Here is a 57,347-nt window from a genome sequence, read left to right on the forward strand (position 1 = left end):
GAGATCATCGAAGGCCCAAGCTTCGCGCCAGCGGCATTTACTCCACGTGCCATCCAGTTCTGTTCTCTGGGGCGGAGCTGCGTCGGCCCTTCTGTGTCAAATTTTGCTCGAAAGTGATGGACCTGCGGCTTAGCTGGTTGGCCTGCTATTTCTTCAGCTTCCACCCGGCCGTTCCAGTGCTACCCGGCCACTCGACAGGCCAAGCATGTCGATAGGCCTCAATCCTGTGGCCTGCCGGATGGTCAGAGACCGGTTGGGCGATGCAGGCGCTAGTGCGGTACTGTTTTCGAAGCCTTGCTGCACGGCCTTGTTCTTGATGCCGCGTGCCCATAACTCTGCGAAGGCGCGGCTGGCAAGGTCTGGCTGGTCAAAGGTGAGAGCATTTGTGGCCAGCGTGTCGAGGGCACGGGTTTGCCAGTTTGGATTATGCGCCACTGCCGCTGACAGTGTCGCGGCCCGTAAAGCCGCCGAAGCGGTGCTGTCGAACTCGTTCAGTTGCAGTTGTTGCGCCATGCGCGCTTGACCAGCCAACGCCAGTGAATAGTCGTGGAGACTGACTGCAAAGCTGTCGGAACCATATCCAGTCAGCCGACGTGAATCTAGTTGGGCAATTGCCAGGTTTGGCGTTCCGGCGGGTACATTGAGGCTAGACATAGTGTCTTCCAGCAGCGTTAAGTACTCAACCGGTGTGCCCGCTCCGTCGGAGGCCAGCCAGCCGGTGGTTGAATCTGTGGATGCTTTGGCACGGCCGATCGATGCGAAAAGCGCCTTCTGTCCGGTTGGCCTGCTGGCGATCGCAGCCACCTGGGCGCTAGCGGCTTCAGCGGCTACGGTAAAATAGGCTGATGCTTCGGCTATCTCTCCACTCTGCTCCAGGATCTGTGCCTGACGTAGTGCTTGTTGCACAGTCATCGCCGGGGACAGGTTGGTGTATTTGATGCGGACGCGATGATTCAGTAGCGGCAATGCGTGCTGGGTGATCATTCTTTCGCTGACTGCATAGTAGAGCGGACAGTCAATTAGTTCCGCCGGGATCTCCAGCAGCCTGCCCGTGCGATCCAGTTCAGCGATGAAGTTTACCAGAGCTATGTTAGTGATGCGATTGGAGCGTGGGCGTGCGTCGAGCATTAGGGTCAGGCTGCTGCGGCGCTGCTCCAAGCTTTGCTCGGCGAAGGCGGTCGTATCGAGCCTGTCATCGCCGGGGGGCGGCTGCAGGGCGAACAGATGCTCGAGATAGAGCTGCAGAGGATGGAACAGCGCGAAGTTGTGTCCTTGCGCTCCCATGACAATGCCGTAGACGATACCTTTGTCATCAAAGACCGGAGCTCCACTATCGCCTTCGCGCACTTCACCAGCGAGCCGGTACAAGGGAGCTGGCGAATGGGGATCGAAATTTTGTGGCACAGCAGAAGCTCGTGGTGTCAAGTCCTGCGAATTCGACAGGCCATAGCCGTAGAATCTGAAACCAGTGCTGCGGCCCGGCCGCTCGAATGCCAGTTCGAACGGCGTGATGCTAGTAACTGGTGTCGGATCGATGAGTTGCAGAACTGCAAAGTCCTCATGCAAGGGGTGAAGTTGACCCTGCGGTGCTTCTGTCATGACTTTGGCAAGGACACGGAGCGGCAGCGGGTCTCTGGCCAGCATAGGATTGCGCCCGGCAAGCGGGGCACGGCCGTTGGCTGACATCTCTCCGGCTTCAATCACCTCGACTACATGGGCGGCAGTGAGGTAAATTCCACGTTTATTGTCGATTAGGAAGGCTGTGCCATGGCCTGTGCCATTACTGGTGCCGTTCTCCACTCTCAGCAAGGCATGGGCAAGATCCCGCCATTCACTTTGGCCCAGTTGCGGATGGCCGAAGTCTAATCCTAGTTCTGTGCCACAGGCTGGCTGGGCCTTCACTGCTACAGGTTGGCAGAAAAATGCGAGTGTCAGGAAGAAGGCTGCGGCTAGAGCGAACCGGTGCCGCAGGTCAGTCTTTGCACAATGGTCGCAGTTCGGCTTCAAACTGGTGGTAACATTCATGGTTGCCCTCCATGCGTGCTGCGGTTGTTGCCCGTTACCGTCAGTGCAGGCCTGTCGATGCGGTTCCTTTGCTCAGCAGCGATCAACGCAGAAGACCAGATCGATCTCCTGAATGTTACTGGAGGCAACTTTGCCCGCCAGATCGACAGTAACGGGTAAGAACACTAGGCCACCGCTTGCGCCAGCCTCTGCCTTGACGACGAATTTTACCTTGGTTTGCAGTTCTTTCAGGTGCAGGGGCGGCGTGGCGTTGCGCGCACCAAGGCTTGCGGTGTAGCCGGCGAGAATTGCCTCAGCGAGGCCGTCAGAGGTTGAGGACACCTTCGTGGTGTCGCCATCGCCGGGTGGTGCAAGCACCAGCTTCAGGGTCTGTACAGCCTCGCTGGCAACAGAACTGCCGAAAGATACGACGACGAGCTTGATCTTGCCACTTGCTTCACTTTGCAGGCTGGTTTGCAACTGCAAGGTTGCTTGTTTCAGCTTCAGTGTGCCGTCGGTGTCACGCTTCACCCGGATCAGTGTATCGCGAGTATCGGCTAGCAGTCGATTTAGGACGACGCCAGTCTGTTCCTGCGCATGCAGAACACCTGTTGGCACTGTTGCGAGAGCCATAGCAAGACAAATGGCCATCCGAAAGGCTCTGAATTTTTGCATGGGCTTCCTCCATGCCGGTAGAGTGCCAATCTTCCGTAAAGTTATCAGAATTTAATTGTGATACATAATTTTTGCAACCTTTTGATTGCTAGGTGACCAAATCTCTGATGCAGCAGGCTTTTATGACTTTTGAGGAACAGAACGTTCCTCTGCCGCCTTGATTCCGGCTACGCAAGACTGCAGCGTCTCGATAAGATTCGTTGCAATCCAAGCGTGAGACGGCCCAGCATTTCGGCGGCCTTGGAAGGGCGACAGGTTTGAGCGGGCCTCTGATGAGGCACCCTTTCCCCCATTATATTCCCCTCAAAGCCTCGCTCTTGCCGTGATTGTTGCTATATTGTTCTCCATGAAATGCACCCGAACCCTGGCTGGATGAATGACTGTGCCTCCCGGTTTTTCCGACGACTGGAGCGATATTGACGCTGAGTATGATGCCGGGTTTGGGCCGGGATCTGCGCCTGTTGCGGCCCACAGGCCGCAGGGCGGCGGCATTGCGGCGCGGGCTCTGGCGGCGCGGCAGGGGGCTGGCCAGCAGGGCGGGGCGCCGGAGTATTTCGAAGGCCTCAACCCGGAACAGCGGCTGGCGGTGGAAAGCGCCGACGGGCCGGTTCTGGTGCTGGCAGGAGCTGGCACCGGCAAGACCCGGGTTCTGACAACCCGTATCGCGCATATTCTGGCGAGCGGCCGGGCCTATCCCTCGCAGATCCTTGCGGTGACCTTCACCAACAAGGCGGCGCGCGAGATGAAGGAGCGCATCGCCCGTTACGTGGGCGAAGGCGTGGAGGGCATGGCGTGGCTCGGCACGTTCCACTCCATCTGCGTGAAGATCCTGCGCCGCCACGCGGAGCTGGTGGGCCTCAAGAGCAGCTTCACCATCCTCGACACCGACGATCAGCTGCGCCTGATGAAACAGGTGATCCAGGCCGAGGGGCTGGATGAAAAGCGCTGGACGGCGCGCATGTTTGCCGCACAGGTGGACAGCTGGAAGAACCGTGGCCTGACGCCGAAGGACATTCCGGAAGGCGAGGCACGCTCCTTCGGCAATGGCAAGGGGCGCAAGCTTTACGAGGAGTATCAGGACCGGCTGTCCGTGCTCAATGCGGCGGACTTCGGCGATCTGCTGCTCCACTGCATCACCCTGTTCAAGACCCAGCCGGATGTGCTGAAGGATTTTCAGCGCCGCTTCCGCTACATGCTGGTGGATGAGTATCAGGACACCAACGTCGCCCAGTATCTGTGGCTGCGGCTGCTGGCGCAGGGCAATGCCAATATCTGCTGCGTGGGTGACGACGACCAGTCGATCTATGGCTGGCGCGGGGCGGAGGTGGACAACATCCTGCGCTTCGAGCACGATTTTCCCGGCGCGCTCGTCATCCGGCTGGAGCGGAACTACCGCTCCACGGCGCATATTCTCGGTGCGGCCTCGCATCTGATCGCCCACAACGAGGGACGGCTTGGCAAGACGCTCTTCACCGACGACAAGGACCCGGAAGCCGAAGCCGTAACGGTCGCTTCCGCCTGGGATTCGGAGGAAGAAGCCCGCTCCATCGGCGATGAAATCGAGGCGCTGCAGGGCAAGGGGCATTCGCTCAACCAGATCGCCATTCTGGTGCGCGCGTCCTTCCAGATGCGCGAATTTGAAGACCGTTTCATCACGCTGGGGCTGAACTACCGGGTCATCGGCGGCCCGCGCTTCTATGAGCGGCTCGAAATCCGTGATGCCATGGCCTACTTCCGTTGCGTCGTGCAGCCGGCCGATGATCTGGCATTCGAGCGCATCGTCAATACGCCGAAGCGCGGCCTTGGCGAGGCGACGCTGAAGATCGTGCATGAACTGGCCCGGGCGCAGCGCATTCCGCTGATCGAAGCGGCAACGCAGCTGTGCCGTACCGAGGAAATCAAGCCCAAGGCACGCAAGGCGCTCACGGATCTGCTGGCGGATCTCGACCGCTGGCGGGCGCAGCTCACCCGCGTCAAGCATTCGGAACTGGCGGAAATCATTCTGGACGAGAGCGGCTACACGGCCATGTGGCGGCAGGACAAGTCCGCCGAGGCGCCGGGCCGGCTCGACAACCTCAAGGAACTCACCCGTTCCATGGAAGAGTTCGAATCCCTGCCGGGGTTCCTCGAGCATATCGCCCTCGTCATGGACCGGGATTCGGCCGAGGCGGCCGATGCCGTCTCCATCATGACGCTGCATTCGGCCAAGGGGCTGGAGTTCGACACGGTGTTCCTGCCGGGCTGGGAAGAGGGCCTCTTTCCGCATCAGCGGGCGCTGGACGACGGCGGCCGGGCCGGGCTGGAAGAGGAGCGGCGGCTTGCCTATGTGGGAATCACCCGGGCACGGCAGCGGGCGAAGATCTGGTTTGCCTCCAACCGACGCATTCATGGCTCCTGGCAGTCGAGCATTCCCTCGCGGTTTCTCGATGAGCTGCCGGAGGATCATGTGGAGGTGGTCGAAAGCTCCAGCCGCTATGGCGGCTACAGCGGCGGCGGCTATGGCGGCGGCAACAGCTACGGCGTGTCACGCTTCGACAGCCGCGATGCCTTCCAGAACACCTATTCGACGCCGGGCTGGCAGCGGGCGCAGAAGGCGCGGGCGGGCGGCGAGGATTACGGGCGGCGTGGCGACATGCGCTCTGCCCGCAGCCGGGCGCAAGGGCCGCTGACCATCGAGGGCGAACTGGTGGCCCGCTCCGTGGCGGACAAGCCCTCGGAGTTCGAGATTGGCGAACGGGTGTTCCACATCAAGTTCGGCTATGGCGCGATCCGGGCCATCGAGGGCAACAAGCTGACCATCGACTTCGAGAAGGCCGGCGAGAAGCGGGTGATCGACAGTTTCGTCGAGCGGCATTGACGCCAAGTTTTTCGATGCCGACGAATCGCGCCTTGTCGTGGATCAGGCGCCGTACGCCGGATCAGCAGAAAAAAGGCCAGCGCCCTGTCATGCGCTGGCCTAACCCTGCCCCTGTTATTGACGCCGCATGCTGAGTTTCAGGCGGTATAGTCGACGATAAGGGATGTGGAAGACGCTACCGTGTTTGTTCCGGACGCTGAATAGCCGGTCTTTGTCTGAAGTTCTTCCAGCAGTTTCGCCAGAATGTCCTCAGTGGTGTCATCATCTTCGGTCATGGGCGGCATGCCGCCGCTGCCGCCCGGAGGCGGGGGAGGGGCCATTTCACCGCTTTCGAACAGGGACGCCAGTTCGTCCGCCTGGTCCTGTGTCAGCGTGCCGGCTTCCACCTGTTCAGACAGCAGGCTCTCAAGCTTTGCCTGCATCTCTTCCTGGCTGGGCGGAGCTGATGGCGCGGAGCCGCCAGGCCCCATTTCGCTGTCAATTGCTTCCAACGCGGAAAGCATTGCGTCCATGTCGCTGGACGTGATTTCTCCGGAACTTACCTGCTCCGTCAGCTTGGACTGAAAATACTGCTGGGGAGACTGAATGCCCGATGCACCAATGGACATCATGATTGCAGCCTTTCCTTTTGCTTGCAATATAATGAACAGTGAATGGCAAAGGTTAATGCGAAATTAATGAATTATTTCTCGTTCTTTTCTTTATTTTTCTAAAGAAACTACTGAAATCAAGAGAAATAACCGACGAAAAATAATTGAAATGCGGCGCAGTTGAGTCATATTGCGGCTCATGAAACAGACTGAACATATCCTCGTTGTCGAGGACGACCCCGAAATCGGCGAACTGATTGACCAGCATCTGACGAGTCAGGGCTGGAAGGTGAGCCTCGCGCGCCATGCGGGCGAGATGGAGCGTGTGCTGCACAGCGCGCGGATCGATCTCGTCGTGCTGGACCTCATGCTGCCCGGCGAGGATGGCCTGAGCATCTGCCGCCGCCTGAGAGGCACCAGCAGTATTCCGATCATCATCGTTTCGGCCAAGGCCGATGACTTTGACCGTGTGATCGGTCTGGAGGTTGGGGCGGATGATTATCTGCCCAAACCGTTCAATCCGCGTGAACTGATCGCCCGCATCCGGGCCATGTTCCGGCGTGTCGAAATGGGGGCGGCGACGCCGGCTGTCTCCGGCAAGAAGCTGGGCTTTGATGGCTGGGTGCTTGACTGCGAGACGCGCCATCTGTTCAACCCCAAGGGCGCGCTGGTCAGCCTGACGCCGGCCGAGTTTGATCTGTTACAGGTGCTGTGCGAACGCCATGGCCGTGTCCTGAGCCGCGAACAGCTGGTGGAACTGACGCAGGGCATCAACGTCAGTATGACGGGCCGCAACATTGACATTCTGGTGAGCCGCCTGCGCAGCAAGATGGATGCGGCCGGCGCGCGGATGCAGTTCATCAGGACTGTCCGTGCCGGTGGCTACGAGTTCGTTGGAGAGGTGAAGCCAGCTTGATACGGGCCCTGGCATGGTTATGGCCGAAGCGCATTGCCCCGCAGATGCTGCTGGTGATGATCTCATCTCTTGCGGTTCTTGTCATATTTGCAGTCGCTGCGATCACTCTGATCCGGCCTCAGGGGCCGAATGCGAAATTGTCGCTGCATGCCATGCGCGCTGCGGCGGCGGCCGTCCGTCTTGATGAGGCTGATCCGGCTGTCCGGCAAGCTATTCTGGAGGACGTCAGGGCTGACTATCCGGAGCTGAAGCTGACGATCTCTGCTTCGGCAGAGGTCGATCAGATGACGGAGCGGCTGCCGCCTTTCTGGCCGCTCGCACCCGGAGCTGTGACAAAGGGAGTCGAATTTCTCGGTGTCCTGCTGCATGGGGACGGGGCGGACGGATCCGGCGGGAGACCGGATGATCAGGCCAATGACAGCCGGGTTCCGCAACTGGTTTTCCGCTTGTCCGACGGCACGCTGGTGGAAAGTGACATGCTGCCGAGGGACAGGCCACCGATCCTGGGTGATCCTCTTTTCCAGTTGCTCATCTTCCTGATCATCAGTGTTTCCATGCTGCTGATCTGGGCCCTGCGCACTCTGGTGCGGCCCTTGTCCGACCTGTCAAAGGCGGTGACCAGCTTTGGCGAGAATACCACAATCCTGGCGCCGCTCGCCGCGCGCGGGCCGCAGGAAGTGCGGGATGCGGCACTTGCCTTCAACCGGATGCAGCAGCGGATCCACGACCTGATCGAGCGCCGCACCCAGATGCTGGCCGCAATCAGCCATGACCTGCGCACGCCTTTGACCCGTCTGCGCCTGCGGCTCGAACTGATCGAAAATGAAGACCAGCGCCGCCGCAGCCTTGCTGATCTCAAGGTGATGGAAGCCCAGATCGATGGCGCGCTGACGTTTCTGCGGCAGGGCCGCACCGGCGAAGCCTCCGTCTGCATTGATGTTCCCAGCTTGCTGCAAGGCATTCGGGATGAATATGAGGATGCAGGCCATGTGATCGGGCTTGAGGCAGAGGGTGACATCAAGGTTCTGGCCCGGCCCAGCGAGCTTGTCAGGGCTGTCGAAAACCTGGCCGGCAACGCCTTGCGCTATGCGGCTGACGGACAGGGCGAAGTGACGGTGATGCTCACTTCCAGGGATGGCAGCGCCGTCATCGACGTCATCGATCATGGACCAGGCATTTCCTCTTCCGAGAAGGAGCGCATGCTCCTGCCCTTCGTGAGAGGGGACAGTGCCCGGTCCATCGGTTCTGAGGCGGGGACCGGATTTGGCCTCGGGTTGTCGACCACGCTCTCCATCGTGGAAGCCCATGGCGGGCAGCTTGAGCTGCTTGATACGCCCGGTGGGGGGCTCACGGCCCGCATAACGCTGCCGCTCGCTCCAGCAGCGCCCGAATAGGCTGGCTGTTTGGGGCCGCTGGCGTTATATCGGCCACGTCATTGCCAAGCTGCCGAGGATTTCATGCAGACTGTGAGAGTGCGGATCTGTGCCGCCGAACTGGAAGCCAAGCGTATCTACGGGATCGTGGAACAGGCCTATGAGGACGATGGCAATCCGGTCACGGTCTATGAATTCGTGCCGGACGGCTCGGTCTGGGCGGTCGAAATCCTCATGTTCGGCATGGAGCCGGACGAGGCTGCCGATGAGCTGAAGGACAGGGTCGGGGCGGATGCTTTTGCTGCGCCTGTGGAAGCTGAAATTCTTGAAGACCTGAACTGGGTGGAGAAGAGCCTTGAAGGGCTGGCTCCCGTGCCGGCCGGGCGTTTTCTCATCCACGGCAGCCATGACCGGGGCACGGTTCCTGCGGGCAGCATCGGCATCGAGATTGAAGCCGCGCTCGCCTTCGGCACCGGGCACCACGCCACCACGGAAGGCTGCCTGCGGGAAATCAGCCGGCTGCTCAGCCACTGGCGGTTCGACAAGATTCTTGATATCGGCACCGGCACCGGCGTTCTGGCCATTGCGGCGGCCAAGCTGTCCCGCCAGCAGGTGATTGCCAGCGACATTGATCCGGTGGCAACGCAGACGGCAGCTGAAAATGCTGTGCTGAACGGTGTGGGCAATTTCGTGCGCACCTTTACGGCGGCTGGCGTGGAAGACCGGCGCTTTGCCGAGTACGGTCCGTTTGATCTGGTGATTGCCAATATTCTGGCCCGCCCGCTGATGCAGATGGCCAAAAGCATTTCCGCCCGCATGACCGGCGATGCCATGCTGGTGCTTTCGGGCCTGCGAATCGAGGACGGCCCGCGCATCCTCTTCGCCTATGGCACGCAGGGCTTCCGCCTTGTGCGGCGCTTCGAAAAGAACGGCTGGATCACGCTTACCCTGACGCGCGGGCGCGGCTGAGGGCAGATCGGATGAGGATGAGGTGGGCCCTGTGCCCGCCTTTTGCATGGGTTGGTGTCAGAGCGAGGCGCTCCCAGGGCGGTCACCCCGGGCGGAGCGAAGCGCAGACCCGGGGGCTACTCGCTTCCAGAACGGTAAGACTTGGCTACGGTGGCGCATCAGGTTTCGGACAGGAACTTGCCGCGAAGCTTCAGGACATCTGCAACTCTCTGCAAGCGAGTGGTCCCCGGGTCCTCACTGTGTTCGGCCCGGGGTGACCGCGTCAGAGAACGGCAAGGCCATGCGGCCATCCACTGCTGACCGTCTTGACGTATGGCGTTCAACCCGCTGCCCGCCTGATTCCGTCACGCGCCATAAACCATTGCCCAGAAACGGAAAAAGGCTCCCGAAGGAGCCTTGTCATCCCGCAGTCCGGGCGGCGGATCACTCCGCCGCGGCTGCGATATGGTTTCCGTCTCAGATCGCGCTGGTGAGCGAGCCCTGGCGGCGCAGTTCTTCGCGATCGTAGCCGTAAGCTGCCAGCGTGGCATCGTCCAGCGACAGCAGGTAGCCGTTGACATAACGCAGGGCCTGCTTTTCACGCGCGGCGATCATGTGATCGAAAGCGCGGCGGATGATGCTGCGGGACGAACGGCGATCAGCGGCGATCATCGTGGAGGTAACAGTCGAAAGTGCCATTTGGATTTCTCCATAAATTCGGTGTGGCTAGGTTCCTCCCTCGTCACGGGTTGAATATGGCCTCATCCGGCCATTCCGAAAAGACATGGAACCGCATGACTGCCTTGCGTTTATTGCATGTGCGAAAAGACTATGCCGCAGTGCGAAAGGAAACGGCTTTTTAACCTTGCTGCATGTGGACGGGCGCTGCCTTTGAGATTGTCTGGCCGGGGCGGCGGGTTTAGGCTCCGCTCCATGTTCCAGACTTTTGACACCCCCACCGATCCTTCCGTTGGCCGTCCGCGGCTTCAGGCCCTTCAGGCAGAGCTTGCCCGCCGTGGCCTCGACGGTTTCCTCATCCCCCGCGCCGACGCGCATCAGGGCGAATATGTGCCGCCCTGCGATTGCCGCCTGCAATGGCTGACCGGCTTCGGCGGCTCGGCGGGCGTGGCCGCCGTGCTGGGCGGCAAGGCGGCGATCTTTGTGGACGGCCGCTACACGCTGCAGGTGCGCGAACAGGTGGATTGCGAGGTTTTCACCCCGCTGCATCTCATCAACGAGCCGCCGCTGAAGTGGATCGAGGCGAATCTTTCCAAGGGCATGAAGCTGGGCTTTGACCCGATGCTGCATACGCTCAACGCAACCCGCCGCCTGCGCGAAGTCTGCGCCAAGGCGGGGGCAGAACTGGTGGCTGTCGAGACAAACCCGGTTGATGCGGTCTGGGAAGACCGTCCCGAGGCGCCGCTGGGTGCGGTCTCGCTCTATCCGCTGGAACTGGCAGGAGAGGCCGTTGCGGACAAAGCCGCACGCATCATGGCCTCCGTCGTGGAGCGCGGCGCCGATGCGGTGGTGATCACCCAGCCCGATTCGATTGCCTGGCTCTTCAACATCCGCGGGTCTGATGTGTCCCACACGCCGCTGCCGCTGTCCTTTGCCGTGCTCAAGGCGGCGCAGCCATCCGTGCTGTTCATCGACGGGCGCAAGCTCTCCAACGAGGTCCGCAGCGAGCTTTCGGCCTATGCCGATATTGCCGAGCCGCATCAGTTCCTGCCCGCGCTGGAAAGCCTCGGCAAGGAGGGGCTGACGGTGATGGTGGACCCGGACCTTGCCGGTGAAGCCATCGCCACGAAGATCACGGAGGCCGGCGGCAAGCTGGTGGAGGCGGCTGACCCTGTGCTGCTGCCCAAGGCCATCAAGAATGCGGCGGAGATTGCAGGGGCCAAAGCGGCGCATCTGCGCGATGCGGCGGCCTATTGCCGGTTCCTGTGCTGGCTGGACGAAGAAGCGCCCAAGGGCACGCTGGATGAGATTGGCGCGGCGGAAAAGCTGGAAGCCTTCCGTGCTGCGACGGGCGTGCTGAAGGACATCTCTTTCGACACCATCTCCGGCGCCGGGCCGAACGGGGCGATCTGCCATTACCGGGTGAACCGGGAGAGCAATCTGCCGGTCCCGCTGAACCGCCCGTTCCTGATCGATTCCGGCGCCCAGTATGAGGACGGCACCACCGATATCACCCGCACCATCGCGGTGGGGGAGATGACGGCGGAGATGAAGCGCCACTTCACGCTGGTGCTGAAGGGCCATATCGCCATCGCCACGGCCCGCTTCCCGGAGGGCACAACGGGGGCACAGCTTGACACGCTGGCGCGCATCGCCCTGTGGCAGGCGGGCCTTGATTATGACCACGGCACCGGCCACGGGGTTGGGGCGTATCTGTCCGTCCACGAAGGGCCGCAACGCATTGCCAAGACGGGCAGCCAGCCGCTGAAGCCGGGCATGATCCTCTCCAACGAGCCGGGCTATTATCCGGCCGGGGAATATGGCATCCGCATCGAGAATCTGGAACTGGTGACGGAAGCGCGGGACATTCCCGGTGGCGAGCGGCCCATGCTGGGCTTCGAGCCGCTGACGCTGGCGCCCATCGACCGGCGGCTGGTGGATGTGGACCTGCTGACGGTGGCCGAGCGCAACTGGCTCAACGCCTACCACGCCCGCGTCCGCCACGAAGTCGGCCCGCACCTCGACGGGAAGACCCGCATCTGGCTGGAACAGGCAACGGAGCCGGTTTGATCCGGCTGTGGGGCTTTTACGGGCCTGCGCCCCTCCATCGTCATCCCGGCCAAGCGCAGCGCGAGCCGGGACCGGTGAGCCGGGGTGCAGGTTGGTTCAACTGGTCCATAGAGCCGGCAGGCCGGGGCTCACCGGTCCCGGATCTTCGCTTCGCTCTCGTCCGGGATGACGAGGGAGAGACCTGGTCTGCGGATGAGGCGGTTCTTCACACATTGATTCAAGCCGCTGAGATGGCGCTCTCCCTGCCTTGCGGCTTGATTCCGGCTTTCCGGTTAACGCACTGAAAAATATAGCTTTTACCGGTGTTCTTCTTCTGCCGCTTTAATCAGGACGGCGTTGTAATGTGCCAGTGCGTGCACGTGGAAGGCCGTGGCGACGGGCACCAGCGGGGCTGAGCGGCGCACCACGGGAAGCCGCGTCTGGCCGGTTTCATCGAATCGTCTCAAGGCCTTGTCGAGGGTTTCGTCCGTGAAAAGCGCGGGCATGTCCGGCGTCAGCGGGCCGGTCTCTCCGGTGTCTCCGGGCGCCAGCGGTGTCATGAAATCATCCACTCGCACTTCCCGCACCAGCATGCGGTGCAGCCCGTCCTTGAGCGGCACGCCGCGCATTTCCAGCTGCCACTGGAAGAAGGAGCGTCCATGCACCGCCTGGGTGATACCGGTGGCGATGGAAACGCAGAGCAGCAGCGCCATGGACAGGCCGTAGCCGCCGGTCAGCTCAAAGACGATCATGGTGGTCGAGACAGGGGCGCCCAGCACGGAAGCCGCGACCGCGCCCATGCCGAGAATGGCATAGAGACCGCCGCTGGAGGCCATGTCCGGCACGGCGGCGGCGGCGATGATGCCGAAGGCCCCGCCCGTCATGGCGCCCAGATAGAGCGCAGGCGAGAACACGCCGCCGCCAAAGCGGGACGCCAGGGTGATGGCGGTTGCCGCCGTCTTGGCCACCAGCAGGGCCAGCAGCAGCGTCAGGGGCAACTGGTTCTTCAGCGCTTCATCGGTCGCCTCGTAGCCAACGCCCAGCACATGGGGGAACATCAGCCCGATGGCCCCGACCGCCAGCCCGCCCGTGACCGGGCGCAGCCACAGCGGCAGGGGAATGTTGCGTGCCACCCAGTCCGTCCCGGTCAAGGCGAACTGGAACAGGATGGAGACGATGGCGCAGGCCAGCCCCAGAAGCGCGAAGGCGGGAAACTCCCAGTAGGAGGTGATCTGATAGGCGGGGATGATGAAGGCCGCCACATCGCCGAACCACAGCCGGGAGAACACGGTGCCGGTGACGGCGGCGATGGCGACAGGGGGCAGGGCCGAGAGGGCGTAATGCCCGAGGATCACCTCATGGGCGAAGAGCACGCCCGCGATGGGGGCATTGAAGGAGGCGGAAACCGCGCTGGCGACGCCGCAGGCCAGCAGCATGCGGCGCGATGAATCCGGCAGGCTGAACAGGCGGCCCAGGCTGGTGGCGATGGTCGCGCCCAGATGCACCATCGGCCCCTCGCGCCCGGCACTCGCTCCTGAGCCGAGCGACAGGGCGGCAATCAATGCCGAGGACATGCCCGGCCAGAAGCGCAGGCTGCGCCCGGCGCTGGCACGGGCCTCGATCACATCGGCCACGCTGGAGGCCCGCTGCATGGGCTGGACGAAATGCAGGAGCAGCCCCACCACCAGCCCGCCGGCCGCAGGGGCCAGCATCACCACATACCAGGGCACCTGTGCAACGGCCGTCACCACTGCCTCGCTGGAAGTGCCGAGCCAGAGCATCTGGACGAGGCCGATCAGCTCGCGGAAGAAAATGGCCGCCCAGGAGACGATGGCGCCGATGAACAGGGCCAGCACCCAGATGAGCGGTGCCTTGCTGTGGCGGAAATGCCGGACGTTGAGCCGCAACTCGGCGGCGATGGCCGTAATCCCGGCCTTGACGGGAATCTTGAGGGGAAACAGCGGGGAGGGGCCTTTGGCCATGGCGTGATGCTCTCCACATCCGGGAACGCAAATGCTGCGGCCGCTGGCCACGCGTGTTCCTTCTTACCGCAATCCCGGTCAGAACTGGACCCGTTTCAACGGCTTTTTGCCGGGAGGAAACAGGTGAGACAACAGAACCGGGATTTGCCCCACAAGACAGCTTTGGGTGGCGGGGCATCTTTGATAGTGTGCGCCAGCACAAGAGGGCCGGAAACCAAGGCCCTCATGACAGGATGAGGAGATGCGCCATGTCTCTGGCGGCCATGCAGGTTCAGGTGAAACGCAACGAGGACGGCATCGCCGCCGTGAAGGCTGCACTTTCTGCCGGTTTTGGCGAGCGGTGCCTCACCTCCGCAGCCGTTTGCGAGCAGCATGGCCACACCACCACATGGCTGCCGAATCAGGCGCCGGATGTTGTGGTGTTTGCGCAGACGACGGAAGAGGTGGCGGAGATTGTCCGGCTCTGTGCCCAGCACAAGGTGCCGGTCATCCCCTTTGGCACCGGCTCGTCACTGGAAGGCCACGTGAATGCCCCCGGCGGCGGCGTCTCCATCGATCTCAGCCGCATGAACAGCATTCTGGAAGTGAACGCGGAAGATCTCGACTGTGTGGTGCAGGCCGGTGTGACGCGCTCGCAGCTGAATGCCTATATCCGCGACACGGGCCTGTTCTTCCCCATTGATCCGGGCGCGGATGCCAGCATCGGCGGCATGACGGCAACCCGTGCTTCGGGTACCAACGCGGTGCGCTACGGCACCATGAAGGATGTGGTGCTGGGGCTGACCGTGGTAACGGCGGATGGCCGCATCATCCGCACGGGCGGGCGGGCGCGCAAATCCTCCGCCGGCTATGATCTGACCCGGCTGTTCGTCGGTTCGGAAGGCACACTGGGCGTGATCACCGAAATCAGCCTGCGGCTCTTCGGCCAGCCGGAGGCCATTTCCGGCGGCGTCTGCCCCTTCCCGGATGTGGAATCGGCCTGCAACGCGGTGATCATGACCATCCAGTCCGGCATTCCGGTGGCGCGGATCGAGCTTCTGGACAAGATGCAGGTGCGCGCCTGCAACGCCTATTCCAAGCTGGATCTTGAGGAAACACCGACGCTGTTCCTCGAATTTCATGGCACGGCTTCGGGCGTTAAGGAGCAGGCGGAACTGTTCGAGGCGATTGCAGCTGATTGTGGCGGCGGCACTTTCCGCTGGTCGGCGCAGGCGGAGGAGCGCACAAAGCTCTGGACCGCACGCCACAACGCCTATTTCGCAGCTCAGGGCCTGCGCCCCGGCTCCAAGGCGGTGTCGACGGATGTCTGCGTTCCCATCTCCCGCCTTGCCGAATGCGTGGCCGAGACGGTGGCCGATATCGAGCGGCGCGGGTTGCTGGCGCCCATCGTCGGCCATGTGGGCGACGGCAACTTCCATACGCTGGTGCTGGTGGATGTCAACGATCCGAAGGAACTGGCGGAGAGCGAGGCTTTCATCGAGCAGATGAACTGGCGCGCCATCGAAATGGGCGGCACCTGCACCGGCGAGCATGGCGTGGGGCAGGGCAAGATGAAATATCTGAAAAAAGAGCATGGAGACGCACTGGATGTGATGCGTACCCTTAAAATTGCCCTTGATCCGGATAACATCATGAATCCGGGCAAGATCGTGCTCGTGTAACGGCAGGGGCCGCACGCAACAGGTGCCCAAGAACAGGAGAATGACGCTGAATTCGGTCTATATCACGGCGGGTGTGGCCATCATCCTGGCGCTGCTGGCGGCGCTGGTCGGGCCCCTCTTTGTCGACTGGACAGCGTACCGTTCGACCTTCGAGCGCTATGCCGGCGAGGCGCTGGGCCACAAGGTGACGGTGCTGGGCAAGGCCGACATGAGCCTTCTGCCCGCCCCGGCGCTCACCTTCACCGATGTGCGGGTGGGAGATGCGGAAAATCCGCTGCTGTCCGTCTCCCGTTTTCAGATGCGCGTCGAACTGCCGTCCCTGCTGAAGGGCGAGATCCGCGTCGTCGAAATGCGGCTGGACCGGCCGCAGGTGAACCTTGCGCTTGATGAGGATGGCCGCCTTGACTGGCTGATGGAGCGCAGCGAGGCGGGCCTTGCCCGGGTGGACCCGAAAAACGTCGCCTTCGACCAGATCGAGGTGAACAACGGCAGTGTGACGCTGTCCGATGCCCGCGATGGCGGCTCGCGCAAGATCGAGAATGTGAATGTGGTGGTGAGCGCCCGCTCGCTCAACGGCCCGTTCAAGGTGGACGGAAGTCTCTCCAGCAATGGCGAGCCCATGTCCCTGCGCCTTGCCACGGGTGAGCGCCAGCCCGGCGGCGGCATCCGCGTCAAGGCAGACCTGACCCCGGCACTGACGCCCGCCCAGCTGAGCGTTGATGCGCTTTTGAGCGACAAGGCCGGTGCACCGGAGCTTGACGGACGCTTCACGCTCGCCTCCGTTGCCTCCGATGATCCCTCCATGCAGGAGTGGCGGGTTCAGGGTGACGTGAAGGCCGGCCCGGCTGCGATCACGGTGCCTTCCTTTGAACTTCGCTATGGCCCGGACGAGCGGCATGTGACGCTGACGGGCGAGGGCAATCTTGATCTGGCGGATTCGCGCCGGTTCCTCGTCAAGGCCGGTGCGCGGCAGCTGGATCTGGACCGGATGCTGGGGCAGGGCCCGCAGCAGCCTGTGGCCATCCGCACGGCAGGGCAAAGCCTTCTTTCCGGTCTTGCAGCGCTGGCGCCTGACACGCTCAAGGGCGAGGTTTCGCTTGACCTTCCGGCCATTGTGGCTGGCGGCGAGATCATTCAGGGCACGCGCCTGGACCTTGAAACGGCAGCGGGCGGCTGGAAAGTGCTGCGGCTTGCAAGCCGCCTGCCGGGCCGCACGCAGGTGACCACGCAAGGGGACCTGTCCCTGCAAGGCACGCCGTCCTACAGCGGAACGCTGGTGCTCAATTCTGCGCAGCCGGGCCTGCTGACGGGCTGGCTGCAGGGGCACAACGGGCTTGTCTTCACCGGCCTGCCGGTTGCGCTTGAAGGCAAGCTGGATGCGGGCAGCGGCGGCGTGAGCTTTGCCGTCTCGCGCCTTGATATTGACGGGGCGAAGGCTGCCGGTTCCATCGCCTACACCCATGAGCGCAATGGCAAGTCCGTGTTCGCGCTCGGCCTTGAGGCGGAAAAGCTGGATCTGGATCTTGTGTCCGGCCTGGCTCCGGCCTTTGGCGCTGATGCGCTGGGCGGGATGCTCGCCGGGGCCGAGATTGACGTGAAGCTTCACGCCCGTGAAGTGTCGATCCGGGGCATCAAGGGCAAGGCCCTGACGGTGGAAGCCGGATATGACGGCGAGCAGCTGAAGATCTCGAAACTTTCCGCCAATGATCTGGCCGGTGCGCGCATCGACGCCATCGGCACCATCCGGGATCTGACGACCGTTCCCTCGGGCTCGCTCAACGCAACGCTGGAGGCAAGCTCGCTGGCCGGGCTTTATGCCCTCATCGAGAATGCCGCGCCGGACAGTGAATTGACCCGGCGGTTGCAGATCGGCGGTGACTATCTGGTGCCGGCCAAGCTGGACGGGCGCATTGAGGCCAAGCCCTCCGGCAAGGGCAGTGAGATGCGGCTGGTGCTGTCGGGCGAGGTCAACGGCAACAAGATTGGCCTCGACAGCCGCTTCGCCGGGCGGATGGACGCCTGGCGCGATGGCGATGCGGCCTTGACGCTGAACATGTCCGGGCCGGAAGGCGCGCTTCTGCTGCGCCAGCTCGGCTTCGATGTGGCTTCGGAAGAGGGGCTTGGTGCGGCGGAACTGGCGCTGAAACTGAACGGGCAGCCGGGCGACAGCCTTGCCCTCAGCCTCGATGCGAAGGCGGGAACAAGCCGTCTGGAAGCCGTCGGCGACATGGAACTGCCGCGCGATGGCGTGCCGCTGCGCTACACCGCCGGGGTGACCCTGAAATCGCAGGACCTTTCTCCTGCGGTGCTGATGACCGGTCAGGTTCTGCCTGCACTGGCGGGGGATCTGACGGCGGACCTGCGGTTTGATCTGCTGGGTGAAGGCGGCAAGCTCAGCTTGAGCGACATCAAGGGCGCCATGGCCGGTGTGACCGTGGCCGGGCGCCTGACGGGGGATCTGACACCAGCCGCAGGATCGGGCCTTTACCGGATCTCCGGCGCGCTGGACCTTTCGGCCCTCGACGCCCGCCTGTTGTCGGAAGTCATGCTGGGTGCTGATCAATGGGCGCTTGCCGAGGGGAATGGCGTCTGGCCGGGGCAGGCGCTTGGAACACCCTTTGCCGGGCACATGGATCTGGGTCTCGATCTCAAGGCCGGAAAACTGTGGCTGGATGACCTGACGGCCATCGAAACGGTTTCCGCGAAGCTGCGGATCGTGCCGGACAGTCTGCGGCTGGAGGGGCTTGAGGCCCGCTATGGCGGCGGCAGCTTGAGCGGGCAGGTGGCCCTGACCCGCAATGCGGGCGAGGCGGGCTTCTCCGGAACGCTGCAACTGACCGGCGCGCAGGCCGAAGACCTTGTCTGGCAGCGCTCTGGCCGGGCCGTGGCAACCGGCACGCTGGATGTGAATGCGCAGTTTGAAACGAGCGGCCGGTCCATCGCGGCCCTGACCGCCGGGCTCAGCGGCGGCGGTACGGTGGCTCTGAAGGATGGTGAGCTGCGGGCGCTGAACCCGGAAGCCTTCGGCCTCATCATCCGCGCAGCCGACTCCGGCCTGCAGCTGGAAGAAGACAAGATCCGCAGCCTCTTTGCCAGCCAGCTGGATGCGGGCACGCTGCCCTTCGCGTCTCTCGAAGGCTCCCTGTCGATGGCGGCCGGCCGAGTCAGTCTGCGCAATCTCAGTGCTGAGGGAACCGCGGCGGCTCTGCTCGGCTCCGGCCAGATCAATCTGAATGACTGGACCGTGCAGGCCGACCTTTCGCTGAAAGCCGATGCGGGCGAGGACGCGGTTGCCGGAGCAGAACCTCAGGCGGGCGTGATCTTCTCCGGCCCTCTGGGCAACCCGGAACGGCGGATCGACACTGGCCCGCTGATGGCCTTTCTCACGCTGCGCGCCTTCGAGAAGGAAGTGGAGCGGGTGGAGCGCCTGCAGGCCGATATCCTCGACCGTGACCGGCTGGCCCGCGAGATGAAATATTTCCGCGAGGCGGAAGATCAGCATCGGACGGCCGAAAAGGCCGCAGCCGAGAAGGCGGCTGCAGAGAAAGCGGCTGCGGAAAAGGCTGCCGCAGAAAAAGCCGCGGCCGGGAACGCGTCAGGCCGTGAGCCGGAAAAGGCCCCTGAATCCGCTCCTGCGCCCGATCAGCGCGGAAATGCGCAGAGCACCGCGCCCTCGCGCAGTGAGCGCGCTCATGGGGGAGCGAAGCCCGCCAATGGGGATGCTATCGGCGATCTTCTGACCTTCGAGGAAAAGATCCAGTCTGCCATTGGAAACGCCGGACGCAGCGGTGCCGCAGGCCGTGATCCGGAGGCGACCGGAAGCGTTGCACCCTTGCCGCCGCTGGAGCCTGCGAAGGAAATTCCCGCTGCCCCGCGTGTGCAGGGTCAGCGCTCCGATGCAGGGGCAGGAAGGCCGGCTGACGGCATCCCGGCTAACATGCCGGCACAACCGGTGCTGGTCACCATGCCCAGCGGCCTCGTGGTCACCTATCCGGCACCCGCCAACTGATCCCTCCGGGTAAGAGCCCCTGCATCTTGAGAGACCCCAGCCGTTTCGTCATGCCATGGCTCGCCCACGGCATCCATTCCTTGGAGGTGGTTGCGGAAACAGATGCAAATTTCCGGAACTCCTGCTTCGGATGTGCGCTGGAACGGCATGGATGCCACGATCAAGTCATGGCATGACGGAGGAGTGGCGGCGGAATGGTGGGGGACTGGCGGCGGACTGGCCATGTTCGAAATGCAGGTTCGGACGCTGCTCGCAAATGAGTGCACGCCCTGCATCTCGGGAGAATTCAACCTTTTCGTCATGCCATGGCTCGACCATGGCATCCATTCCGTGGCGGTCGTTGCGGAAACAGATGCAAATTACCGGAACTCCTGCTTCGGAGGCGAACTGGAACGGCATGGATGCCATGATCAAATCATGGCATGACGGAGGAGTGGCGGCGGAATGGTGGGGGACTGGCGGCGGACTGGCGGCGGACTGGCCATGTTCGAAATGCAGGTCCGGACGCTGCTCGCAAATGAGTGCACGCCCTGCATCTCGGGAGAATTCAACCGTTTCGTCATGCCATGGCTCGACCATGGCATCCATTCCGTGGCGGTCGTTGCGGAAACAGATGCAAATTGCCGGACCTCCTGCTTCGGATGTGCGCTGGAACGGCATGGATGTCATGATCAGGTCATGGCAGGGCGGAGGAATGACGGCGCAAGAAGGGTTTCTCAATCGGCACCCAGGCTTGCGGCGTTCCGTCACCCTTGCTCCGTCACAGTCCTGAGGGCTCTCAGCACGAATACTCTGGCGGCAGAGGAGAGGGGCTGATCAGGTGCGCGCTCGGCGTCGATCATGCCGATGAGGGCGGCGAGGGAGAGGGAGCGGTCTGCGGCGATGCGGTCAAGTTCGGCCCAGAAATCGGGCTCAAGCGCCAGACTGGTGCGGTGCCCCTTGAGGCTGAGGGAGCGCTTGACGAAGGTCACGCCTGACCATCCCGGTCCGGATCTTCGGTTTTAGCGGAGGCCTTGCGTTCCAGCTGATGGGCATCCAGCGCCTGCTGCGCCTTGCTGTCGAGCGCGTCCTTGAGCTTGCGCTCCGCCTTGGTGCGGCCGTGGAGGCGGCGGTTGGTTTCCGCTTCGCTCTCCCGCGCCTTCCGGTCGCGGGCCTTGCGCGCTTGCCGCAGGTTGATGATGTCGGCGCCCATGCCTCAGCCTCCACCCTGATATCTGATCCAACAGGGAGGCCCGGACGTTGTGACCGGATCCTCCGCAGATCTCAATCTTACGGCTTCTTGCGGAAGGCATCCAGCGAGACGACTTCACCGCCTTCGGCCGGCTTTTCGTCCTTGGAGCCCTCTTCTGCTGCGTCCGCCTTGGCGGCCTTTTCAGCCTTCTCGGCTTTGCCGGCGCTTGCCGCCGTCTTGCGCGTGGCCGGCTTGACGTTCTTGTCCTCGAGGGACTTGGCAGCGGCAGCTTCCAGATTGGCGAGTTCGCCGACGGCTTCCACCAGATCGTCCGGAATGGGTTCTGCGGTCTTGCCCGGCTCGAACTCCAGCGCGAACTGGACGGAAGGGTCGAAGAAGCCCTTGATGGCGCTGAAGGGGATCAGCAGCTTCTCCGGAATGCCGCCGAAGGACAGGCCCACTTCAAAGGCGTGCTCGCCGATGGCCAGATCCCAGAACTGGTGCTGGAGAACGATGGTCATCTCGGTCGGATACCGCTCCTTCAGGCGCGAGGAAATCCGCACGCCGGGAGCATTGGTGTCGAAGGCGATGTAGAAATGGTGCTCGCCGGGAAGGCCCGTCCGGGCAACTTCGGCAAGGATCTTCTTCACCGCCGCCCGCAGGGCGTCCTGCACGATGATGTCATAACGGAGCAGGTCTTCTGCCATTCTTTATTGTCCGCCGGAATCAAATCAATTTCGGGCACCTTGACCCTTTGCCGGTCAAAAGAAAAGCCCCTCGCGTCACATATCGCCCTGTTGAAAGGCTCGTAATCCCGGCTTTTCGCAGACCCGTCCTCCACGCCGCTTCCGCTCCGGATGCCGGAAAGGGCGCATGCGGGAAATAATGGGCATGCTGCGGCGCTGTGGCAAGAGCATGACGCAGGGGCAATGCCTTGGCGGCGCTGAAAAACAGCGGAAATCTCTGGATTGCTTTGGGGGGTTAAGTGGAGGCTTCTGTTGCCAGGTGCCTCCGAACCCCGCCTGACAGTGCTACCCGTCAGGGCTTTAGGTGGACAACTCGCACCGCATTACGCGGCGAGAGCGACGTCCTGAGCATAGTTGTCGTTTGCAACTACAGATTTGGTCCGATATCGGTGGTACCATGCCGAGCGAAAGAGCAGTCTTTACACCCTCGTCGATCCTATTTCGCCCCCGCCGAAACCCACCGCTGGGGTGGGCTTGGGTGGAGGCGCCGGGTACCGCCCCCGGGTCCGATAGGCTTATTACACAGTCAATTTATCGCCGTAGCCGGTGAACCGGCAGTTGGAATATAGGCATTTCGCTTGCCGATTGAAAGGGGGGCAGGGCGCCTGTGGATGGAGTGGCTGTCAGGAGCCGCGCACCGGCAATGAATCCTTGCGCCCAGGCCCTCAGCGGGCCAGAACAGGCAGACAGCCGGAACAGGACAGCGGACGGGCAACCACGTGCAGCAATATCATGATCTGATGCGGCGCATTCTGGATGAGGGCATCGACCGGGGCGACCGGACGGGCACCGGAACGCGCTCGGTCTTCGGCCACCAGATGCGCTTCAATCTGGAAGAGGGCTTCCCGGTCGTCACGACGAAGAAGCTGCATCTGAAGTCGATCATCCATGAGCTTCTCTGGTTCCTCGCCGGTGACACCAACATCGGCTACCTGAAGGCCAATGGCGTCAGCATCTGGGATGAATGGGCCGATGAAAACGGCGGCCTGGGCCCTGTCTACGGCGCGCAGTGGCGCTCCTGGCCTGCGCCCGATGGCCGGTCCATCGACCAGATTGCCAATGTGCTGGCGATGATCCGCAAGAACCCGGAATCGCGCCGCCTGATCGTCTCCGCCTGGAACCCGGCGCTGGTGGACGAGATGGCCCTGCCGCCGTGCCACACCATGTTCCAGTTCTATGTGGCCGGCGGGCGCCTGTCCTGCCAGCTTTACCAGCGCTCGGCGGATGTGTTCCTCGGTGTGCCGTTCAACATCGCCTCCTATGCGCTGCTGACCATGATGGTGGCGCAGGTCTGCGGGCTGAAGCCGGGCGATTTCGTCCACACGCTGGGGGATGCGCATCTTTACGCCAATCACTTCGATCAGGCGCGCGAGCAGCTGAGCCGTGAGTTGCGGCCCTTGCCGGTGATGACACTCAATCCCGCCGTGACCGATCTTTTCGCCTTCCGCTATGAGGATTTCCAGCTGTCGGGCTATGATCCGCATCCCGCGATCAAGGCACCGATTGCCGTCTGACCGGACGGCGGTTCGCCCACGTTCTGCCAGCCACACAAAAGGAGACGCCATGCGCCGTCCTTGCCAGTTTCTGCCTGCCTCCCTGCTCGGTCTCATCCTGATGGCGGGCACTGCCATGGCAGAACCGCTCGTCATCGCCCATCGCGGCGCCTCCGGCTATCTGCCGGAACATACACTGGCCGCCAAGGCGCTGGCCGTGGGCATGGGGGCAGACTACATCGAACAGGATGTGGTGCTGACGAAGGATGGCGTGCCCATCGTGCTGCATGACATCACGCTGGATGCGACGACGGACGTGGCCGAGGTGTTCGCGGGCCGGGCGCGGGCTGATGGCCTGCATTATGCCATCGACTTCACCCTTGAGGAAATCCGCCGGCTGCAGGTGCTGGAACGGGCCGGGCGCACCGGCGGTCTTGCCTTTCCCGGCCGGTTTCCCCGGGTAAAAATGGGCCTGACGGTGCCAACCCTGGAGGAAGAGATCGTCTTCCTGAAGGGCCTTGCGCAGACAAGCGGCTGGGTGTTGGGCATTTATCCGGAGCTGAAGTCTCCTGCCTTCCACCGGGATGAAGGCCAGGATCTCGCCAGGGCGGTGATTGCCGTGCTGGCGGCGCATGACCTCGCCGGGGCCGATGCCAAGGTCTATCTCCAGTCCTTTGATTTCAACGAGATCCGCCGCGTCCGGCAGGAGCTCGGCTACAAGGGCAAGCTGGTGCAGCTGCTGGGGGAAAACAGCTGGAACATGGCGCCGGGCACGGATTACGACTGGCTGAAGACGCCGGAAGGGCTGGCAGCCATTGCCGAAGTGGCGGATGGGATCGGGCCGTCGCTGACGCAGGTTCTGACGGATGAAAACAAGGACGGCGTGGCCGAGGTGACGCCGCTGGTGCGCGATGCCAAGGCCTTTGGCCTTGCGGTTCATCCCTACACCCTGCGCGCCGACCGCCTGCCGCCCTTTGCGCCGGACTTTGGGGAACTGGTGCGCCTGACGGTGACGGAGGCCGGGGCGGATGGGTTCTTCACCGATCAGCCGGATCTCGGCCTGAAGGCACTGGGGCGGTGAACCTATGATCAGCGCAGGCGGAAAAATGCTGGAAACGGTGATTGTCTCGGCGGTGGCGGAGAACGGGGTGATCGGTGCCGACAATGCCATGCCCTGGCGTCTGCCGTCTGATCTGAAGCACTTCAAGGCGCTGACGCTGGGCAAGCCGGTGGTGATGGGCCGCAAGACCTTTGAAAGCCTCGGCAAGCCGCTGCCGGGACGCCCCCATGTGGTGATCTCGCGGCAGGCGCTTGAACTGCCGGAAGGCGTGCATCTGGTGCAAAGCCTTGAAGCGGCGCTGGAACTTGCCGGCAAGCTGGCGGCAGAGAGCGGGGCGGAAGAGGTGATGATCATCGGCGGCGGCCAGATCTATGCGCAGGCCATGGCCCATGCAGACCGGCTGGAGCTGACCCGCGTTCACGCCACGCCGGAGGGGGATACGGTGTTCCCGGCATTCAGCACCGGCCAGTGGGACCTGGTGGCAGAGCGGGCCGCAGAGCGCAGTGACAAGGACAGCGCGAATGTGACCTTCCAGACTTACCGGCGGAGGACTGCAGCATGACGTCGGCACGGGCGTTGCCGGAGGGCTGGTCCTGCCGCTGGTTCGCCTTCAAGGACGTGCCGCTTGTGGACCTCTACGAGGTGCTGAAGCTGCGCGTTGACGTGTTCGTGGTGGAGCAGAACTGCCCCTATCCGGAGATCGACGGCCGCGACCCCGAGGCACTTCACTATCTTTTGAAGGACGCTGAGGGGCGTCTTGCTGCTTATCTGCGCGCCTTTGCGCCTTCTGCGGAAGAGCCTTTCGCGCGGCTGGGGCGCATTGTCGTTGCCCCGCATGCAAGGGGGCTGCGGCTGGGCGATCATCTGATGCGGGCAGGGCTTGCCTGGGCCTGGGATCTGTATCCGCAGGCTGACGTGGAACTTTCTGCCCAGGCGCATCTGCAGCGCTTCTATGGCAGCCACGGGTTTGAGCCCACCGGCGAAATCTATCTGGAGGATGGAATTTCGCATGTGGATATGCGTCGCCCTGCCGCGCCCGCGGCGTAACCTTAGGCGTCGCAAAGCCTTGAAAATCCGGGTCATGGAACCCATGTCCCGGGTGATAAACCTGAATCCGGCTGAGTTTGGGAGGCACCGGAGGCTGCGCGTTGTCAGCGGCCGCTAACCTTCCTATAACCCCCAGCAGGTCAGATACAACAAGTTCAACCAGGGGACAGGAAACCTGCCCCCCGAAGAAGGATGTCTTGATGCCTTGGAGCAACCAGAGCGGTGGCGGTGGCGGCTGGAAGGGGGGCGGCGGAAACGGCGGTCCCTGGGGCGGCGGCGGTGGCGGCAATAACGGCGGACCGTGGGGTTCCGGCCCCAATCGCAGTGGTGGCGGCAATCCTCCCGATCTTGAAGAACTGCTGCGCCGGACGCAGGACCGGATGAAGACGGTTCTGCCGGGCGGTGGCGGCAACTTCGGCGTCAAGGGCATCCTGCTGGCAGGCGTCGTGCTCGTCGGCGGCTGGATGCTGACGGGCTTCTACAGCGTGGCACCGGATCAGGTGGGCGTGGAACTGGTGCTGGGCAAGGTCTCGGGCCAGACCCAGCCGGGCCTCAACTACAACTGGCCCTATCCGGTCGGTGAGGTTTACAAGCCGGAAGTCCTGCGCCTGCAGGAAATGACGATCGGCATGCAGGAACGCGTCTCCGGCGGCACGCTGCGCACGGTGGACGTGCCGGAAGAAAGCCTGATGCTGACCGGTGATGAAAACATCGTCGACGCTGACTTCAAGGTGCAGTGGCGCATCAAGACGACGACCGAGGGTGTGGCCAACTATCTGTTCAACATCCAGGATCCCGAAGGCACCGTGAAGGCGGTTGCCGAAAGCGCGATGCGTGAAGTTGTGGGCGGCTCGGACATCGACGCCATCCTCACGGAAAACCGCGCCCCGATCCAGGTTGCCGTTCAGAACCTGATGCAGACGACGCTTGATGACTATCAGGCGGGTATCGACATCGTCAGCGTGCAGATGCAGAAGGTTGACCCGCCGCAGCAGGTCATTGATGCCTTCCGCGACGTTCAGGCCGCCCGTGCCGACCAGGAGCGTATCCAGAACGAAGCGCAGACCTATGCCAACCGCATCGTGCCGGAAGCGCGCGGTGAATCGGCCCGTGTCATTGAAGCGGCGAACGCTTACCGCGATCAGGTCATCGCCGAGGCGACCGGTCAGGCGCAGCGTTTCACCAAGATCTATGAAGAGTACCGCAAGGCGCCGGATGTGACGCGTGAACGCCTCTATCTGGAAACGATGGAGCGGGTGCTTGGCAGCAATGCCAAGATCGTCATCGACCAGAAGGCGGGCGAGGGCATGGTGCCTTACCTGCCGCTCAACGATCTCTTGGGCCGCGGAACCAGCCAGCCGCAGCAGCCGGCAGTGCGTAACGGCGGGGGACAGCAGTAATGAAGAACGGTGTTCTCGGTTTTCTCGGGGTCATCATCGCACTCGCGCTGACCGTCCTCTATCTCTCCATCTACATCGTCAACCCGGCGCAGCAGGCGCTTGTTCTTCAGTTCGGCAAGGTGGTTTCCGCCACCCAGCAGCCGGGCCTGCATTTCAAGATCCCGCTGGTCCAGAACGTGGTCTACATCGACCGCCGCATCCTGGACTTCAACATGCCGCCGCTGGAAGCCATTGCCTCGGACAAGAAGCGCCTGGTGGTGGATGCGTTTGCCCGTTACCGCATCTCCGATCCGGTCCGGTTCTATCAGCGCGTCAACAACATCAACGCCGCCAACCAGCGCCTTTCGACGCTGCTGCAGGGCGCGCTGCGTGACGAACTCGGCCGTTCGACCTTCACGGCCGTGGTGCGTGACAACCGCTCGCAGATCATGACCCGCATCCGCACGCTCGTGTCGGCTGCAACGGCTGATCTTGGTCTTGAGGTGGTGGATGTGAAGATTCGCCGTGCTGATCTGCCGGAAGCCAACAGCCAGGCCGTGTTCTCGCGCATGCAGACCGAGCGTGAGCGTGAAGCGACCGAAATCCGCGCCCAGGGTGAAGAGCAGGGCCGCCGCATCCGTTCGCGTGCCGATCGTGATGCAACGGTTCTGATCGCCGAAGCCCGCCGTGATGCAGAAATCCTGCGCGGTGACGGTGACGCGGAGCGCGGACGCATCTTTGCCGAGGCCTTCAGCGAGGATCCGTCCTTCTTCACCTTCTACCGCTCCATGCAGGCGTATGAAGCAGGCCTGAAGACCGGTCAGACGAGCTTCGTGCTGTCGCCCGACTCCAGCTTCTTCCGGTATTTCAATGATCCGGCCGGGGCTGCGGCAGCAACGGCTGCGCCTGTGCAGATGCCGCTCCAGGCACCGGCCGCCGGTGCTGCACCTGCGGGGCAATGAGCGATCTGATAACAGCCATTGCCCTGGCGCTGGCGCTGGAGGGAACCCTCTATGCGCTGGCGCCAGGGCGCATGAAAGCGATGCTGCGCAGCGTGCTCGATATGGATGACAGCGTGTTGCGCGGCGTCGGCCTTGCTGCCTTGGCTGCCGGTGTCTTCGTCATCTGGCTGGTTCGCGGTTGAAAGGCTTCTTTGCCTCTCGGAAATGTCATGGCGCCAGTCCGATTGCTGTCGAACTGGCGCCATGTTTGCATATATCGTTAGAGTGATTTCGTGACCCGGGCACCTGCCCGCCCGATGGTATGGAGGAAAGCGGCCTATGGCCCGTATTTTCAAAGCTCAACCCTTCTCCCGCGGAGCCCGGACGGCAGCCGCAGCGATGCTGGCGGCCTTTGTTGCAGTGTCGCCGGCCCAAGTCGCGCTTGCGCAGGGGCCCGCTTCCGTCGCCGATCTGGCGGAAGGCCTTGCCGATGCGGTGGTGAACATCTCGACGGAGCAGACCGTTCAGGCCCGCCGGTCGATCCCCATGCCGAAGCTGCCGGAAGGCTCTCCCTTCCAGGAGTTCTTTGACGAGTTCTTCAACCGGCAGGACAAAGGCGAGGGCGGTGAGGGGGGCGGTTCGCCGCGCCGGGTACAGTCCCTTGGCTCCGGCTTTGTTATTGATGGCACCGAAGGCATCATCATCACCAACAACCACGTGATCGAGGATGCGGACGAAATTACCGCCAATTTCAACGATGGCTCCAAGCTCAAGGCGGAAGTCATCGGCGTTGACGAAAAAACCGATATTGCCGTGCTGAAGGTGACGCCGGTGAAGCCGCTGAAGGCGGTCGAGTTTGGCGATAGCGAGGTGATCCGCGTCGGCGACTGGGTGATGGCCATCGGCAATCCCTTCGGCCTCGGCGGCACGGTCACCGTCGGCATCGTCTCCGCCCGCAAGCGCGATATCAATGCGGGGCCCTATGACAACTTCATCCAGACGGATGCAGCCATCAACCGGGGCAACTCGGGCGGCCCGCTGTTTGATATGGACGGCAAGGTCATTGGCATCAACACGGCCATCATTTCCCCGTCAGGCGGGTCCATTGGTATCGGCTTTGCTATTCCCTCGAACACGGCAACGGCTGTGATAGCGCAACTGCGTGAGTTCGGCGAGACCCGCCGCGGCTGGCTCGGTGTGCGCATTCAGGAAGTGACCGACGAAATCGCGGAAAGCCTGGGCATGGACAAGGCCATGGGTGCGCTGGTTGCCGGTGTGTCCGATGACGGCCCGGCTGCTGCTGCCAAGATCCTGCCGGGGGATGTGGTCGTCGAGTTCGACGGCAGGCCGGTTCCGGCGATGCGCGACCTGCCGCGTATGGTGGCCGACACGGCTATCGGCAAGGAAGTGGATGTTGTCGTGCTGCGCAAGGGCGAGCGGGTGACCCTGAAGGTGACGCTTGGCCGTCTTGAAGAGGCAGATGCCGCAGGTGCGGCCGAAGAAGAGAAGAAGCCGGCAGAGGAAGAGCAGAAGACCAGCGAAGTTCTGGGCATGAAGCTGGCGGTTCTCGACGATGCCTCGCGCGAAAAGTTCCAGATCAACGCCGAGGTTGAAGGCGTTGTCGTGACCGAAGTGATCTCTGGCAGTTCCGCAGAGGAGAAACGGATCCAGGCAGGTGATACCATAAAGGAAGTTGCCCAGGAGCCGGTAAAGACGCCTGAAGAAGTTGCTGCCCAGGTCGAGAAACTGAAAAAGAGCGGCCGGAAGTCAGCCCTGCTTCTGCTGGCCAATCCGAACGGAGAGTTGCGCTTCATTCCGGTGCGGATTGAGGAACAGAAGTAAAATCAGGCTCTTGTCTTATCTTACCTGATCGGGGCGCGGACATGTTCCGCGCCCCTTGCTTTTGATATGCAACCTTTGAGTGCCTCTGTTCCGGAAGGGTGTTGTTAATGACGCTACGTTATTTTCTTGTTTGACGTATGTTTTTTACGAAACGTATAGCAATTTATACGAGTGTTATCCTGGTCAGGGGCTCGCTTTATCCGCTGCCATGGATTGGGGCGGCGCAGGTGGTGTTTTGAGTGTTGTTTGTCTGAGGCAGGAACTCCAGATGGGGTAGGTTCTGGATGCGCTTTTGGTTTTCATTGCCTGTGCTCCTGCGATTTCAGCGCCTGCGCATTGCTGTTGCCGGTTTCGGCGGCGTCCTTGTTCTCCTTATCCTGAGCCTCGGTCTTGTCAGCATCCGGCAGATGCAGGCGGTGTCCGGCGGCATGCATCTGATGAGCCAGGCGACAGGCCCGCTCTATGTGGACGCCCTTCGCGCAACGGCCAGCGTCCAGCAGATTGCCGGCCTGTCGCGGACATTGATTGATGAGTGTTTCTTCCGCACGGGCGGAGATCCGGCGCTTGCAGCCTTCAATCTGCGGTCAGTCGATTATTCCGAGCTTGATGCGCTTGATATGTCGATCCGGCAGCGCAATCTCGAGACGCTGGGCCAGGATGCGATCCGGGCGCGGGATGATTTCAAGAGAATTCAGGGCGAGGTTCTGGCCGTCTGCGACCAGCATATTCTGAACTCTCAGGAGCGCAGGCGCGTCGAGGAGCGTATCCGCTTCAACTTCAAGCGCATGAATGCGACGCTGGACAGGCTGCTGGAACAGGTGGATGGCGCAGTCGCGCTTGACGAGCGCAGCATGCGCGAGATGATCGGCAAAGCTGATGGTCTTGAGGCTGAGAGGGCGCGGCTCGGTTCAGCCATGGTGGAGAACTGGCCGGTTATTCGTCTTGCCTATGACCTGCGCAAGGAAGTGGAGCGGTTCGATGCCAGTCTTCTGGGGGATTGGTATGCGGCAGGAACGCGCAATCTTGGCGAAGCGATCCAGAATCAGAATCTCGCAGCACAGGGCATTGGAGCGATTTCCCGCCAGCTGATGCCCTGGCTGGAGGCTCAGTCTTCTTTTCCCCGGACACGGCCGCTGCGCGATGCAATCCGCGCCGTATCCAGCGAGGTGGATGCCGGCGGTCCGCTGGAGGCCGTTCTGCAACAGGCAATTACCATCGACCGGGCCCGGACGGATGTGATGCGCCTGCTGCGGCTTTCTGAATACCGGCTGACGAAGGCGGTGCAAAAACTTGCCATCTGGGCGCGGGAGCAGAATGAGGATACCACGGCGATGATCACCCGGCGCATCGATGCCGGGATGTTCACGATTCTCGCGGTGGCAGCCTTTGCCTGCCTCGCCTGTATCGGAGCCGTGCTTGCCTTTGGTGCTGCTGTGGCGCGGCCGGTCGAACGGCTTACGCGCCATGCCAGAGCCCTGCGGGATGCGGGCGATGCCATCCATCCGGTGCCGGAGGATCTGATCAGGCGTCCGGACGAGATCGGAGAACTGGGCGCGGCGTTTGACAGCCTGATGCAGTCACTGGAGGCTGCGCGGCAGGATCTGCTGGCCTCATCCCGCCAGGAGGTGAAGCAGCAGTTCGACCGGTTGTCCTCGGCGGTGGAGAGCATTCCGCAAGGGATCCTGATGTGCGGGCCGGATGACCGGGTGATCCTTGCCAATGGCAACTTCCGTGCATTGTTTGATCTGTCGGAGGCGGCGGTTCAGCCCGGCACCACCCGGGCCGGGGTCGTTTCAGCCTGCATCGGGCAGGGGGCGCAGGTGATTGCCGACGAAGGCCCGCAGGATCAAAGGCTGGCGGCCGGGCTGCAGGTGACACGCAAGCGTATCGTTCAGGTGCGGGACGAACGCACCATCGTGGTCACCATTGCCAGGACGGAAGAAGGCGGGTCAGTCGCGGTCTACGAAGATGTGACGGAGCGCCAGCGGCAGGAGCAGCGCATTGCCCATCTTGCCCATCATGACTCCTTGACCGGCCTTGCCAACCGCATCCTGTTCCGGGAAAAGGCCGAGGAATATGTTGCCAGCAGCCTTGCAACCGGCCAGCCGACGGCGCTGCTTTATCTCGATCTGGACCAGTTCAAGACGGTCAACGACACACTGGGGCATCCGGTGGGCGACCGGCTTCTGGTCGAGGTTGCCGTGCGGCTGCGGCAGGCGATTGGCGAAGAGGACCTGATTGCCCGGCTGGGCGGCGATGAATTCGCCATCGTGCTGCACGGACGGCGCAGTCCGGCGCAGGCAGCGGACATGGCGGACCGGATCATCGATGCCATCGGCCAGCCTTTCGATATCAGCGGACAGTGCATCTTTGTCGGCGTCTCCATCGGCATTGCCATCTCTCCGCAGGATGGGGAAGACGCGGACACGCTTCTCATGCATGCGGATATGGCGCTGTACCGGGCCAAGCAGGACGGGCGCAACATCCACCGTTTCTTCGAGATGGCGATGGATGCCCAGATCCAGCAGCGCCGGGAACTGGAGCTCGACCTGCGCTCGGCCCTCGCGGAGGACCAGTTCCAGCTGCATTATCAGCCGCTTTATGGCCTCAACCATGGTCAGATTGCGTGTTTCGAAGCTTTGATCCGCTGGCCGCATCCTGAACGCGGCAACATTCCGCCCTGTGAGTTCATTCCCATCGCCGAGGAAACCGGGCTGATCAGCGCTATTGGCTCCTGGGTCCTGAAACAGGCCTGCCGTGAGGCTTCCTCCTGGCCCTCGGACGTGCGGGTGGCCGTCAATATTTCTCCGGTCCAGTTCCGCACGCGCACATTGGTCCTCGATGTTCTGGCGGCGCTTGGCGCATCGGGCCTTCCGGCGAGCCGTCTGGAAATCGAAATCACCGAAGGTGTGCTGTTGCAGGATACGGAAGCGACGCTTACGACTCTTGAAGAGTTGCGGAGCCTTGGCGTGCGTATCGTCATGGATGACTTCGGCACCGGCTACTCGAGCCTCAGCTATTTGCAGAAGTTCCGCTTTGACAAGGTGAAGATCGACCGGGCCTTTGTTCAGGACATTCATGAGGGGGAAGACAAGCGGGCCGTGGTGCGGGCCGTTACCAGTCTCTGCGCCAGTCTCGGAATTGAAACGACTGCAGAAGGGGTGGAGACGGCAGCCCAGATGGAGGCCTTGCGCCGGGAAGGCTGTTCGCAGGCACAGGGCTTCTTCATTGGCCGCCCCATGCCTGCGGCTGATGTCCTGCAACTCCTCAAGGCGAGTGACACGCCGCAAAAGCAGGCCAGCGGCATGCCGGTGCGTATCCCGGCCTGAACAAGGCCCGCCTGAGCAAGATACGCCTCAGGCGGCGAAGTCCTGCAAGCGGTATCCCTGAATGAAGAGCAGCGCCGTCAGGTCGCCGTGATCGACTCGCATGTCCGCTTCCGCCGCCACCTTCGGCTTGGCGTGATAGGCAACGCCCACACCGGCACGGGCGATCATGGCCAGATCATTGGCACCGTCACCCACAGCCATGGTCTCGCCGAAGGCAAGCCCCTTCTCCGCCACCAGTTGCTCAAGCCGCTCGCGCTTGGCTTCGCGGCCAAGGATCGGCTCACGCACAGTGCCGGACAGCTGGCCGTCCGCATGCTCCAGAATGTTGGCGCGGTTCTCGTCAAAGCCGATGCGCTCTGCCACCGGGCCGGTGAACAGGGTGAAGCCGCCTGAGACCAGTGCGCAATAGGCGCCATTGGCCTTCATCGTACGCACCAGCGCAACAGCACCGGGCATCAGGGTGATGCGCTTGTCCAGAACATCGGCGACGGCGGCAACCGGCAGGCCCTTGAGCAGGCCAACACGCTCGCGCAGGGCGGGCTCGAACTCGATTTCACCGCGCATTGCCCGTTCGGTGATGGCGGCAATATGGTCCTTCAGACCGAGTTCTGCGGCCAGTTCGTCGATGCATTCCTGTCCGATCATGGTGGAATCCATGTCGGCGATCAGCAGCCGCTTGCGCCGGCCTTCCGCAGGCTGCACAAAGACGTCCACCGGGCGGGTGCCGGCCAGTGCGCGCAGGCGGGCTTCCACGTCCCGGGCGGGCAGGTCCAGCCCCACGGAGAGATCGGCGGCAACGCCGGGAGAGAGAAGGGCAGGGGCGGCTGCACTGTTCAGCAGGCGGGCTGCTTCGGCCAGAAATGTGTCATCAAGGGCCGGTGAAGCCGGATTGGAAACGAGCGTGGCAACCAGAGACGGCATCGTGGAACCTCTTGAACGGGCAGAAGGCCGGAGCAACATGGCCGGAACAGCAAAAACCGCGATCCTGATAGCCGGGCCGACGGCCAGCGGCAAGTCGGCATTGGCCATTGAGCTGGCCCGTGCCGCCAATGGCGTGGTGATCAATGCCGATTCCATGCAGCTTTACCGTGAACTGCGGCTGGTGACGGCACGTCCCTCCGCCGAAGACGAGGCATTGGTGCCGCACCGGCTTTACGGCTGCCTGCCTGCCAGCGAGGCCTTTTCCACCGGTGCCTATCTCGATCTTGTGCGCGGTGAGATTGAAGCCGTCCGGGCGGCGGGCAAGCTGCCGGTGCTGGTGGGTGGCACGGGGCTCTATTTCCGGGCGCTGACACAGGGCTTTGCCGAAGTGCCGCCGATTCCCGCCGGTATCCGGGAGCAATGCCGGACGCTGGCTGCTGAAGGCGGCATTTCAGCCGTTCGCTCAGAGCTTGCCCCGCTGGATGCAGAAGCCGCAGAGCGGCTGATGGACCTGCAGCGCCTGACAAGGGCGCTGGAGGTGGTGCTGGGCACCGGCCGGACGCTGGCAGACTGGCAGGCCGAGGCGCACGGGACGCCGCTGCTGGGGCCGGAAGGGCTGGTGAAGGTGGTTCTCGCCCCACCGCGCCCCTGGCTGCATGCACGCATTGCGCTGCGCGCGCAGATGATGCTGGCCCCCGAAGGCCTTGCCGAGGTGGAGGCGCTGCTGGCGCTGGGGCTGCCGGATACGCTGCCGGCCATGCGGGCCATCGGCATTGCCGAAATCGGCGCGCTGCTGCGCGGGGAGTGCAGCCGGGAGGAGGCGCATTTCGCCCTGACGGTGGCGACGCGCCAGTATGCCAAGCGGCAGGAGACCTTTTTCCGCGGGCAACTGTCCGATTGGCCGCGCAAGGATCCGCAGGCGCAGGACCTGGCTTTGCTGGCGCGTGAAATCCTCAATGATTTCTGATGGTTGTCAAACTGTCAGGGAACTGTCGCCGGATTGTCGTCAAACAGCCCTTTAAAGCGCACAATCGCTCTCTATCTCCTCGTCCCGTCAAAAATAACGATGAGGACGAAGGGAGAATGCGCAATGCAGGATACCGTACTGGCGACACGCCGTTTACGCCTCGTACCCTTCACGCCGGACGATCTGGATGAGCTGAAAACGCTTCATGCAGATCCGGAAGTGAACGCTCATCTCGACATCAGCCGCCGCTTTTCCCGGCGTGTGCCGGACGATATCTGGCTGGCGAGCCGTCTGGTGGATTACGTCACCAGCCATGCGCTGCAGGGCTTCGGCATGTGGAAGGTTCTGGCCAAGGACGGCACCTTCATCGGCCGGGCCGGCTTCGAACCGCATGAACCGACCTCCGAAATCAGCATGGAGATCGTCATCGGCCGTCCGCACTGGGGGCAGGGTCTTGCCAGCGAGCTGTCTCCGGCGCTGGTGAACTGGTTCTTCCTCAACACCTATTACAGCCACCTGATCTGCCTCGTTGCCCGCGGCAATGCGGCGGCGCGCAAGGTGTTGCACCGGGCGGGGCTCAACTGGCGGGAAACCCGCTGGTCCTGCGGTCTGCCCTGTGACGTCTACCAGATCCTCAACCCGTCGCTGCGGCGGCTGGTGGCGAACGGATGATACCAACTCGCGATGAGCCCGCCTCATCGAGAGTTGGTCAAGCCCGTGCGGCGCTTGAGCAATTTCAAGGCCGATGCGTCAGCATCGAAAGCCTTGGTATGCGACATCACCCGTGCAGGGCGCGGCTGTCCTCGGGGGGCTTGCGTGCGGTCTTCGAGGCCATAGTCGCGGATGACGGCGGCAACGCGCAGGCGGTAGCCCGTGAACATGCGGGTCCGCCCGGCGGTTTGCGCGGCCCGGTGGCTGGCCAGGCTGCGCCATTCTGCAAGGGCCTCCTCATCGCGCCAGAAGGACAGGGAGACGAACTTGCCCGGTGTGGTCATATTCCTATGGATTAAATTTCAAGTTTTACAAATATGACGCCCTAATGCTAGGTTGCTTCTCCAGTGTCTGCAGCCGGGGGGCGATATGCTGAAAAAATCCTGTTTCTTAATGGCTTTGTTCTTAGTTGCTGGTTGTGACCCAGACAAACCAACACTTAGTGATGTTTCTTCGAGGTTGACGCAAAAGGTCGACGTATCAGTAGCAGAAAAGGCGCTCGGTCCTGAGGCCTATTTTGTTGATCCGTTTACTCGCTCAGGCATATCAACGCCGGGGATTTATGCGGTCAGAGAGTCTGGGCGCTATGTTAAACTGTGCGAGAATGACTTCAATACGCAGACAGCGCTCCTTGACATGAAGCGAGATGTCCAGACTGAAAGGGTGCCCGAGATCATTGAGGACAGTCTCTCTGCCTTCAAGATCAAGGTTAAAGTTCTTGGTAAGCCCTATGAGCTTCCATACAAGAAGTTACGGGTGTCCGGCTACGATGTCTTGCGAGCGCCATCTGGCGGATCGGAGACCGCCGAGCAATATATCCTCGACAATGTGTATGAGAACTGTCCTGGTGTGCTCGAGCGGAACAAGCCCTACTTCATCGTAACTGAGGTTGCGGTCGGGTCGAAGATTGAGTCCATTTCCGGCGGAGGTGTCGCGGAGCTCAAGTTTGACTTGCCGCTTGGGGTTCCGGGTCTTGATACAGAAGTTGAGGTCCAGCTTCTTGATCATTCACCTCGTACCACTGCAAACAAGGTATTTGCGATGCTTGGAAAATTCGTCAAGTAACTTCGCATCCCGGCTCCGTAACCGGGCGAGCTTATCGGCTGGCCCGGGAGCTGGGCATTGTAATCGAACTTTGAGCAGATTGAGTTATGCCAAGTTTCGATGAACTGGTCTCTTCGGGGCTTGGGTATACGTATCGATGCTTGGGTCTTCTCAAGGCAAGACATGTCAGCATCTCAGGCCTTGGTGTTCTGCACAGGCCACCCCTGTATGCCTATCAGATCCTCAATCCTTCGCTGTGGTGGCTGGTGGCGAACGGGTGATACATCACCCGTGCAGGGCGCGGCTGTCCTCGGGGGCTTGCGTGCGGTCTTCGAGGCCATAGTCGCGGATGACGGCGGCAACGCGCAGGCGGTAGCCCGTGAACATGCGGGTCCGTCCGGCGGTTTGCGCGGCCCGGTGCCGGGCAAGGCTGCGCCATTCGGCAAGGGCCTCCTCATCGCGCCAGAAGGACAGGGAGACGAACTTGCCCGGTGTGGTCACGCTTTCAAAGCGTTCCACCGAGATGAAACCGTCGATCTTTGACAATTCGCTTTTCAGTGCGCCCGCAAGATCGAAATAGGCGGAGACATGATCCGCATGCGGTTCGACTTCAAAGATCACGGCAATCATGGCTGGCTCCTCCCGGCTGGCTCTGGCCTGCGAGCATGGCACGGTTTGCAGCCGGATCAAGGCTGGAACGGGCACAGCAGTTTTTCCCTGCGGGAGAGCATGAAACGGAAAGCCCGGCACCGCAGATGCGGCGCCGGGCTTTCAGAAAGTCAGGCTTGGCAACAGATCAGCTGGCCTTGAGCGCGCCCGGGTTGCTGGACTGCTGGCGCAGGTTGAGGCGGTTCATCGCCGCCACATAGGCGCGGGCAGAGGCCACCAGCGTGTCGGTGTCGGCGCCCTTGCCGGTGGCAATGCGGCCATTGGCTTCGAGGCGGACGGAGACTTCCGCCTGCGCATCCGTGCCCTCGGTTACCGCATGCACCTGATAGAGCGACAGGGTGGCGTTGTGCGGGCAGATGGCGCGGATGGCCTTGAAGGTCGCGTCCACCGGGCCGTCGCCCGTGGCTTCCCGGGTCTCGTGGCGGCCGTTGATGTCCATGGTGAGAATGGCCTTCTGCGGACCGCCGGTGCCGGCAATCACAGTGAGGGCAATCACCTTGGCGCCTTCGCCGGAGGTGGAGATTTCATCCTCGACCAGCGCCTCGATGTCCTCGTCATAGACGTTCTTCTTGCGGTCGGCGAGGTCCTTGAAGCGGCGGAAAGCCTCCTGCAGCGCGTTGTCGCCGAGCTCGTAGCCGAGTTCCTTCAGCTTGTCCTTGAAGGCATGGCGGCCGGAATGCTTGCCCATGACGAGCGAGGTCGCCTTCACGCCGACGTCCTCGGGGCGCATGATCTCGTAGGTCTCGGCGTTCTTGAGCATGCCGTCCTGGTGGATGCCGCTCTCATGCGCAAAGGCATTCTTGCCGACGATGGCCTTGTTGTACTGCACGGGGAAGTTCGACACGGCCGACACCAGCTTCGAGGCGCGGGTGAGGAACTTCGGTTCGACGTTGCAGCCGTAGGGATAGATGTCGGAGCGTGTGCGGATCGCCATGACGATCTCTTCCAGCGCCGCATTGCCGGCACGCTCGCCGAGGCCGTTGATGGTGCATTCGATCTGGCGCGCGCCGCCAGCCACACCGGCCAGCGAGTTGGCAACAGCGAGGCCAAGGTCATTGTGGCAGTGGACGGAGAAAATGGCCTTGTCCGCATTCGGCACGCGGTTGCGGATCTGGACGAACATGTCGCGGTACTCGTCCGGGGTCGAATAGCCGACCGTATCGGGCAGGTTGATGGTCGTCGCGCCAGCCTTGATGGCGGCTTCCACCGTGCGGCAGAGATAGTCGATCGGCGTGCGGGTGGCGTCCATGGCCGACCATTCCACATCGTCGATGAGGTTGCGGGCACGGGCCACCGTGTCGCTGATGATGGCCAGCACCTCGTCCTCGGTCTTGTTCATCTGGTATTTCAGATGGATCGGCGAGGTGGAGACGAAGGTGTGGATGCGGCCGCGCTCGGCAAAGCGCACAGCCTCGCCGCAGCGGTCGATGTCGGCGTGGATCGCGCGGGCAAGACCGGCGATGACGGAGCGCTTGGAGCGCTTGGCAATCTCGCGCACGGACTCGAAGTCACCGTTGGAGGCAATCGGGAAACCGGCTTCGATGATGTCGACGCCCATGTCGTCGAGCAGCTCTGCCACCTGGAGCTTTTCTTCCAGCGTCATGGACGCGCCGGGCGACTGTTCGCCATCGCGCAAGGTGGTATCGAAGATGAGGACCTGGTCCTTGGAGCCGGTGGTGGTCATGGGTGTTCCTTCCCTTGGTGTCTCCCGCCAGCCCTGATGTCATACCCTTGGTAGCGGGGTCTCGGACGGGAGCGATCAGACGTAATCGGGTGAGTTCGCTATCCCCTGAGAGCCCGCCCGCGCATGGGGCAGCCGACGCTCAGGGGCATCTAAGCAGAAGCAGCTTGCCAAGCAGAAGGGCGCGCGCGGAAAGGCCGCCACGCAGAAGCGCGGTGTGGGAAGCTACGGTCATGTCGCAAGCGGCGATCATGCTGGCTTTCGGCCTTTTCTTCAGATCTGCGGCTGGTTGTAACCGGCCTGAGTCTCGATTGAACGGCTAGCCGATGACGCCTAGCCTTTTTTGCTCGATATCAGATCCATTGTTCCAGATCAAGCTGTTGAGACAGAAACTAGCCGTCCATGATTTCTGCCAAATCGGAGATAATGCGCTGGATTTCCTCTGAGCAGTCTTTTGCGTCTTTATTGATTTGGTTAATTACATCCAAAGCCGTCATGTTATTTGGTAGTTTAAATTTCCTGTAGAAAAAATTCGGTCTATATCTGTATTTTGATTTTTTGTTTTTTGTAAAGTTAATGTTTTCCCCAAGTAGTTTAATTTCTTTAATGTATTTATCTATGAAATTCTCCGCGTAATTTACTGAGAAATCATCACCGTGATCAAAAAATACGTTAACTGCGTCACCTTGTATTTGGACTCCAGCGCGTATTGATTTTCTTTCGTGCGGTTTGTTTATGAATAACTCCATGCCAATTCTTCCGCGTGTATGTATTACGTTGAAGTTAATGTTTTCTGTACTTATATTATTTACATTTGAATTGTGTGGTTTAATATTATTCATAATTTCTGCGCAGGCTTTAGCTGCGAGTATTTTTTCGCATATCGAATTTAATTCAATTTCTTTAATTTTTTTTATTTCGTTTGGGTGTTTCAGGATTGAATTTATTACGTTGCATTGGTGTTGGAGTGTTGTCTTGTAATCTGCGAATGAGTTTTTGTATGCTTCATTATTAATATCGCTGTAATCTTCAATTAATTTGTGCATGCCAATTAGATCGATTGATTTCCATCCGTTTGATTCTAGAAATTTATCTAGATGTATTTCTTCTAATATTTTTGTATTATATAATGTAATGTATATCTTATAATTTTTTCTCTCTCTATATTTGCTTTCGATCGTCTTATTGTATTTTTCTAATTGATTCTTGTCTGGGAGAGTTTTAGCTTTAATTTCTAATATAATATTTACTGCCCCTTCTGGGGATTCTGCCTTTATTAAGATGTCAAAATGATTTTTTTCTTTTAGAACCTCATTTATTTTAAGTTCATCCAGGCATTCTTGTATTATTGATGTAATAATTTGAGGATTTTTCTTGTTATTATTTAGAATGTAATATAAAATATTCCTATGAAATAACTCAAACCCTGCAAGTGATGCAAAGTGTATTGGGCTTTTCTTTAGGTGCTTAATGCTTTCTTGGATGTCACTCTCCATTTTCCCCTCCATTTACCTCAAACGAAAAGCTCGCCCCTTGCAACCAGAACGGCCTGCCCGCCGATGCGCACGGCATGGAGCTTGCGCGCGGCAATGTCGATCTCCAGATCGATCAGCGACGGGCGGCCCATGAAGAAGCCCTGCTCGATGCGGATGAAGTGGGTGCCGTTGGGAAGCGCGTCGTAGAACTGCACGACACCGGCAAAGGCAGCAGCTGCCGAGCCCGTTGCCGGATCTTCCGGCACACCCATGCCCGGGGCGAACATGCGGGCGTGGAAGGCGCTTTCCTGCGAGCGGGTCTCGCGGCAATAGACATAGGTGTTGTTGTGGTCGTCATGGCCGAAGGCGGCAGCCCAGCGGCTCTGGTCCGGCTTGGAACGGGCGAGCGCTTCCAGATCCCGCACCGGCACATAGGTGAAGGCGGGGCCTACCTTGAAGCGGCTGGGCGTGTGATTCTCGAAGCCGATCTCGGATACGTCCAGCGACAGGGCGGCGGCGATCAGCTCCGGATTGACTGTGGGACCGGCCGGTTCGGGCAGCTTCGGCACGTCGAATTCGGCAAAGGCGGCCGCGTTCTCGCGCAGGATGACGGCGCAGCGCACCGGCCCGATCTTTTCCTTCAGCACCACCACGGCATCCTGTTCGCCCTTCACCTCGCCGAAGCGTTCGATGGCAAGAAGGACAGCCGTGCCGACGGTCGGATGCCCGGCGAAGGGCAGTTCGGATTCGGGCGTGAAGATGCGGATGGAGGCGGACTGGCCGGGATTTTCCGGCGGGAAGACGAAGACGGTTTCGGAGAGGTTGAACTCGCGGGCAATCACCTGCATCTGCGCGGTTTCGAGGCCTTCGGAGTCCAGAACCACGGCCAGCGGATTTCCGGCCAGCGCCTTGTTCGTGAACACATCAAGCACAGCGTAACGGCGTCCCATCAGCAATGTCTCCTGCAAGTTCCCCCGGCGCGCAGAGGCCGGTTCAAGATGAGGCCGGACTTTTGCACGGTTTCCGCAGCTTCGCCAGCCCGGCTTTTTCATCTTTGGTGAATGGAAAATTTACGATCGAGGCAACAGGCGGCGTGCAATGACGCGGGCATAGCCGGGCACTTTCAGCCCCTTGAGATCCCCCGCCTTCCGCAGGATGACGATATCGGCCAGCTCCTCCTCCGGGTCTGTGGCCGCATGGGCGAGCATCCGTGCACGCAGTTCCTGCGCGGTGGCAGCAAATGTCAGTTCCTGCCCGATGCAGATGCGCTGACCGTCGAACAGGGCAAAGAGGGCGCCTTTCCGGGCCGAGTTGATGTCCAGGCCCGTCTCCTCCAGCAGTTCGCGGGCGATGGAGCCTTCCACATCGACGCTGCCGTCAGGCCTTAAGTCGTTCAGATCGAGATTGCCGGCTGGCGGATAGCAGGACCCGTGATTGGCGGTCTTCGGCCCCATGACGCCATAAAGAAGCGCGCCGTCGCTGCTGCGCACGATGGCCGCACCGAACAGGTTATAGGCCTCCCGGTCCGGAGCACCCCAGTCACGCCAGGCCAGAAAGGAGGCGTAATTCACCTCCGCGCAGCGGGCGGTGAGGGTGCCCCTGTCATGCTGCACCTGCAGCGTATGCAGTTTGCGCCCGTTCCACAGGTTCGGATTGGCGCTGGTGAGGCTCTGCCAGTGGGCGGCGATGGCTTTGGCTTCGCTCGCTTCGAAGGACCAGCCCTGCGCACGCGACAGATGCATGGCAATGCCGCTTAACGGCAGGTACTGCGGCTCGAAGCTGCGCTCCATCATCGGAATGGGCTGATCCGGAACCATGGTGGAGGGGCGCTCGCTCAAGGTCCTGTAGCCCAGATGATGGTAGAAGGGCGCCGCATGCGGGTCGCTCTCCAGCAGGATGCGGTAGATTTCCTGATCGCGCGACAGATCCTCGATGGCCGACAGCAGCAGACGTCCGATGCCCTGGCCCTGATGTTCCGGCGCAACGAAAAGGAAGCCGAGATAGAAATGGTCCTGCCGCATTTCTCCGCCCGCAAAGGCAGCCGTGCGCCCCTCGCGCTCTGCAACGATCAGAAGCTGCGAGGTGATGGTGGCCGGAGATATGCGCTGTTCGGCGCGGAAGGCATCCATCACCGCCGCCGGATAGCCCCAGGAGGCTTTGGCCCGGTGCAGGATCTGCGTCAGTTCCGGAGCATCGGACAAACGGGCGCGGCGCAGGCTGAGGCTTGGAAACACTGGAGAAATCCACGGATGAAAAGAATAAAGGGGCACACTATGGCTAGCGTGCCCTTTTGTGTCCCGCAAGGGCGGGATCTGTTTCTTCCGTCAGTGGCGGCCTGCCTTTGCGGCTTGATGCCCGCTCTTACGGTTTGATGCCCGCTCTTACGGCTTGATGAATGTGCCGTTGCGCAGTTCCGTCACCGCCTGGATCAGCTCCTCACGGGTGTTCATGACGATGGGGCCGTGCCAGGCGATCGGCTCGCGGATCGGAGCGCCCGAGACGAGCAGGAAGCGCATGCCTTCCTCGCCGGCCTGCACCACCACCTCGTCACCCGCCCCGAAGATCACCAGCGTGCGGTTGCCGGTTTCGTCGCGGATGTAGATTTCCTCGTTGTCGAGTTCCTTCTCCGTCAGCACGCCGAAGGGCTTGGAAGCATCGGCGAAGCGGCCTGCGCCTTCAAAGATATAGGCGAAGGCCTGACGGCGGGTGTCGACCGGCAGGCGCTTGGCGCGGCCCGGCGGAATGGTGATGTCGAGATACTGCGGATCGGCGGCAATGCCGTCCACCGGCCCGCGGCGGCCCCAGAACTCGCCGCAGACAACGCGCACGATGGTGCCGTCATCATCCTGAATGACGGGGATGTCCTTGGATTCCACATCCTGATAGCGCGGCGCCGTCATCTTCAGGTTCGAGGGCAGGTTGGCCCAAAGCTGGAAGCCGTGCATGCGGCCCTTGGCGTCACCTTTCGGCATTTCCTGATGCATGATGCCGCGCCCGGCGGTCATCCACTGCACATCGCCAGCCCCCAGCGTGCCGGTGTTGCCGAGGCTGTCGCCATGGTCAACGGTTCCGGCCAGAACATAGGTGATGGTTTCAATGCCGCGGTGCGGATGCCAGGGGAAGCCGGCGAGATAATCGCGCGGGTTTTCATTGCGGAAGTCGTCCATCATCAGGAACGGATCGGTCAGCTACGGGTCCTGAAAGCCGAACACTCGGTGCAGATGGACGCCTGCACCTTCCAGCGCAGGGGTGGTGCCAGAGATCTGGCGGACGGGACGGATGGACATGGCAGCCTCCGGATATCTTGTGAAGTTGTCCTGAAGATAGGCCGCGCCGGGGCAGGGGCCAAGGGCGCGTATCCATACACAGTGTTCAGCCTGAGTGAACGGCGCTGTGAACGGTGAAGTGCTGCAAATTGCGGCAGAGGGGTTTAAACATGAGCACAACATACTCATATCCTGCGTCATCCTGCCACAGCCATTCCCTCCTGCACGGACCCCGCCATGCAACCGGCCATTTCCATCGAAGCCCTTTCCAAGATTTATGACAGCGGCTTTCAGGCGCTGAAGTCAGTCGATCTGTCCATCGGAAAGGGGGAGCTTTTCGCCCTGCTTGGGCCCAACGGGGCCGGCAAGACAACGCTCATCTCCATCGTCTGCGGCCTTGTGCGCGCGTCATCCGGCCGTGTTCTGGTCAATGGCCATGACACGGTCACCGACTTCCGCGCCGCCCGCCGTCTGGTCGGGCTGGTGCCGCAGGAACTGACGACCGAATCCTTCGAAACGGTCTGGGCGACGGTCAGCTTCAGCCGGGGGCTTTTCGGCCTGCCGAAGAACCCGGCCCATATCGAAAAGATCCTGAAAGACCTGTCCCTGTGGGACAAGAAGGATTCCCGCATCATGACCCTGTCGGGCGGCATGAAGCGGCGCGTGCTGATTGCCAAGGCGCTGGCGCATGAGCCGCAGGTGCTGTTCCTCGACGAGCCGACGGCAGGCGTCGACGTGGAGCTGCGCCGCGACATGTGGCAGGTGGTGCGGCGGCTGAAGGAGTCCGGTGTCACCATCATTCTGACCACCCATTACATCGAGGAGGCCGAGGAAATGGCCGACCGGGTGGGCGTGATCAACAAGGGCGAGATCGTTCTCGTGGAAGAAAAGAACGCCTTGATGAGCAAGCTCGGCAAGAAGCAGCTGAGCCTGCAGCTGAACGAGCCGCTGGCAGCGATCCCGGAAAGCCTCTGTGCCCATGATCTGGCGCTGGAGGATGAGGGCAGGGAGCTGGTCTATACCTATGACACCCAGGGTGAGCGGACCGGCATCACCAGCCTGATGAATGACCTGCGGGAGGCCGGCATCGCCTTCCGCGATCTGCAGACCCGGCAGGATTCGCTTGAAAAAATCTTCGTCAATCTGGTGAGGCAGTCCCAATGAACCTTCGTGCCATTCAGGCCATCTATACATTCGAGATGGCCCGCACCCTGCGGACACTCTTCCAGAGCATCGTCTCGCCGGTGATTTCCACCTCGCTCTATTTCATCGTTTTTGGTGCCGCCATAGGCTCGCGCATTCAGGAGGTGGACGGCATCAGCTACGGCGCCTTCATCGTGCCGGGGCTGACGATGCTGTCGCTGCTGACGCAGAGCATTTCCAACGCGTCCTTCGGCATCTTCTTCCCGCGCTTCACCGGTACGGTGTTCGAAGTGCTGTCGGCGCCGGTCTCCTATCTGGAGATCGTCATCGGCTATGTGGGGGCGGCGGCGACCAAGGCCATGCTGGTGGGGGCTATCATCCTCATCACGGCCAGTCTTTTCGTCGATCTGCACATCCAGCATCCGGTCTGGATGGTGCTGTTCTTCGTGCTGACATCCGTCACTTTCGCGCTGCTCGGCTTCATCATCGGCATCTGGGCGCGCAATTTCGAGCAGTTGCAGTTCGTGCCGCTGCTGATCGTCACACCGCTCGCCTTCCTCGGCGGCAGCTTCTATTCGATCCGCATGCTGCCGGAGTTCTGGCAGACGGTGACCCTGTTCAATCCGGTCGTCTATCTCATCTCCGGTTTCCGCTGGAGCTTCTACGGTCAGGCGGACGTTGGGGTGGAGCTATCGCTGGCGATGACGCTTTTGTTCCTGGTGCTTTGCCTTGGGGTGATTGCGTGGATCTTCAGGACCGGCTATCGCCTCAAGTCATGATCCGGCTGACAAGGTGAGAGAGTGCCCGGCGTGACTGCATCCGTTTCCCATTCGACGGCCGCCCTGCGCGTTTTGCGCGCCGGGCTGGCTGGTCTTGCCATCCTTGCATTGGCCGCCTGCCAGAGCGCGCAGCAGGCCTCGCGCCCGCCCGCCATGGCCGCTGTTGCCGCCGTGCCCGCAGTGCAGGCCACGGCAGCTCCTGCGCCGCTGGCGGTGTCACTGGCGCCTGCCAAGGCCGAAGTGCGCGGCAAGTCGGTGCTGGTGGTGGATATGGCAACGGGGCAGGAGCTGGACAGTTTCAACGCCGACGCACCGCGTTATCCGGCCTCGCTGACGAAGATGATGACGCTGTATCTCTTGTTCGAGGCGATCGACCGGGGGGAAATCTCCCTCGACAGCCAGCTTCCGGTCTCTGCCCGTGCCGCCTCCCGACCGCCTGCCAAGCTGGGCGTCGGTGCCGGTGGCTCGCTGAGGGTGGAAGAGGCGGTGCAGGCGCTGGCCATTCGCTCAGCCAATGACATGGCGGTGGCGGTTGCCGAACAGCTGGCGGGCAGTGAGGACGCCTTTGCTGCCGAAATGACCCGCAAGGCCTTGCAACTCGGCATGAGCCGCACCCGCTTCGTCAATGCTTCCGGCCTGCCCGACACCCGGCAGGTGACCACGGCGCGCGACATGGCTACGCTGGGGCAGGCCCTGCGCCGCCGTTTCCCTCAGCACATGCATTATTTCAGCGCCCAGTCCTTCCAGTTCCGCGGCCGCACCATCGAGGCAACCAACAAGCTGCTGGGCAAGGTTCCGGGCGTTGATGGCCTGAAGACCGGCCACATCGACATGGCCGGGTACAATCTTGTCGCCACCGGCCGCCGCAACGGCCGCCAGTTGATGGTCGTGGTCATCGGCGGGGCAACGGAAGCTGCCCGTGACCAGGAAGTGACCGCGCTGTTCGAGCGGTATTTCGCTTCTGGCACTGCGAGCCTGATGAACTGATCTCAGCTGCCGGACTTCACGCCAGCAACGGGCCCATGAGGTTGATGACAATCACACGACCTCTCCGCGTCATCCCGGCCAAGCGTAGCGCGAGCCGGGACCGGTGAGCCGGGGTGCAAGTTGTTTCAATGAGTTCGTAGAGCCGGCAGGCCTTGACCCACCGGTACCGGATCTCCGCTTCGCTACGTCCGGTATGACGATCGAGGGGGGGCAGCAGTCTGATGGGCCCGTCAGTGACGGGCCCATCATTTTGTTCGCTATGGCCTGACTTCAGGATCAGTTGCGGGTCTTGTCGACCAGCGCGCCCTTCTTGATCCACGGCATCATGCCGCGCAGCTTGGTGCCGACTTCCTCGATCTGGTGGGCGTCGTTCAGACGGCGGGTTGCCTTGAACTTGGCGGCGCCTGCACGGTACTCCTGCATCCAGTCGGAGGTGAACTTGCCGGTCTGGATGTCGGTGAGGACGCGCTTCATCTCGGCCTTGGTCTCGGCGGTCACGATGCGCGGGCCGGTGACATACTCGCCCCACTCGGCGGTGTTGGAGATGGAGTAGTTCATGTTGGCAATGCCGCCCTCATAGATGAGGTCGACGATGAGCTTCACTTCGTGCAGGCACTCGAAATAGGCCATTTCCGGAGCGTAGCCGGCTTCCACCAGGGTCTCGAAACCGGCGCGGATCAGCTCGACGAGGCCGCCGCACAGAACGGCCTGCTCGCCGAACAGGTCGGTCTCGCACTCTTCCTTGAAGGTGGTCTCGATGATGCCCGAACGGCCGCCGCCAACGCCGCAGGCGTAGGACAGGCCGAGGTCAAGGGCGTTGCCCGAAGCGTTCTGGTGAACGGCCACGAGGCACGGCACGCCGCCGCCCTTCTCGTATTCGCCGCGCACGGTGTGGCCCGGGCCCTTCGGAGCGACCATGAGCACGTCAACGGTGGACTTCGGCTCGATCAGGCCGAAGTGGACGTTGAGGCCGTGAGCGAAGGCAATGGCGGCGCCGTCACGGATGTTGGCTTCGATGTGGTCCTTGTAGATGTCGGCCTGCAGCTCGTCCGGGGTCGCCATCATCATCAGGTCGGCCCAGGCGGCAGCTTCTGCCACGCTCATGACCTTGAGGCCGTCGGCCTCGACCTTCTTGGCGGTGGTGGAGCCGGGGCGCAGGGCAACGACGATGTCCTTGCAGCCGCTGTCCTTCAGGTTCAGCGCATGGGCGCGGCCCTGCGAGCCGTAACCGATGATGGCGACCTTCTTGGACTTGATGAGGTTCAGATCGGCATCGCGATCGTAATAAACACGCATGGGTCTTCCTTTCTCCCGTTTATCCCTGCCGCAGGCCGGTGCCGGCTGCGGCGTTTTGCTTTCTCCGGCTTTCAGCGTCAGGCGCCGAACAGCCGGTAGAACCTGTCCACGGCCAGAGCGGCCTGTGCCTCGATGTCCTTCTCGCGCGGGCGCAGCGTATCACCCAGCATCTGGCGGATATGCTGGTCGCGCAGCGCAAGGCCGTAGAGCACCTGATAGGCCTCCTCGGCATCATCGAACTTGACGAAGCCGCGGAACCGGCCTGCTTCCAGCAGGCTGCGGGCCCGGGCGGAAATGGTATACTTGCCCTTGAGCAGCAACAGGCGCCCGAGCCGGGAATCATCCCGGTTGGACTGGCCGATGGCCAGCCGGTTCAGCGCCAGCGAGGTCTCGCCGGAGAGAACCTCCAGCAGCTCGCGCACGAAACCGGTGAGATGGGCCTTGAAGGTCGTGGCATCAGTGGCGGCGGCCTCGGAAGCAAAGTGAACCTTGCTGGCCTGATAGGCGACGACGGCGGCAAGCAGGCCATCCCGGTCGCCGAACCACTTGTAGAGGCTTTCCTTGGAGCAATTGGCGCTGCGGGCAAGGCCGGCGGTCGTCAGGGCCTTCTCGCCGCCGTCGACCAGCAGCTTCAGCGCGCATTCCAGCACGGCCTGCTGGCGCGGGGAAAAGGCGGCTGCCTCATCCGGCAAGCTGTCGTGAAGGTCTGCACTGGCCAAGGAACCACTCCGGAATTTCTGTACCGTACCGTACGGTTCATGGTTCTAGGCGAGGCCGCATGTGCCGTCAAGAGGGGAAGAGGAGGAGGGGGCAGGAAAGTGGGGCGGGCCCTTTCCGGCCCGCCCCGTCTCCATGGTCAGATGACCACCTGCGTGCCGATTTCCACGACGCGGCCTGTGGGCAGGCGGAAGAAGCTGGTGGTGTCGGCAGCGTTGCGGGCCAGCTGGATGAAGACCCGCTTTGTCAGGCTGGTGAGGGGCGGGGCGGCGGCGGGAATGAGCGTGCGCCGCGACAGGAAGAAGGAGGTCGACATGATGTCGAACTTGATGCCCTGCTTCCGGCAGGCCTTGAGGGCCCTGGGAATGTTGGGGTCTTCCATGTAGCCGAAGTTGACCGTGAGCAGCTTGAAGTCGCCGTTCAGCGGTGTGATCTCCACCCGGTCGTCTTCCTCCACATGCGGCACCGGCTGCGTCTTCACGGTCATGATCAGGTTCTGCTGATGCAGCACCTTGTAGTGCTTGAGGCTGTGCAGCAGCGAGGTTGGCGCGCTTTCCTGGTCCCCCGTCATGAAGATGGCGGTGCCCGGCACCCGGTGCGGCGGGCTTTTCTCCAGCGAGGCGGCAAGGTCTGCCAGCGGGATTTCCATCCGGCGGGTCTTTTCGAAGAGCTTCCGGCTGCCGCGCGTCCAGATGGTCATCACGGCCAGAAGCACCGCCGCCATGAAGATCGATACCCAGCCGCCATCCAGGAACTTCAGCATGTTGGCGGTGAGGAACGTGGCGTCGATGGCGGCAAAGATCAGTGTCACCAGCAGCACCGTCGGCAGCGGCCAGCCCCAGACACCGCGCATCACCAGCGCCAGCAGCAGCGTCGTCACCAGCATCTGGCCTGAGATGGCAATGCCATAGGCCGCCGCGATGGCGTCCGACGAGCCAAAGCCCAGCACCAGCGCCAGCACGCCGGCCAGCAGCAGCCAGTTGACCTGCGGCAGGTAGATCTGGCCCGATTGGGTTTCGGACGTGTGGATCACCGTCAGGCGCGGCAGCAGATGCAGTTGCGCGGCCTGCCGCGCCATGGAGAAGGCGCCCGAGATCACCGCCTGGCTGGCGATGACCGTCGCCACGGTCGCCAGCACCACAAGCGGGGTCTGGCCCCAGGAGGGCATCATCTCGAACAGCGGCTGGCTGATGGAGCCGCCTGTCTTGAGCAGATAGGCGCCCTGACCCAGATAGTTGATCACAAGGGCGGGGAACACCAGCACGAACCAGGTGTGGATGATCGGCTTGCGGCCAAAGTGGCCGAGATCGACATAGAGCGCTTCGGCGCCCGTCACGGCCAGAAAGGCAGCACCGGCCACCGCCAGGGCAACGCCGGTATGAGCCTGCGCGAAGGCGACGGCCTCCAGCGGATTGAGGGCGCGCAGGATGGCCGGATCATCCATGACATGCCCCGCGCCAGCGGCGGCGAGGCAGGCGAACCAGATCAGCATGACCGGACCAAAGACGGCCGACACCCGCCCCGTGCCGTAACGCTGGACCGCGAAGAGCGCGATGAGAATGCCGGCGGTGATCGGAATGATGTAGTCCTCGACCGCAGGCACGGTGAGTTCAAAACCTTCGACGGCGGACAGAACCGAGATGGCGGGCGTGATCACCGCATCACCGAAGAACAGCGCCGCGCCGATGACGCCGAGGGAGACGACGGCAAGGCGCATCCGCCCGGCGGCGGACTGGGCGAGAATGGCGAGTGACAGGGTGCCGCCTTCGCCCTTGTTGCCCGCACGCAGCACGATGAGCGCATACTTGAGGGTGACGATCACCGTCAGCGCCCAGACGATGATCGACAGGGAGCCGATGATCTCGGTGCTTGTGGGGGGCACGGTGCCGCCATTCGTCGCTGCCCGCAGCGTCTCGCGCAGGGCATAGATCGGGCTGGTGCCGATGTCGCCATAGACCACACCGGCCGCGCCCAGCATGAGCATGCCGTGGCCGGATTTGGGGAGATGATGTTGAGGAAGACTTGCCTCGCCCTCTAAAGGGCCGTCGCTTGGGGTCATTGCTGACACTACCCCTGCTGTTTTGTCCGCCACCGGCTGGTGTCGTGCCGTCAGGATGAGCGGCAGAGCGGACTTTGCGGAACAGGAAACGCGGGAAAGCGCTTCCGGTTCCGGTCAGGGCCATTATTTAGCCCAAAGTTTGTCAGGCGCACAGATGCGGAAACGGGTATTCTTCAGCCCGGTTGTTCCCTGGAGTTGCCGATGAAGACGCCTGTTCTTGCCCCGTGTCTTACCTTGTGTCTTGCCCTTCTGACCGCCATGCCCGCAGCGGCGGCGAGCGCGGAAGATGTCTATGAACGGGTCGAGACCATCCTCGGCGATGCCAAGGGGCTCGATCCGTTTCTGGAAGACGTGCGCCGTGCGCTGGTGACGGGCACGGGAGAAGATGTGGCCGCACTTGCGGCCTTCCCCCTGCCGGTCAACAACAATGGCACGTTCCACTCGGTTGAAACGGCAGAGGAATTCATCGCTGCCTACCCCCGGCTGGTGAGCGACGAGACAAAGGCCGTCGTTGCGGAAGCGGCCTATGAGGATCTTCTGGTGACCGATGAGGGCGTCGCCATCGGCGATGGGGCCGTCTGGCTCAGCCCGGTGTGCGAGGACAATGCCTGCGCGAAGAGCTACTGGGCGATTGTCTCGATCAACAACTGATCCCCGGTTTATACCAATGCTGGATGAGCTTTTCTCATCGAGCATTGGTTAAGCCCCTGCGGCGCTTGAGCATTTTCAAGGCGTGATGCGTCAGCATCGAAAGCCTTGGTATCAGGAGACAGGAAATGTGCATCGCTCCCTTGCATGCACTTGTTTGCGCTGTTGCAGCCTCTCTGCTTGCGGCTCCCGCCTCTGCCGCGCCTGAGAACCGCTGTGGCTGGATCGTCAATCCGACACCGGGCAACTGGTGGCTGACCGATCGGGACGGAGACTGGATTCTGGCCACGCAGGGCTCGGACCGGGAAGCGCTGGGTATGGAGAATATCGGCGATATCTCCGCCGGCGATTACCGCGCTGTAAACGGCAATTATGGCTATGCCTGCGGCTGCATGAAGGTGGAAACCGAAAAGGAGGACGGAACGCAGTTCATCACGGCCGTCTATTCCTTCCGCCAGCTCAAACTGGCGCAATGCGACAAGGACAAATCCCTGCCAAAGGTGGAGTGAAACCAGCACCCGATGGGCGTGCTTCATCGGGTGTTCGGCAAGCCCCATGCGAAGCATTTGCCTCTCTCTGCGCGCTCTGATTGGCGGCGGATTACATCTTTGTCATGACCTATCCGTAACTTTGCGCGGCTCCTCTTCGGGTTTACCCCAGTGTCACCTCAGCGCTGACTGAGAGGTGGTCAAGGAGACCAGGATGAAAAGCCGTTTTCTGATTGCAGTTGCTGCTGCAGCCCTCATTTCAACATCGGCATTTGCTGCCAGCTCGCCGCACTGGACCTACGAGGGCGCCGAAGGGCCTGCCCACTGGGCGGATCTTGCGAAGAATTTCGAGGTCTGCGAAGCGGGGCACGAGCAGTCCCCCGTCGATCTGACTCATGCGGTCAAGGCCGAGCCTGCGGATATCATGTTCCACTGGAACAAGGATGCCCATTGGACCGTGGTCAACAATGGCCACACCATTCAGGCCAACACCGATGATGGCGGCACCATTGATCTGGATGGCAAGTCCTACGTGCTGCGCCAGTTCCACTTCCACACGCCGTCCGAACACGCCATCGACGGCAAAAAGGCGCCGATGGAAGCCCATTTCGTGCATCAGGCCGAAGATGGCACGCTGGCCGTTGTCGGCGCGCTGATCGAGCCGGGCGGGGAGAATGACCTATTCAAGGCCGTGATGGACAAGGCGCCTGCCAAAGCCGGTGAGGAAGTGAAGGTTGGCGCAGCGGATGCGGCAACGATGCTGCCCGACACAAGGCACTTCTTCCGCTACGAAGGCTCCCTCACGACGCCGCCCTGTTCGGAAACCGTGGTCTGGACGGTGATGAAGGAGCCGATCAAGGTGTCCGAGGCCTCGATCAAGGAATTCGAAGCCATCTACGCCGCCAACGCCCGCCCGCTGCAGCCGATCGGCCGCAGGTTCATTCTGGAAAAGTGATCCGGTGATCCGCGCCTGGACCGGCTGTCTGAGGCCGGTTCAGGCGGGGGGGGGTAAGAACGCGAAGGGGGGTTACTTTCGCAAGTTGAAACGCCGGATCAATTCCTCGCCGATTTCTTCATAGTAGGCTGCGCTGCCATGCAGCCAGTCATGTTTCACACCTTGCTTGAATTTTTCCGAGATGAATCTGTCTTCGAATCCAATGGTGTTTATGTAATTTCGTGCGTTGAAGAATTTGCACCCCAACTCCAAATAAACTTTTTCGGAGAGATTTTCATAAATAGTCCAGAGTTGTGTGTTTTTATATCCTCCGAGATGCTGGCTTGGTGGATCACTGACAATTATTACTTTGAAATCAAGGTTTATAATTTTCTTGAGAAGAATCATCTTGTCGCGATTCTCCTGCATGAAATATTCAAAGAACAGATCATTAGTTAGCTTGTTGTTGTGTTCGGACTGAAGCCAAGCCGAAAGAAATGCAACACTGCGATGCGTCTGCTGCCCAATGTTGGTTAGAATGATCTTCTGTCCGGCAGGGCCGCTGGCGGCGGACTTCATGAAAGGAAGAGTTTCTTGCCAGCGCCGGCGGGCAAGGGCATTTTCAAGCGGCACCCAGAGCTCTTCGTCGTCGAGTGCTAGCTCGTTAGAAGTCCATGCCTTGCCATTCATGATCATCCCGCCTGCGTGCGGCAGGCCGAGTCGCTGGAAGGCGGCTGACAGATTACCCATATGGCTGTCACCTATCAGGCACAAGGAGGCATTCCCGGCGCCGGAGGCGGCTGGAGCCCAGGACTCCAGAGCGATTTCTTCGCAAAGGATTTCGTCGGCGTCCTTCGTGCTGTCCGCGGTTGCATCGCGGACGCAATTGGCTCTTGCTGCGGCCAATTGCAAGCTTGCACCGGATTTCTGGATGCCCTCACTGAAATGCGACATGACATGGGCAACACCTTCTGCCGTTACATTCCGCAGGTTCGTTTCATAAAAACGCCCGCGTGCCGGGAAGGCTGATATCAGTTCATAGGAAGGGAAGTAGTCGACGCCAGCCAAATCACGGCACAGATCACCGGCCACAGCACGCAGCACCGATTTCGAATAGATCGTGGCGCTGAGCACATGATCTCCGTTGGCGGTTGCTGTCAGCGGGACGGGCGAAACCGTGAGCAGGAACTTCAGATCCGGGTTCACCGTGCGGGCCAGACGGATGGCTTCGGCCATGTCCCGGCGCACATCTTCATAAGTCTGATTGACGAAACGAACCGTCCCGGGATCAAACGTCCCGCGCAGCGTGCCTGGGCACATGGGGTAGACATGGCCGTCGCGGTGTACCCATGATTCCGTAAGGCCCAAAGTGAAGATAAAAAGGTCAGCCTCCTCCAATCCCGTACGGATGGCGCCATGCGTCTTGATAAGTGCCTGACGGACAGCTTCCTCGCTGTCGTATCCGCTGACTGGCACTACCGGCCGCAGAAGGTCGAAATGGCGGCCGCCGTCTTCTGCAATGTCGAGGATGGGCGGACGCATATCCAGCGCAACTTCCAGCCACTGACGCAGCAGAGCGGCAGTGTAGATGTTGCCGGTTCTGAACGAGAAGACGCCATACTGTCGGTCGCGGCGCATGTCCTCCGTCAGGCTGTCATCCGCAGGCTCCGTATCGATCCAGCTATAGCCATTTGCGGTCAGCCAGCGGCTGATGTGCTGCGCGAAGCAGGAGCCTGCGGTGAGAATGCGCGCGTCTTGTGCAATGGGAAACCGGGGCTGCCAGAGGTCATTGTAGACCACTGAACTTTCATGCTCCGTGATACCTGTCTTCCAGAAACTGGACTGCGGCAGGTTTGTGTATGGGGTGGTCATGGTCAGAATCGCCCAGAATTATCCTGATTAAAGCTAGGGCGTTTCAGACTTTGTCACAAGCTATGGCTGCATCTATGCATAAGGCCAAGCAGACCTATGTTTCCCCCATCGCCTTGCGGAAGCGCTGAACGCTGCCGGCGAAGCCGTGGATCAGGGCGTCGGCGGTGAAGCCGTGGCCGATGGACATTTCGCGGATGAAGGGGGCGCGGCTAATCAGCGCCGGGATGTTCTCCACCGTCAGGTCATGCCCCGCATTGACGCCGAGGCCAGCCGCGCGGGCCGCTTCTGCGGTGGCTGCCACCTTGTCCAGCTCCAGTTTCGCCCGCTCCGGACTGTCGTAGCAGGCGCCATAGGGGCCGGTGTAGATCTCGATCCGCTCCGCCCCGATGGCGGCAGCCTCAGGCGCCAGCGCCGGGTCCGGATCGAGGAACAGGGACACGGTGACCGCCCATTCGCGCGCCGCCGTAATGGCTTCCTTCAGCAGCGCCTTGTCCGCGCCGAACTGCCAGCCGTGGTCCGAGGTGGTCTGTTCCGGCGCGTCGGGCACGAACAGCACCTGATCGGGCCGGGCCTTTTCCACCAGGTCCAGAAACTCCGGCGTGGGATAGCCCTCAAGGCACAGTTCCTTGTTGGGGAACCGGTCTTCGATCAGCTCCGCCAGATCAAACACGTCGCTCTTGCGGATGTGCCGCTCGTCCGGGCGCGGATGCACGGTGATGCCCTTGGCACCCGCCTCCATCGCGATCGCCGCCATGCCGGTGACGCTCGGCCAGGGCAGATCGCGCCGGTTGCGCAGCATGGCGATGGCGTTGACATTCACGGAAAGGCGGGAGGCAGTCATGGCGGGCGTCCGGCAATTGAATGATGCGGCTCGTGCCGCAGGACGAAGAAAATTGGCCGAAACGGCGGTCCTGTCAAACCGGATATTGCTGCGGTGACAAGAATTTATTGGGGCTGTTGAGGGGGCAAAGCCTCTCCACTGTCATCCCGGTTTGGCGCAAAGCGGCAAGACCGGGATCTGGTACACCCGGTTCAGGAGAGAGCCGGTGCCGGGGATACTGGATCCCCACCTGCGTGGGGATGACAACGGAGGGACCGGAGCACCCCCCAACGACAAACGGCGCGAGGCCGTGCCCCGCGCCGTTCGTGTCTCATCAGATCTGAACCATCATACCCGGTTCAGCAGGCGGGCGCGGATGGTGCCGGGGAGGGCGCGGATTTCCTCGAGGATATCGACCGCATTCTCCACCTTGCCGTCCACATCCAGCACCACATAGCCGGTTTCTTCCACCGTCTGCATGAACTGGGCGTGGATGTTGAGATTGTTGCGGGCGAACAGGTCGTTCAGCGTGCGCATGGCGCCCGGCACGTTGCGGTGCACCTGGATGAAGCGGGTGGCATCCGTGCCGCGCGGCAGCTGCACCTGCGGGAAGTTGACCGCACCCACGGTGGAGCCCACGTCCGAATATTCGACGAGGCGGCGGGAGACTTCCTCGCCGATGCGCTCCTGCGCCTCTTCCGTCGAGCCGCCCACATGCGGCGTCATGATCACGTTGGAGAAGCCGCGCAGCGGGCTGAGGAACTCGTCGTTGTTCGACTTGGGCTCGGAGGGGAACACGTCGATGGCTGCACCGGCGATGTGGCCGCTCTTCAGCGCGGCGGCGAGGGCGTCGATATCCACCACCTTGCCGCGGGCATTGTTGATGAGGAAGCTGCCGGGCTTCATCTTCGCCAGCTCTTCGGCGCGGATCATGTTCCGCGTCTCGGCCGTGTCCGGCACATGCAGCGACACGATGTCGGAGCGCGACAGCAGCTCGTCCAGCGTGTCCACCGGCATCACGTTGCCGTGGCGCAGCTTGTCCACCTTGTCATAATAGATGACGGTGAGGCCCATGGCCTCGGCCAGTGTGGCCAGCTGGGTGCCGATGTTGCCGTAGCCGACGATGCCCAGCGTCTTGCCGCGCACTTCGCGCGAGCCGGTGGCCGTCTTCATCCAGCGGCCGGCGTGGGCTGCGGTGGACTTCTCGAAGACGCCGCGCATCAGCATGACGATTTCGGCAATGGTCAGCTCGGCGACGGAGCGGGTGTTGGAGAAGGGGGCGTTGAACACCGGGATGCCGCGCTCGCGGGCGGCGGCCAGATCCACCTGGTTGGTGCCCACCGAGAAGCAGCCGATGGCGACCAGCGTTCCAGCCGCCTCGATCACTTCACGGGTCAGCTGCGTGCGCGAGCGGATGCCCACCACATGCACACCCTTGAGCGCCTCGATCAGCGCCTCCTTGTCGAGCGCCTTCGGCAGCATTTCGACATTGTGATAGCCGCTGGCGTCCAGCACGGCCTTCGCCGTGGGGGAAATGCCCTCCAGCAGCAGCCAGCGGATCTGATTCTTCGGCCGGGACAAACCGTTGCTCATGGGCTTCTAAGCCTTCCTTGTGGGACCTTGCGGTCAGCAATCCGAGAGGGGCGGGCCGGAACGGAAAACGGTCACCGGCCGGAGCCGGTGACCGTATATTGCGTTGCGGCGCGTGCGTCTATGGCCTTGCAGGGTTTGACAGGGCCTTTCGAGGAAAGGTTACAGCCCTTCGGCGCCGCGCTGGACGGCGGCGACGCCGGTGCGGGAGACTTCGACGAGGCCGAGCGGCTTCATGATCTGGATGAACTGCTCGATCTTGGAGGTGCGGCCCGTGATCTCGAAGACGAAGTGGTCCGTCGTAGCGTCGATCACCGTGGCGCGGAAGGCATCGGCAAGGCGCAGGGCCTCCAGACGCTTCTCGCCATGGCCAGCCACCTTCACCAGCGCCAGTTCCCGCTCCAGCGGCTTGTCATTGCTGCCAAGGCGCGCCTGCACGGTGAGGTCGGTGACCCGGTGCACCGGCACCAGCCGGTCCAGCTGGTGGCGGATCTGCTCGATCACCATCGGCGTGCCGGTGGTGACGATGG

At 61.9% G+C, this 57,347-nt stretch carries 47 protein-coding genes, 1 other RNA gene and 2 pseudogenes (1 of these 50 cut by a window edge); 25 read left to right on the forward strand and 25 right to left on the reverse strand.

What is annotated here, in order from left to right; all coding sequences use genetic code 11:
* Positions 1-153 precede the first annotated feature (153 nt).
* Positions 154-2,025, reverse strand: coding sequence for a S1 family peptidase (locus AC0CMF_RS12005; RefSeq protein WP_122520474.1), 1,872 nt, complete (start codon positions 2,023-2,025; stop codon positions 154-156).
* A 72-nt stretch (positions 2,026-2,097) separates the two neighbouring features.
* Positions 2,098-2,679 carry a trypco2 family protein gene (locus tag AC0CMF_RS12010; protein WP_058899353.1) on the reverse strand — a complete coding sequence of 194 codons (582 nt, stop codon included), beginning with the start codon at positions 2,677-2,679 and terminating at the stop codon, positions 2,098-2,100.
* 376 nt (positions 2,680-3,055) lie between these two features.
* Between AC0CMF_RS12010 and AC0CMF_RS12015 the strand changes: the two genes are divergently transcribed.
* Positions 3,056-5,536 (forward strand): ATP-dependent helicase, encoded by a 2,481-nt coding sequence (locus tag AC0CMF_RS12015; RefSeq protein WP_374629692.1) that lies wholly within the window; start codon positions 3,056-3,058, stop codon positions 5,534-5,536.
* 137 nt (positions 5,537-5,673) lie between these two features.
* Here AC0CMF_RS12015 and AC0CMF_RS12020 read toward each other — a convergent pair whose 3' ends face one another.
* Positions 5,674-6,147, reverse strand: coding sequence for a hypothetical protein (locus AC0CMF_RS12020; protein WP_472481725.1), 474 nt, complete (start codon positions 6,145-6,147; stop codon positions 5,674-5,676).
* Positions 6,148-6,325: 178 nt separating this feature from the next.
* On the opposite strand from AC0CMF_RS12020, the gene AC0CMF_RS12025 reads away from it, so the two are divergent.
* The 3 genes from AC0CMF_RS12025 (at position 6,326) to AC0CMF_RS12035 (ending at position 9,384) form a co-directional block, all read left to right on the forward strand.
* On the forward strand, positions 6,326-7,042 hold the full coding sequence (locus tag AC0CMF_RS12025) for a response regulator (protein WP_374629047.1): 717 nt from the start codon (positions 6,326-6,328) through the stop codon (positions 7,040-7,042).
* Positions 7,039-8,436, forward strand: coding sequence for an ATP-binding protein (locus tag AC0CMF_RS12030; RefSeq protein WP_374629046.1), 1,398 nt, complete (start codon positions 7,039-7,041; stop codon positions 8,434-8,436). The genes AC0CMF_RS12025 and AC0CMF_RS12030 overlap by 4 nt, the downstream gene beginning before the upstream one ends.
* A 63-nt stretch (positions 8,437-8,499) precedes the next feature.
* The gene (locus AC0CMF_RS12035; protein ID WP_374629045.1) at positions 8,500-9,384 is read left to right on the forward strand and encodes a 50S ribosomal protein L11 methyltransferase; all 885 of its coding nucleotides are present in this window, start codon (positions 8,500-8,502) and stop codon (positions 9,382-9,384) included.
* Positions 9,385-9,840: 456 nt separating this feature from the next.
* On the opposite strand, the gene AC0CMF_RS12040 is transcribed toward AC0CMF_RS12035, so the two are convergent.
* Entirely contained in the window at positions 9,841-10,062 is a 222-nt protein-coding gene (locus AC0CMF_RS12040; RefSeq protein WP_244269971.1) for a hypothetical protein, read from the reverse strand.
* Positions 10,063-10,296: 234 nt separating this feature from the next.
* Between AC0CMF_RS12040 and AC0CMF_RS12045 the strand changes: the two genes are divergently transcribed.
* Complete coding sequence (locus tag AC0CMF_RS12045) at positions 10,297-12,111, forward strand: aminopeptidase P family protein (RefSeq protein ID WP_374629043.1); 1,815 nt, start codon at positions 10,297-10,299, stop codon at positions 12,109-12,111.
* A 296-nt stretch (positions 12,112-12,407) separates the two neighbouring features.
* Here AC0CMF_RS12045 and AC0CMF_RS12050 read toward each other — a convergent pair whose 3' ends face one another.
* Complete coding sequence (locus AC0CMF_RS12050) at positions 12,408-14,072, reverse strand: chloride channel protein (protein WP_374629042.1); 1,665 nt, start codon at positions 14,070-14,072, stop codon at positions 12,408-12,410.
* A gap of 248 nt (positions 14,073-14,320) precedes the next feature.
* On the opposite strand from AC0CMF_RS12050, the gene AC0CMF_RS12055 reads away from it, so the two are divergent.
* Both AC0CMF_RS12055 and AC0CMF_RS12060 read left to right on the forward strand, forming a co-directional pair.
* Positions 14,321-15,733, forward strand: a complete 1,413-nt coding sequence (locus tag AC0CMF_RS12055) for an FAD-binding oxidoreductase (protein ID WP_374629041.1) — start codon at positions 14,321-14,323, stop codon at positions 15,731-15,733.
* 40 nt (positions 15,734-15,773) lie between these two features.
* Entirely contained in the window at positions 15,774-19,742 is a 3,969-nt protein-coding gene (locus AC0CMF_RS12060) for an AsmA family protein (RefSeq protein ID WP_374629040.1), read from the forward strand.
* A 165-nt stretch (positions 19,743-19,907) separates the two neighbouring features.
* Here the strand turns inward: AC0CMF_RS12060 and AC0CMF_RS12065 are convergent, their stop codons facing one another.
* The 5 genes from AC0CMF_RS12065 to ssrA all read right to left on the reverse strand — a co-directional run bounded on the left by AC0CMF_RS12065 (position 19,908) and on the right by ssrA (position 22,254).
* Positions 19,908-20,411, reverse strand: coding sequence for a hypothetical protein (locus AC0CMF_RS12065; RefSeq protein WP_472481729.1), 504 nt, complete (start codon positions 20,409-20,411; stop codon positions 19,908-19,910).
* A gap of 77 nt (positions 20,412-20,488) precedes the next feature.
* Positions 20,489-20,713, reverse strand: a complete 225-nt coding sequence (locus AC0CMF_RS12070) for a ribbon-helix-helix domain-containing protein (protein WP_374629038.1) — start codon at positions 20,711-20,713, stop codon at positions 20,489-20,491.
* Positions 20,710-20,934, reverse strand: a complete 225-nt coding sequence (locus AC0CMF_RS12075) for a DUF4169 family protein (protein WP_058899363.1) — start codon at positions 20,932-20,934, stop codon at positions 20,710-20,712. Before AC0CMF_RS12075 ends, AC0CMF_RS12070 begins: the two co-directional genes overlap by 4 nt.
* 77 nt (positions 20,935-21,011) lie before the next feature.
* Positions 21,012-21,620, reverse strand: a complete 609-nt coding sequence (locus AC0CMF_RS12080) for an SspB family protein (RefSeq protein ID WP_058899364.1) — start codon at positions 21,618-21,620, stop codon at positions 21,012-21,014.
* Between the two features lie 277 nt (positions 21,621-21,897).
* Positions 21,898-22,254: a transfer-messenger RNA gene (gene ssrA, locus AC0CMF_RS12085) on the reverse strand.
* A gap of 124 nt (positions 22,255-22,378) precedes the next feature.
* Between ssrA and AC0CMF_RS12090 the strand changes: the two genes are divergently transcribed.
* The 9 genes from AC0CMF_RS12090 to AC0CMF_RS12130 all read left to right on the forward strand — a co-directional run bounded on the left by AC0CMF_RS12090 (position 22,379) and on the right by AC0CMF_RS12130 (position 32,750).
* Complete coding sequence (locus AC0CMF_RS12090) at positions 22,379-23,173, forward strand: thymidylate synthase (RefSeq protein ID WP_374629037.1); 795 nt, start codon at positions 22,379-22,381, stop codon at positions 23,171-23,173.
* Between the two features lie 49 nt (positions 23,174-23,222).
* Complete coding sequence (gene glpQ / locus AC0CMF_RS12095; protein ID WP_374629036.1) at positions 23,223-24,233, forward strand: glycerophosphodiester phosphodiesterase; 1,011 nt, start codon at positions 23,223-23,225, stop codon at positions 24,231-24,233.
* A 4-nt stretch (positions 24,234-24,237) separates the two neighbouring features.
* A complete protein-coding gene (locus AC0CMF_RS12100) occupies positions 24,238-24,774 on the forward strand; it encodes a dihydrofolate reductase (protein ID WP_374629035.1) in 537 nt (178 codons plus the stop codon).
* The gene (locus tag AC0CMF_RS12105) at positions 24,771-25,259 is read left to right on the forward strand and encodes a GNAT family N-acetyltransferase (RefSeq protein ID WP_374629033.1); all 489 of its coding nucleotides are present in this window, start codon (positions 24,771-24,773) and stop codon (positions 25,257-25,259) included. Before AC0CMF_RS12100 ends, AC0CMF_RS12105 begins: the two co-directional genes overlap by 4 nt.
* 200 nt (positions 25,260-25,459) lie before the next feature.
* Positions 25,460-26,659: an FtsH protease activity modulator HflK gene (gene hflK, locus AC0CMF_RS12110; RefSeq protein WP_050474215.1), complete on the forward strand. Its 1,200-nt coding sequence runs from the start codon at positions 25,460-25,462 to the stop codon at positions 26,657-26,659.
* A complete protein-coding gene (gene hflC / locus AC0CMF_RS12115) occupies positions 26,659-27,600 on the forward strand; it encodes a protease modulator HflC (RefSeq protein WP_374629032.1) in 942 nt (313 codons plus the stop codon). The genes hflK and hflC overlap by 1 nt, the downstream gene beginning before the upstream one ends.
* Positions 27,597-27,782 carry a DUF2065 domain-containing protein gene (locus AC0CMF_RS12120; RefSeq protein WP_019964455.1) on the forward strand — a complete coding sequence of 62 codons (186 nt, stop codon included), beginning with the start codon at positions 27,597-27,599 and terminating at the stop codon, positions 27,780-27,782. Before hflC ends, AC0CMF_RS12120 begins: the two co-directional genes overlap by 4 nt.
* Before the next feature lie 136 nt (positions 27,783-27,918).
* On the forward strand, positions 27,919-29,421 hold the full coding sequence (locus AC0CMF_RS12125; RefSeq protein WP_374629031.1) for a Do family serine endopeptidase: 1,503 nt from the start codon (positions 27,919-27,921) through the stop codon (positions 29,419-29,421).
* A gap of 308 nt (positions 29,422-29,729) precedes the next feature.
* Positions 29,730-32,750 carry a putative bifunctional diguanylate cyclase/phosphodiesterase gene (locus AC0CMF_RS12130; RefSeq protein ID WP_457166954.1) on the forward strand — a complete coding sequence of 1,007 codons (3,021 nt, stop codon included), beginning with the start codon at positions 29,730-29,732 and terminating at the stop codon, positions 32,748-32,750.
* Between the two features lie 27 nt (positions 32,751-32,777).
* Here AC0CMF_RS12130 and serB read toward each other — a convergent pair whose 3' ends face one another.
* Positions 32,778-33,671 carry a phosphoserine phosphatase SerB gene (serB, locus tag AC0CMF_RS12135; RefSeq protein ID WP_374629029.1) on the reverse strand — a complete coding sequence of 298 codons (894 nt, stop codon included), beginning with the start codon at positions 33,669-33,671 and terminating at the stop codon, positions 32,778-32,780.
* Positions 33,672-33,708: 37 nt separating this feature from the next.
* On the opposite strand from serB, the gene miaA reads away from it, so the two are divergent.
* Entirely contained in the window at positions 33,709-34,638 is a 930-nt protein-coding gene (gene miaA, locus AC0CMF_RS12140; RefSeq protein WP_374629051.1) for a tRNA (adenosine(37)-N6)-dimethylallyltransferase MiaA, read from the forward strand.
* A 123-nt stretch (positions 34,639-34,761) separates the two neighbouring features.
* Complete coding sequence (locus AC0CMF_RS12145) at positions 34,762-35,310, forward strand: GNAT family N-acetyltransferase (RefSeq protein WP_050474209.1); 549 nt, start codon at positions 34,762-34,764, stop codon at positions 35,308-35,310.
* 106 nt (positions 35,311-35,416) lie between these two features.
* On the opposite strand, the pseudogene AC0CMF_RS12150 reads toward AC0CMF_RS12145, so the two are convergent.
* Positions 35,417-35,636, reverse strand: a pseudogene (locus AC0CMF_RS12150) (antibiotic biosynthesis monooxygenase family protein); the annotation flags it as partial.
* 82 nt (positions 35,637-35,718) lie between these two features.
* On the opposite strand from AC0CMF_RS12150, the gene AC0CMF_RS12155 reads away from it, so the two are divergent.
* Positions 35,719-36,414 carry a hypothetical protein gene (locus tag AC0CMF_RS12155; RefSeq protein ID WP_374629028.1) on the forward strand — a complete coding sequence of 232 codons (696 nt, stop codon included), beginning with the start codon at positions 35,719-35,721 and terminating at the stop codon, positions 36,412-36,414.
* Positions 36,415-36,678: 264 nt separating this feature from the next.
* On the opposite strand, the gene AC0CMF_RS12160 is transcribed toward AC0CMF_RS12155, so the two are convergent.
* From AC0CMF_RS12160 to AC0CMF_RS12185, 6 genes and pseudogenes are all read right to left on the reverse strand, one after another.
* Positions 36,679-37,023 (reverse strand): antibiotic biosynthesis monooxygenase family protein, encoded by a 345-nt coding sequence (locus AC0CMF_RS12160; RefSeq protein ID WP_374629026.1) that lies wholly within the window; start codon positions 37,021-37,023, stop codon positions 36,679-36,681.
* Between the two features lie 166 nt (positions 37,024-37,189).
* Positions 37,190-38,746: a 2-isopropylmalate synthase gene (locus tag AC0CMF_RS12165; RefSeq protein WP_374629025.1), complete on the reverse strand. Its 1,557-nt coding sequence runs from the start codon at positions 38,744-38,746 to the stop codon at positions 37,190-37,192.
* 389 nt (positions 38,747-39,135) lie between these two features.
* Positions 39,136-40,239, reverse strand: coding sequence for a hypothetical protein (locus tag AC0CMF_RS12170; RefSeq protein ID WP_472481736.1), 1,104 nt, complete (start codon positions 40,237-40,239; stop codon positions 39,136-39,138).
* Between the two features lie 17 nt (positions 40,240-40,256).
* The gene (locus AC0CMF_RS12175) at positions 40,257-41,168 is read right to left on the reverse strand and encodes a PhzF family phenazine biosynthesis protein (protein ID WP_374629023.1); all 912 of its coding nucleotides are present in this window, start codon (positions 41,166-41,168) and stop codon (positions 40,257-40,259) included.
* A gap of 120 nt (positions 41,169-41,288) precedes the next feature.
* Positions 41,289-42,452, reverse strand: coding sequence for a GNAT family N-acetyltransferase (locus AC0CMF_RS12180; protein WP_374629021.1), 1,164 nt, complete (start codon positions 42,450-42,452; stop codon positions 41,289-41,291).
* Between the two features lie 147 nt (positions 42,453-42,599).
* Positions 42,600-43,505, reverse strand: a pseudogene (locus tag AC0CMF_RS12185) (pirin family protein).
* Positions 43,506-43,721: 216 nt separating this feature from the next.
* On the opposite strand from AC0CMF_RS12185, the gene AC0CMF_RS12190 reads away from it, so the two are divergent.
* The 3 genes from AC0CMF_RS12190 to AC0CMF_RS12200 are packed head-to-tail and all read left to right on the forward strand — an operon-like array spanning position 43,722 to position 46,393.
* Positions 43,722-44,648, forward strand: coding sequence for an ABC transporter ATP-binding protein (locus AC0CMF_RS12190; RefSeq protein ID WP_374629020.1), 927 nt, complete (start codon positions 43,722-43,724; stop codon positions 44,646-44,648).
* Positions 44,645-45,406 carry an ABC transporter permease gene (locus tag AC0CMF_RS12195; RefSeq protein WP_186415090.1) on the forward strand — a complete coding sequence of 254 codons (762 nt, stop codon included), beginning with the start codon at positions 44,645-44,647 and terminating at the stop codon, positions 45,404-45,406. The genes AC0CMF_RS12190 and AC0CMF_RS12195 overlap by 4 nt, the downstream gene beginning before the upstream one ends.
* Positions 45,407-45,436: 30 nt before the next feature.
* Positions 45,437-46,393, forward strand: coding sequence for a D-alanyl-D-alanine carboxypeptidase family protein (locus AC0CMF_RS12200; RefSeq protein ID WP_247648015.1), 957 nt, complete (start codon positions 45,437-45,439; stop codon positions 46,391-46,393).
* Between the two features lie 276 nt (positions 46,394-46,669).
* Here AC0CMF_RS12200 and ilvC read toward each other — a convergent pair whose 3' ends face one another.
* The 3 genes from ilvC to AC0CMF_RS12215 form a co-directional block, all read right to left on the reverse strand.
* Positions 46,670-47,689, reverse strand: coding sequence for a ketol-acid reductoisomerase (ilvC, locus tag AC0CMF_RS12205; RefSeq protein ID WP_050474202.1), 1,020 nt, complete (start codon positions 47,687-47,689; stop codon positions 46,670-46,672).
* Positions 47,690-47,766: 77 nt separating this feature from the next.
* Positions 47,767-48,408: a TetR/AcrR family transcriptional regulator gene (locus AC0CMF_RS12210; RefSeq protein WP_122520451.1), complete on the reverse strand. Its 642-nt coding sequence runs from the start codon at positions 48,406-48,408 to the stop codon at positions 47,767-47,769.
* A gap of 137 nt (positions 48,409-48,545) precedes the next feature.
* Entirely contained in the window at positions 48,546-50,465 is a 1,920-nt protein-coding gene (locus AC0CMF_RS12215) for a potassium transporter Kup (RefSeq protein ID WP_374629019.1), read from the reverse strand.
* A 201-nt stretch (positions 50,466-50,666) separates the two neighbouring features.
* Here AC0CMF_RS12215 and AC0CMF_RS12220 point away from each other — a divergent pair, with 201 nt between their 5' ends.
* The 3 genes from AC0CMF_RS12220 to AC0CMF_RS12230 all read left to right on the forward strand — a co-directional run bounded on the left by AC0CMF_RS12220 (position 50,667) and on the right by AC0CMF_RS12230 (position 52,556).
* Positions 50,667-51,116, forward strand: coding sequence for a hypothetical protein (locus tag AC0CMF_RS12220; protein WP_152967575.1), 450 nt, complete (start codon positions 50,667-50,669; stop codon positions 51,114-51,116).
* A gap of 125 nt (positions 51,117-51,241) precedes the next feature.
* Positions 51,242-51,622, forward strand: a complete 381-nt coding sequence (locus AC0CMF_RS12225) for a DUF4087 domain-containing protein (RefSeq protein WP_374629017.1) — start codon at positions 51,242-51,244, stop codon at positions 51,620-51,622.
* A 193-nt stretch (positions 51,623-51,815) separates the two neighbouring features.
* On the forward strand, positions 51,816-52,556 hold the full coding sequence (locus AC0CMF_RS12230; RefSeq protein WP_374629016.1) for a carbonic anhydrase: 741 nt from the start codon (positions 51,816-51,818) through the stop codon (positions 52,554-52,556).
* A 72-nt stretch (positions 52,557-52,628) separates the two neighbouring features.
* Here the strand turns inward: AC0CMF_RS12230 and AC0CMF_RS12235 are convergent, their stop codons facing one another.
* From AC0CMF_RS12235 to ilvN, 4 genes are all read right to left on the reverse strand, one after another.
* Positions 52,629-54,407 carry a GSCFA domain-containing protein gene (locus AC0CMF_RS12235; protein ID WP_374629015.1) on the reverse strand — a complete coding sequence of 593 codons (1,779 nt, stop codon included), beginning with the start codon at positions 54,405-54,407 and terminating at the stop codon, positions 52,629-52,631.
* 94 nt (positions 54,408-54,501) lie between these two features.
* A complete protein-coding gene (locus tag AC0CMF_RS12240; protein ID WP_374629014.1) occupies positions 54,502-55,248 on the reverse strand; it encodes a pyridoxine 5'-phosphate synthase in 747 nt (248 codons plus the stop codon).
* Between the two features lie 327 nt (positions 55,249-55,575).
* A complete protein-coding gene (gene serA, locus AC0CMF_RS12245; RefSeq protein WP_050474195.1) occupies positions 55,576-56,820 on the reverse strand; it encodes a phosphoglycerate dehydrogenase in 1,245 nt (414 codons plus the stop codon).
* Positions 56,821-56,979: 159 nt separating this feature from the next.
* Positions 56,980-57,347: the 3' portion of an acetolactate synthase small subunit gene (gene ilvN / locus AC0CMF_RS12250; protein ID WP_019964478.1), read on the reverse strand. Its footprint extends 205 nt past the window's final position; the window shows 368 of its 573 coding nt (coding positions 206-573); its start codon lies beyond the right edge, outside the window; its stop codon occupies positions 56,980-56,982.

The organism is Pannonibacter sp. CBAS1226, assembly GCF_055685825.1.

Bases quoted from the DNA above. Each gene is read 5' to 3' on its own strand.
- AC0CMF_RS12005 (WP_122520474.1), bottom strand. From the start codon at position 2,025: ATGAATGTTACCACCAGTTTGAAGCCGAACTGCGACCATTGTGCAAAG.
- AC0CMF_RS12010 (WP_058899353.1), bottom strand. From the start codon at position 2,679: ATGCAAAAATTCAGAGCCTTTCGGATGGCCATTTGTCTTGCTATGGCT.
- AC0CMF_RS12015 (WP_374629692.1), top strand. From the start codon at position 3,056: ATGACTGTGCCTCCCGGTTTTTCCGACGACTGGAGCGATATTGACGCT.
- AC0CMF_RS12020 (WP_472481725.1), bottom strand. From the start codon at position 6,147: ATGATGTCCATTGGTGCATCGGGCATTCAGTCTCCCCAGCAGTATTTT.
- AC0CMF_RS12025 (WP_374629047.1), top strand. From the start codon at position 6,326: ATGAAACAGACTGAACATATCCTCGTTGTCGAGGACGACCCCGAAATC.
- AC0CMF_RS12035 (WP_374629045.1), top strand. From the start codon at position 8,500: ATGCAGACTGTGAGAGTGCGGATCTGTGCCGCCGAACTGGAAGCCAAG.
- AC0CMF_RS12040 (WP_244269971.1), bottom strand. From the start codon at position 10,062: ATGGCACTTTCGACTGTTACCTCCACGATGATCGCCGCTGATCGCCGT.
- AC0CMF_RS12045 (WP_374629043.1), top strand. From the start codon at position 10,297: ATGTTCCAGACTTTTGACACCCCCACCGATCCTTCCGTTGGCCGTCCG.
- AC0CMF_RS12050 (WP_374629042.1), bottom strand. From the start codon at position 14,072: ATGGCCAAAGGCCCCTCCCCGCTGTTTCCCCTCAAGATTCCCGTCAAG.
- AC0CMF_RS12055 (WP_374629041.1), top strand. From the start codon at position 14,321: ATGTCTCTGGCGGCCATGCAGGTTCAGGTGAAACGCAACGAGGACGGC.
- AC0CMF_RS12060 (WP_374629040.1), top strand. From the start codon at position 15,774: ATGACGCTGAATTCGGTCTATATCACGGCGGGTGTGGCCATCATCCTG.
- AC0CMF_RS12065 (WP_472481729.1), bottom strand. From the start codon at position 20,411: ATGACATCCATGCCGTTCCAGCGCACATCCGAAGCAGGAGGTCCGGCA.
- AC0CMF_RS12075 (WP_058899363.1), bottom strand. From the start codon at position 20,934: ATGGGCGCCGACATCATCAACCTGCGGCAAGCGCGCAAGGCCCGCGAC.
- AC0CMF_RS12080 (WP_058899364.1), bottom strand. From the start codon at position 21,620: ATGGCAGAAGACCTGCTCCGTTATGACATCATCGTGCAGGACGCCCTG.
- glpQ (WP_374629036.1), top strand. From the start codon at position 23,223: ATGCGCCGTCCTTGCCAGTTTCTGCCTGCCTCCCTGCTCGGTCTCATC.
- AC0CMF_RS12100 (WP_374629035.1), top strand. From the start codon at position 24,238: ATGATCAGCGCAGGCGGAAAAATGCTGGAAACGGTGATTGTCTCGGCG.
- AC0CMF_RS12105 (WP_374629033.1), top strand. From the start codon at position 24,771: ATGACGTCGGCACGGGCGTTGCCGGAGGGCTGGTCCTGCCGCTGGTTC.
- hflK (WP_050474215.1), top strand. From the start codon at position 25,460: ATGCCTTGGAGCAACCAGAGCGGTGGCGGTGGCGGCTGGAAGGGGGGC.
- hflC (WP_374629032.1), top strand. From the start codon at position 26,659: ATGAAGAACGGTGTTCTCGGTTTTCTCGGGGTCATCATCGCACTCGCG.
- AC0CMF_RS12120 (WP_019964455.1), top strand. From the start codon at position 27,597: ATGAGCGATCTGATAACAGCCATTGCCCTGGCGCTGGCGCTGGAGGGA.
- AC0CMF_RS12125 (WP_374629031.1), top strand. From the start codon at position 27,919: ATGGCCCGTATTTTCAAAGCTCAACCCTTCTCCCGCGGAGCCCGGACG.
- serB (WP_374629029.1), bottom strand. From the start codon at position 33,671: ATGCCGTCTCTGGTTGCCACGCTCGTTTCCAATCCGGCTTCACCGGCC.
- miaA (WP_374629051.1), top strand. From the start codon at position 33,709: ATGGCCGGAACAGCAAAAACCGCGATCCTGATAGCCGGGCCGACGGCC.
- AC0CMF_RS12145 (WP_050474209.1), top strand. From the start codon at position 34,762: ATGCAGGATACCGTACTGGCGACACGCCGTTTACGCCTCGTACCCTTC.
- AC0CMF_RS12155 (WP_374629028.1), top strand. From the start codon at position 35,719: ATGCTGAAAAAATCCTGTTTCTTAATGGCTTTGTTCTTAGTTGCTGGT.
- AC0CMF_RS12160 (WP_374629026.1), bottom strand. From the start codon at position 37,023: ATGATTGCCGTGATCTTTGAAGTCGAACCGCATGCGGATCATGTCTCC.
- AC0CMF_RS12165 (WP_374629025.1), bottom strand. From the start codon at position 38,746: ATGACCACCACCGGCTCCAAGGACCAGGTCCTCATCTTCGATACCACC.
- AC0CMF_RS12170 (WP_472481736.1), bottom strand. From the start codon at position 40,239: ATGGAGAGTGACATCCAAGAAAGCATTAAGCACCTAAAGAAAAGCCCA.
- AC0CMF_RS12175 (WP_374629023.1), bottom strand. From the start codon at position 41,168: ATGGGACGCCGTTACGCTGTGCTTGATGTGTTCACGAACAAGGCGCTG.
- AC0CMF_RS12190 (WP_374629020.1), top strand. From the start codon at position 43,722: ATGCAACCGGCCATTTCCATCGAAGCCCTTTCCAAGATTTATGACAGC.
- AC0CMF_RS12195 (WP_186415090.1), top strand. From the start codon at position 44,645: ATGAACCTTCGTGCCATTCAGGCCATCTATACATTCGAGATGGCCCGC.
- ilvC (WP_050474202.1), bottom strand. From the start codon at position 47,689: ATGCGTGTTTATTACGATCGCGATGCCGATCTGAACCTCATCAAGTCC.
- AC0CMF_RS12215 (WP_374629019.1), bottom strand. From the start codon at position 50,465: ATGACCCCAAGCGACGGCCCTTTAGAGGGCGAGGCAAGTCTTCCTCAA.
- AC0CMF_RS12220 (WP_152967575.1), top strand. From the start codon at position 50,667: ATGAAGACGCCTGTTCTTGCCCCGTGTCTTACCTTGTGTCTTGCCCTT.
- AC0CMF_RS12225 (WP_374629017.1), top strand. From the start codon at position 51,242: ATGTGCATCGCTCCCTTGCATGCACTTGTTTGCGCTGTTGCAGCCTCT.
- AC0CMF_RS12230 (WP_374629016.1), top strand. From the start codon at position 51,816: ATGAAAAGCCGTTTTCTGATTGCAGTTGCTGCTGCAGCCCTCATTTCA.
- AC0CMF_RS12235 (WP_374629015.1), bottom strand. From the start codon at position 54,407: ATGACCACCCCATACACAAACCTGCCGCAGTCCAGTTTCTGGAAGACA.
- AC0CMF_RS12240 (WP_374629014.1), bottom strand. From the start codon at position 55,248: ATGACTGCCTCCCGCCTTTCCGTGAATGTCAACGCCATCGCCATGCTG.
- serA (WP_050474195.1), bottom strand. From the start codon at position 56,820: ATGAGCAACGGTTTGTCCCGGCCGAAGAATCAGATCCGCTGGCTGCTG.